Source organism: Pseudomonas frederiksbergensis, assembly GCF_001874645.1.
In the GTDB taxonomy this organism is placed as follows: Bacteria; Pseudomonadota; Gammaproteobacteria; order Pseudomonadales; family Pseudomonadaceae; genus Aquipseudomonas; species Aquipseudomonas frederiksbergensis_B.
This window is the reverse complement of sequence record NZ_CP017886.1, coordinates 1,912,852-1,970,522: the sequence shown is the minus strand read 5'-3', so window position 1 is coordinate 1,970,522 and position 57,671 is coordinate 1,912,852. Positions and strand designations below refer to the sequence as shown.

Genomic DNA, 57,671 nt, shown 5'->3' with positions numbered 1-57,671 from the left:
TCATGCTGTTGGGGCCGATGCCTACTCCGGCTATCGCCTATTTGACACGTACCTTCCATGCGGAAGCCGGGATTGTGATCAGTGCTTCGCACAATCCACATGACGATAACGGCATCAAGTTCTTCTCCGGTCAGGGCACGAAACTGCCGGACGATGTTGAGCTGATGATCGAAGAGTTGCTCGATATGCCGATGACAGTGGTTGAGTCGAGCAAGATCGGCAAGGTCTCGCGAATCAACGACGCCTCTGGTCGTTACATCGAGTTCTGCAAAAGCAGCGTGCCAACCGGTACCAATTTCGCCGGTCTGAAAATTGTGATCGACTGCGCACACGGTGCCACCTATAAGGTGGCTCCGAGTGTTTTCCGTGAGTTGGGCGCGCAGGTGACGGTGCTTTCTGCGCAGCCTGATGGCCTGAACATCAATCACAATTGCGGTTCGACCCATATGGGGCAATTGCAGGCAGCTGTAGTGGCTGAGCACGCCGACCTGGGGATTGCCTTCGATGGTGATGGTGATCGGGTGTTGATGGTTGATCACACCGGCGCGATCGTCGATGGCGACGAGTTGCTATTCATCATTGCGCGCGATCTGCATGAGTGTGCCAAGTTGCAGGGTGGTGTGGTTGGAACCTTGATGAGTAACCTGGGGTTGGAGTTGGCCCTGGCTGATCTGGGGATTCCTTTTGTGCGGGCCAACGTTGGTGATCGCTATGTGATCGCCGAGCTGCTTGAGCGTAAATGGCTGGTGGGCGGTGAAAACTCCGGCCACGTCGTGTGCTTCAGTCATACCACTACGGGTGATGCGATTATCGCTGCGTTGCAGGTGTTGATGTCGCTGAAGCGCCGTTGCGAAGGTCTCGCGCAATCGCGTCAGGCGCTACGCAAGTGCCCTCAGGTTTTGATCAATGTGCGTTTCGGTGGTGGTGCAAATCCGGTCGAGCATGCGGCGGTCAAAGAGGCCAGCGAGCGTGTCACCAAGGCTATGGCAGGGCGTGGTCGCGTGTTGTTGCGCAAGTCTGGCACAGAGCCGCTGGTGCGGGTCATGGTCGAAGGCGAGGACGAAACCCTGGTTCGTGGTTACGCCGAAGAGCTGGCAAAATTGGTTGGTGAAGTTTCTGCCTGATTTCGGCTTGCCAGTAATGATGTGGTTGGGTAACATCTGCGCCCACTTTGACCGACGAGGTACAGCATGCGTCGCCCTATGGTAGCTGGTAACTGGAAGATGCACGGTACCCGCGCCAGCGTCGCTGAGCTGATTAACGGCCTTCGTCATCTGGCCTTGCCGAGCGGTGTTGAAGTCGCGGTATTCCCGCCTTGCTTGTATATCAATCAAGTGATTGATGGCTTGGAAGGTAAGTCGATTTCGGTCGGCGCGCAGAACTCTGCGGTGGAGTCCGTGCAAGGTGCATTGACCGGTGAGATTGCACCGAGTCAGTTGGTGGATGCAGGTTGTTCCCTGGTGCTCGTTGGGCACTCCGAGCGTCGCCAGATCATGGGCGAGCGTGACGGGACGCTGATTCGCAAGTTTGCAGCGGCACAGGCATGTGGCTTGACTCCGGTGTTGTGCATAGGGGAGACCCTTGAGCAGCGTGAAGCCGGAAAAACTCTTGAGGTTGTCGGGCGTCAGCTGGGCAGCATCATCGAGGAGCTGGGTGTTGGTGCGTTTGCAAAAGCAGTAATCGCTTACGAGCCGGTCTGGGCCATTGGCACCGGGCTGACTGCTTCGCCGCAACAAGCGCAGGATGTGCATGCAGCCATTCGCGCGCAGTTGGCGGCAGAAAATTCTGAAGTCGCGCAAGGTGTGCGGCTTCTATACGGCGGCAGCGTGAAGGCGGCCAATGCGGTCGAACTGTTCGGCATGCCGGATATCGATGGGGGGCTCATTGGTGGAGCTTCCCTGAATGCAGATGAGTTCGGTGCGATTTGTCGCGCCGCGGGAAACTGAAAAAATGCTGGAAACAGTCGTAGTCGTTTTTCATCTGCTGGGCGCACTGGGCGTAGTTGCTCTCGTATTGCTGCAGCAGGGTAAAGGTGCGGATGCTGGCGCGTCTTTCGGAGCAGGTGCTTCAAATACTGTGTTCGGAAGCCAAGGTTCCTCTACCTTTCTTAGTAAGTTTACTGCTATACTTGCCGCAGGTTTCTTCATAACCAGCTTAGGGTTAGGTTACTTTGCTAAAGAGAAAGCTCATCAGCTGACTCAAGTAGGTTTACCAAACCCGGCGGTGTTGGAAGTTCCAAAGCAAAAACCGGCTTCTGATGATGTCCCGGTGCTTCAAGAGCAAAAGTCGGCAACCAATGCGACTGACGTACCTCCAGCTCAAGAGCAAAAGTAAGAAGGGTTTCAAACGTAGTATTGCCGAGGTGGTGGAATTGGTAGACACGCAACCTTGAGGTGGTTGTGCCCATAGGGTGTAGGGGTTCGAGTCCCCTTCTCGGTACCAATTATCAGGAGAGCCCGCTGTTGCGGGCTTTCTTGTAGGTGGAAGGTTACATTGACCCTGTTAGGGATCGGTCGTATACTTCCGCCCCAGCTTTGTCGCGGGGTGGAGCAGTCTGGTAGCTCGTCGGGCTCATAACCCGAAGGTCGTCGGTTCAAATCCGGCCCCCGCAACCAGTTTCAGGAGCCCCTTTTCAGGGGCTTTTTGTTAGCTGGACACTTTATAACGCCGCTGTTCAACGGCGTTTCAGGGATGGGCGTTTCGCCCATTTTTTTATTTTGCATAGCATGCATTTACATGCACGAGGGGGTTCAGGTGTCGAGCAAGCTAGAACAGTTGCAGGCCTTGTTGGCCCCGGTGGTCGTGGCCCTTGGCTATGAATGCTGGGGTATTGAGTTTTCGGCTCAAGGTCGCCACTCACTGTTGCGCGTTTATATCGATAAAGAAGGCGGCGTACTGGTGGACGATTGCGCCATCGTCAGTCGTCAGATCAGCGGTGTGCTGGATGTTGAAGATCCGATCTCCGTTGAATACACCCTTGAAGTTTCCTCGCCTGGCATGGAACGCCCACTGTTCACCATCGAACAGTTTGCAAAATTTGCCGGTGAACAAGTGAAGATCAAGCTGCGTTCGCCTTTTGAAGGCCGACGTAACTTTCAGGGCCTTCTGCGCGGTGTAGAAGAACAGGATGTCGTGGTGCAGGTTGAAGACCATGAGTTCCTGTTGCCGATCGATATGATCGACAAGGCCAACATTATTCCCAGTTTTGACTGAGACGCGGATCCCGCGGATCCAATGGCTTGCGAAAGGCGAGGCGTACGATGAGCAAAGAAGTACTGCTGGTTGTTGAGTCGGTATCCAATGAAAAGGGCGTACCGGCAAACGTAATTTTTGAAGCGCTGGAGCTGGCTCTGGCCACTGCTACCAAAAAGCGTTTTGAAGACGAAGTTGATCTGCGTGTGGAAATCAATCGCCACACCGGTGCTTATGAAACTTTCCGTCGCTGGACGGTAGTCGAAGAAGCAGACCTGGATGATCCGGCTGTTGAAACCTGGCCGAGCAAGGTTTCGGAAACGCATCCTGGCGCGAAGGTCGGTGATGTCGTTGAAGAAAAAATCGAGTCCATCGAGTTCGGCCGTATCGCTGCGCAGACTGCCAAGCAAGTTATCGTGCAGAAAGTCCGCGAAGCCGAGCGTGCTCAAGTCGTTGATGCCTACCGCGAGCGTCTGGGAGAAATTATCTCCGGCACCGTGAAGAAAGTAACCCGCGACAACGTGATTGTTGATCTGGGTAACAATGCTGAAGCGCTGCTGGCTCGTGAAGACATCATTTCTCGCGAAACTTTCCGGGTGGGTGTGCGCTTGCGTGCACTGCTCAAGGAAATCCGCACCGAGAACCGCGGCCCGCAGCTGATTCTGTCGCGTACTGCGCCGGAAATGCTGATCGAGTTGTTCCGCATCGAAGTGCCGGAAATCGCTGAAGGCCTGATCGAAGTAATGGCTGCGTCCCGTGACCCGGGCTCGCGCGCCAAGATCGCGGTCCGCTCCAAAGACAAACGCATCGACCCGCAAGGCGCTTGCATTGGTATGCGCGGTTCGCGCGTCCAGGCAGTGTCGGGCGAATTGGGCGGTGAGCGTGTGGATATCGTCCTGTGGGACGACAACCCGGCGCAGTTCGTGATCAACGCCATGTCCCCGGCTGAGGTTGCGGCAATTATCGTTGACGAAGATGCCCATGCAATGGACATCGCCGTTGGCGCAGACAATCTGGCTCAGGCCATCGGTCGTGGTGGTCAGAACGTGCGTCTGGCTAGCCAGTTGACTGGCTGGACCCTGAACGTGATGACCGAATCGGACATCCAGGCTAAGCAGCAAGCAGAAACCGGCGACATCCTGCGCAACTTCATCGACGAGCTGGAAGTCGACGAAGATCTGGCACAGGTGCTGGTTGATGAAGGCTTTACCAGCCTGGAAGAGATTGCCTACGTACCGTTGGAAGAAATGCTCAACATCGATGGCTTTGACGAAGACACCGTCAACGAGCTTCGCGCTCGGGCCAAGGATCGTTTGTTGACTAAAGCCATCGCTACTGAGGAAAAGCTGGCAGACGCCCATCCGGCCGAAGACCTGCTCTCGCTTGAGGGTATGGACAAGGATTTGGCGATGGAACTGGCGGTGCGCGGCGTAATTACCCGCGAAGACCTGGCCGAGCAGTCTATTGACGACCTGCTCGACATCGACGGCATTGACGATGATCGTGCCGGCAAGTTGATCATGGCCGCCCGAGCCCATTGGTTCGAGTAATAGGCGCGGCCTGAGGAGAGAAGTGCATGACGCAAGTCACGGTGAAACAACTGGCCGATGAGGTCAAAACACCGGTAGAGCGCCTGCTGCAGCAGATGCGTGAGGCAGGTCTGCCGCACACCGCCGCCGAGGAACATGTGACCGACAGTGAGAAGCAATCTTTGCTGACTCACTTGAAAAGCAGCCACAAGGCGAAAGTGGAAGAACCGCGCAAAATCACGTTGCAGCGTAAAACCACCAGCACCCTGCGTGTTGCTGGCAGCAAAAGCATCAGCGTTGAAGTGCGCAAGAAGAAAGTCTTCGTACAGCGCAGCCCGGAAGAAATCGAAGCCGAGCGCAAACGCGAACTGGAAGAACGTCGCGCAGTAGAAAATGCTGCACGTCAGAAGGCTGAAGAAGAAGCCAAGCGTCGCGCCGAAGAAGAAGCGCGTCGCCAGCCTGCTGCTAATGAAGCTGCTGCAGCACCTGCTGCAGTTGCCGAGCCAGTGCGTGAAGCACCGGTTGTAGCAGCTGCGCCAGCGGCTGACACTCGCAAGCGCGACGAACAGCGTCGTCCGGACAAACCACGTGCCGACGATAGCAGTCGTCGTGGCGCGGGTGATGGTGAGCGCAAAAACGCTCCACATCGCGCTTCGGTCAAAGAAAAAGCGCCTGCGCCACGCGTTGCTCCACGGACTACCGACGAAGAAAGCGATGGCTTCCGTCGTGGTGGTCGCGGCAAGGCCAAGCTGAAGAAACGCAACGCCCACGGATTCCAGAGCCCAACCGGCCCTGTCGTGCGCGAAGTGAAGATCGGCGAGACCATCACTGTTGGCGATCTCGCTCAGCAGATGTCGGTCAAGGCTGCTGAAATCATCAAGTTCATGTTCAAACTGGGTACTCCAGCGACCATCAACCAGGTACTTGATCAGGAAACTGCTCAACTGGTAGCTGAGGAGCTGGGCCACAAAGTGACCCTGGTCAGCGACACCGCCCTGGAAGATTCCCTGGCCGAGTCCCTGAAGTTTGAAGGTGAGGCTTTCTCCCGTGCGCCGGTCGTGACCGTAATGGGCCACGTTGACCACGGTAAGACCTCGCTGCTCGACTATATCCGTCGTGCCAAAGTAGCGGCTGGCGAAGCCGGCGGCATCACCCAGCACATCGGTGCGTACCACGTTGAAACCGAACGCGGCATGGTCACCTTCCTCGACACCCCAGGTCACGCAGCGTTTACCGCTATGCGTGCTCGTGGTGCCAAGGCGACCGACATCGTGATCCTGGTGGTTGCAGCGGACGACGGCGTCATGCCGCAAACCGTTGAAGCCGTACAGCACGCCAAGGCTGCTGGTGTTCCGCTGGTTGTTGCAGTGAACAAAATCGACAAGCCGGGCGCCGATCTTGATCGCATCCGTAGCGAACTGTCGGTTCACGGCGTGACCTCGGAAGAGTGGGGCGGCGACACTCCGTTTGTATCGGTTTCGGCTAAAGTCGGTACCGGTGTAGACGAGCTGCTCGAAGCTGTTCTGCTGCAAGCTGAAGTTCTCGAACTGAAAGCGACTCCTTCGGCTCCTGGTCGTGGTGTCGTGGTTGAATCGCGTCTCGACAAAGGTCGTGGCCCGGTTGCAACCGTTCTGGTTCAGGACGGTACCCTGCGCCAAGGCGACATGGTGCTGGTCGGTTCGAACTATGGCCGCGTTCGCGCCATGCTCGACGAGAACGGCAAGCCCATCAAGGAAGCCGGTCCTTCCATCCCTGTCGAGATTCTCGGCCTGGACGGTACCCCGGACGCTGGCGACGAGATGAGCGTGGTTGCCGACGAGAAGAAAGCCCGTGAAGTGGCTCTGTTCCGTCAAGGCAAGTTCCGTGAAGTCAAACTGGCTCGTGCTCACGCAGGCAAGCTGGAAAACATCTTCGAGAACATGGGCCAGGAAGAGAAGAAGACGCTTAACATCGTCCTCAAATCTGACGTCCGTGGTTCGTTGGAAGCGTTGAACGGCGCCTTGAACGGCCTGGGTAACGACGAAGTGCAGGTGCGTGTAGTCGGCGGCGGTGTCGGTGGTATCACCGAGAGCGATGCCAACCTGGCACTGGCCTCCAACGCTGTACTGTTCGGCTTCAACGTGCGTGCCGATGCGGGTGCTCGCAAGATCGTCGAGCAGGAAGGTCTGGATATGCGTTACTACAACGTGATCTACGACATCATCGAAGACGTCAAGAAAGCCCTGACCGGTATGCTTGGCAGCGACGTTCGGGAGAATATCCTGGGTATCGCTGAAGTCCGCGACGTGTTCCGTTCGCCGAAGTTTGGCGCGATCGCCGGTTGCATGGTTATCGAAGGTGTTGTGCACCGTAACCGTCCAATCCGTGTACTGCGTGAAGACATCGTTATCTTCGAAGGCGAGCTGGAGTCCCTGCGCCGCTTCAAGGATGACGCTTCCGAAGTACGTGCCGGCATGGAATGCGGTATCGGCGTGAAGAGCTACAACGACGTCAAAGTCGGTGACAAGATCGAAGTCTTCGAGAAGGTTCAGGTTGCTCGCAGCCTCTAACTCGCGCACTTCAAGAGCCGTGATGGGCAGCCGCATGCAAATGCACGGCGCATCACCCGGACTCTAAACGCAACGCCCGGTCTGGCTTCTGTCAGGCCGGGCGTTTGCCGCTTTCAGACCACACGGGTTTCACCGTGAGGCAGTAACAGGTAACAAGACATGGCAAAAGAATACAGCCGTACCCAACGTATCGGCGATCAGATGCAGCGTGAGCTGGCACAGCTGATCCGTCGTGAAGTCAAAGACCCGCGCGTCGGCCTGGTCACCATTACCGCTGTTGAAGTCAGTCGTGACGTCGGTCACGCCAAGATCTTCATCACGGTGATGGGGCAGGACAGCGCAGACGATATCGCTCAAAGCATCAAGGTGCTGAACTCGGCTGCCGGTTTCCTGCGCATGCAGTTGGCTCGCGAGATGAAGCTGCGCAGCGTTCCTCAGCTGCACTTCCACTACGACGAAAGCGTCGTGCGTGGTGCTCATCTGTCGGCATTGATCGAACGCGCCGTGGCTGAAGACAATCAGCACCCGGTTGCGGCAGAACCCGTAGACACCAAGGAGTAATCGGTGGCTCAGGTCAAACGTATCCGTCGTAACGTCAGCGGCATCATCCTGCTCGACAAGCCGCTGGGGTTCACCTCCAATGCGGCCTTGCAGAAGGTTCGCTGGCTGCTCAATGCCGAGAAGGCCGGGCACACCGGCAGCCTTGATCCGTTGGCCACCGGCGTGTTGCCGCTGTGCTTCGGTGAGGCGACCAAGTTCTCGCAATACCTGCTCGACTCCGACAAGGGTTATGAAACCCTGGCGCAATTGGGCAAGACCACCACCACGGCAGACGCTGAAGGTGAGGTTTTACGGGAGCGCCCGGTGACCGTTGGTCGCGCCGATATCGAAGCGGTTTTGCCGAATTTTCGGGGGCAAATCAGTCAGATACCGCCGATGTACTCAGCCCTCAAGCGTGACGGTCAGCCGTTGTACAAGCTGGCTCGTGCAGGTGAAGTGGTGGAGCGCGAACCGCGTTCTGTTACTATTGCGCGCTTGGAATTGCTGGCCTTTGAAGGTGATACTGCGCGCTTCGCCGTAGATTGCAGCAAAGGCACTTATATCCGCACTCTCGTGGAGGATATTGGTGAACAGCTCGGTTGTGGCGCTTACGTTGCGCAGCTGCGACGTACCCAGGCCGGTCCGTTCAGTCTGGCCCAGACGGTCACGCTGGAAGAGTTGGAAGCCGTACATGCTGAAGGCGGCAACGAAGCGGTAGATCGCTTCCTGATGCCATCGGACAGCGGCCTGCTGGATTGGCCACTGTTGCAGTTCTCGGAGCACAGCTCGTTCTACTGGCTTAACGGCCAGCCGGTACGCGCCCCGGATGCACCGAAGTTTGGCATGGTACGCGTACAGGATCACAATGGTCGCTTCATCGGTATCGGTGAAGTGAGCGAAGACGGGCGCATCGCGCCACGTCGGTTGATTCGGTCAGAATGACCGAAACCAGTCTGTGTAACAGCAGGCTGGCGAGGGTGGCTGTTAACAGGCACGGTCACTACTCATTTTTAGATACAGGGATTTGTCCCTGGCCTGTTGAAGCTGTTTCTTTGAAACAGTTTCCTGATAAAAGGATTGCCTCATGGCTCTCGACGTTCAAGAAAAAGCTCAAATCGTAGCTGACTACCAGCAAGCTGTTGGTGACACTGGTTCGCCAGAAGTGCAAGTTGCACTGCTGACCCACAACATCAACAAACTGCAAGGTCACTTCAAGGCCAACGGTAAAGATCACCACTCCCGTCGTGGTCTGATCCGCATGGTAAACCAGCGTCGTAAGCTGCTGGACTACCTGAAAGGCAAGGACGTGAGCCGTTACAGCGCTCTGATCGCTCGCCTGGGTCTGCGTCGCTAATAAGCGATTGCGCTAGAGGTTGGTTGTCTGTCGTACGTCAGTGGGTTTCCCGCTGGCGCATGGCAGGCTCCCAGCCTCAAGTTTTATCTGGATACACGTTTTACCCTGGACAGGCGTTGGGCCGATTCCCGACATTGCCCAAGAATTTCGCAAGAAAACCAGTTCCCCCAAGAGCCACAAAGAAGGTAGGACACCGTGAACCCGGTAATCAAAAAATTCCAGTTCGGTCAGTCGACCGTTACCCTCGAGACTGGCCGTATCGCCCGTCAGGCCTCCGGCGCAGTATTGGTCACCGTTGACGACGACGTCAGCGTATTGGTGACCGTAGTCGGTGCCAAGCAAGCCGATCCAGGCAAGGGCTTCTTCCCTCTGTCTGTTCACTACCAGGAAAAAACTTACGCTGCCGGTAAGATCCCTGGCGGTTTCTTCAAGCGCGAAGGCCGTCCTTCCGAGAAAGAAACACTGACTTCCCGACTGATCGACCGTCCGATCCGTCCGCTGTTCCCAGAAGGTTTCATGAACGAAGTGCAGGTTGTCTGCACCGTCGTTTCCACCAGCAAGAAGACCGATCCGGACATCGCTGCGATGATCGGTACCTCGGCTGCTCTGGCTATCTCCGGCATTCCTTTTGACGGTCCGATCGGCGCTGCCCGCGTTGCGTTCCACGAAAGCACCGGTTACCTGCTGAACCCGACTTACGAACAACTGAAAGCATCGAGCCTGGACATGGTCGTTGCCGGTACTTCGGAAGCGGTATTGATGGTTGAATCGGAAGCCAAAGAGCTGACCGAAGACCAGATGCTGGGCGCGGTACTGTTTGCTCACGACGAGTTCCAGGTCGTGATCAACGCCGTTAAAGAACTGGCTGCCGAAGCTGCCAAGCCAACCTGGACCTGGGCTCCACAGCCTGAAGCCACCGCACTGCTGGGCGCTATCCGTGCCGAGTTCGGCGAAGCGATCTCCCAGGCCTACACCATCACTATCAAGGCCGACCGTTACGCTCGCCTGGGCGAACTGAAAGACCAAGTGGTTGCCAAGCTGTCCGGTGAAGAAGGCCAGCCCTCTTCCAGCGAAGTCAAAGCAGCTTTCGGTGAAATCGAATACCGCACCGTTCGCGAAAACATCGTAAACGGCAAGCCACGTATCGACGGCCGTGACACCCGCACCGTACGTCCGCTGAACATCGAAGTCGGCGTTCTGCCGAAGACCCACGGTTCGGCACTGTTCACCCGAGGCGAAACCCAGGCTCTGGTAGTCGCGACACTGGGCACCGCCCGTGACGCACAACTGCTGGACACCCTGGAAGGCGAGAAAAAAGACCCGTTCATGCTGCACTACAACTTCCCTCCGTTCTCGGTGGGCGAGTGTGGTCGCATGGGTGGCGCTGGTCGTCGCGAAATCGGTCACGGCCGTCTGGCCCGTCGTTCGGTTCAGGCCATGCTGCCTGCTGCCGACGTGTTCCCGTACACCATCCGTGTGGTATCGGAAATCACCGAGTCCAACGGTTCCAGCTCCATGGCTTCGGTCTGCGGTGCTTCCCTGGCGCTGATGGACGCGGGTGTGCCGATGAAGGCACCGGTTGCCGGTATCGCCATGGGTCTGGTCAAGGAAGGCGAGAAGTTCGCCGTCCTGACCGACATCCTGGGTGACGAAGACCACTTGGGCGACATGGACTTCAAAGTAGCCGGTACCTCCAAAGGTGTTACCGCGCTGCAGATGGACATCAAGATCAAAGGCATCACCGAAGAAATCATGGAAATCGCTCTGGGCCAAGCCCTGGAAGCGCGCCTGAACATCCTCGGTCAGATGAACCAGATCATTGGCCAGTCGCGTACCGAACTGTCGGAAAACGCTCCGACCATGATCGCGATGAAAATCGACACCGACAAAATCCGTGATGTCATCGGTAAAGGCGGCGCGACCATTCGTGCGATCTGTGAAGAGACCAAGGCTTCGATCGACATCGAAGACGACGGCTCGATCAAGATCTTCGGCGAAACCAAGGAAGCTGCAGAAGCTGCGCGTCAGCGCGTTCTGGGTATCACCGCTGAAGCTGAAATCGGCAAGATCTACGTCGGTAAGGTTGAGCGCATCGTCGACTTCGGCGCATTCGTCAACATCCTGCCGGGCAAAGACGGTCTGGTTCACATCTCCATGCTGAGCGACGCTCGCGTTGAGAAAGTGACCGACATCCTGAAAGAAGGCCAGGAAGTGGAAGTGTTGGTACTGGACGTGGACAACCGCGGCCGTATCAAACTGTCCATCAAAGACGTAGCAGCGGCCAAGGCTTCGGGCGTTTAATTCGCCCTTCGTCTGACCGCTTCAACGTTGTAGAAATGCCCCGCAGTGAAAGCTGCGGGGCATTTTTTTGTCTGCGAAACAATGAGACGCTTCACGAAGTTGCCTGCCCCCAAAGTCAGTGCTAGGTTTAGCCTACCGCCCGTGTAGCTCAGTCGGTAGAGCAGCGCACTCGTAACGCGAAGGTCGCAGGTTCGATTCCTGTCTCGGGCACCAGGCACCACCTGTTTTCAGATGATCCCGAATGGTTCTGAAGGCCAGATAAACCAGATTGCATGCGGTTTTTCTGCGTCAGAGAGATCCTTGATGATCCAGATCCATCTTCCATTCCCAGATCAGAGAGAACGAAATGACCGTTAAAGAACTGACACAAGAAGCTCGACACGAAGAAGCTCTCAAGAAGTATTTGCTCGATTCGCCTCAGCTGGCCGAAGAAATCAAGGACCTGAGTGCTGACGATCAGAAAGATCAGATTCAGTGGGCGTTCGAGGACGAGGCAGAAGCGCAGGGCTTGCAGCCCTGGGAGCTGACGCTCAAGTACACCTCAACGCCGGAAGAATACGAAGCCACGCGCCTTGCGTTGCACAAGGAAGCAGCCGAAGTGCTGGGCGTCGAATGGGAAGAATACTGCGAGATGAACAATCTGGTGGTTTGAGAGCAACGCCAGCCTCATGAGGCTGGCGTTTCTTTTTGTCAGAGACTCAAGCGCATCGACAGGTCCACGGCCTTCACATCCTTGGTCATCGCGCCAATCGAGATGTAATCCACGCCCGTCTCGGCGATTGGCCGCAAGGTGCTTTCGTTAACGCCACCGCTGGCCTCGAGTTTCGCCTTGCCGGCATTCAGCCGTACGGCTTCGCGCATGTCGTCCAGGCTCAGTTCATCGAGCATGATGATGTCGGCGCCGGCCGCCAGAGCTTCCTTGAGCTCTTCCAGGCTCTCCACTTCAATCTCCACCGGTTTGCCCGGCGCGATCTTGTGCGCGGCGGCGATGGCTTGGGCGATACCACCGCAGGCAGCGATATGGTTTTCCTTGATCAGAAAGGCGTCGTACAGGCCGATACGGTGGTTGTGGCAGCTGCCGCAGGTCACCGCGTACTTTTGCGCCAATCGTAGTCCGGGCAGGGTTTTGCGGGTATCCAGCAATTTCACCTGAGTATCGGCAACGAAGTCGGCCAGGTACTGCGCGCGAGTGGCGACCCCGGAAAGCAGTTGCAGGAAGTTCAGCGCACTACGTTCGCCGGTCAGCAGCGAACGGGCCGGACCTTCGAGGTGAAACAGCACCTGATTGGGGCTCACGCGTTCACCGTCGCGCACTTGCCAGTGCACTGCAACGCGTGGGTCCAGTTGCCGAAATACGGCGTCGACCCAGGCGGTGCCGCTGATGACGGCCGCATCACGGGTAATGATGGTGGCTTTGGCCAGGCGTTCGGCCGGGATCAGTTGTGCGGTGATGTCGCCGCTGCCGATGTCTTCAAGCAACGCACGGCGCACGTTGGCTTCGATTTCGGCGGTCAAATCGGCGAGGCGTAGATTCGGCATAACGGGCTCCACAAACAAAGTGGTCCGATTATAGGGCCATGCCGCAAGCTAACCCAAGGCGCCCGCTACTTTCAGCGGGTTCTAAAACCTGTATTTGGTCGGCTCGCCAGCATTATTCCTCCTGCACGCGGGTCTTTGAGCGAGCGCTACTTCATGGGGCGATGCCGCTCGCCCGTCTGCCGATGATTCTGCTTCAGGTTTGCGGCAAGTGATCGCAACCTGGGGGATGATCACGGCATACTGGAGCCCGTCAGAGTCGTCATTGAAGGAGCCTGTATGCAGTTGGACCCCGCGAGCGGTTGGTTTGAAGGCGTGCGCCATTGCCCGTCACCCAACTTCAATGCGCGCCCCACGGGCGAAATCTCCTTGCTGGTGATCCACAACATCAGCCTGCCACCGGCGCAGTTCGCGACGGGCAAGGTGCAGGAATTTTTCAGAACCGTCTGGATGTCACCGAGCACCCCTACTTTGAAGGGATTGCCGACTTGCGCGTGTCTGCGCATTTTTTGATCGAGCGTGACGGCACGATCACGCAATTTGTTTCATGTCTTGAACGGGCGTGGCACGCAGGTGTTTCCTGGTTCAAGGGGCGCGAAGGATGTAACGATTTTTCCCTCGGCATCGAGCTTGAAGGCACCGATGATCTGCCGTTCACCGATGCTCAGTATCACGCGCTGATTGCTCTGACCCGCCAATTGCAGTCTACGTTTACAGCCATCACCCATTCACGTATCCAGGGGCATAGCGATATCGCACCTGGGCGCAAGACGGATCCGGGACCGGCGTTCGACTGGGCGCGCTATCGCGCCGCTCTGGAAAAAGGGGAAGCACAATGAGTTTTCTGGTGTTACTGCTGGCTGTCTGGATCGAGAAGTTCTCGGCCTTGCGCCATCAAGTTCAGCGCGACAGTGGATGGTTGCGAGAGCTGGCCAAACATGAGGCCAGCCCAAAGCTTGCGAATCGGCCTTGGCTGGTATTGGCAATGCTGGTGCTGTTCCCTGTGGCGCTGCTCGGTTTGTTGTTGCTGGTGCTAGAGCCGGTGGCCTATGGCTTGCTGGCCTTGCCGGTGCATTTGCTGGTGGTGATTTATTGCCTGGGCCGTGGTGATTTGCTCGGCGGTTTGGGGCCGTTTCGTGATGCCTGGCGCCGAGAGGACCTGCAAGCCGCGGCGCATGTCGCCGAACGTGATCTGGATATTTGCGCCGACAGCGGCGAGCAGTTGCTGCAGAGGGTTCAAGCCCATTTGCTGTGGCAGGCTTACCAGAGTTTTTTTGCGGTGATTTTCTGGTACTTCCTGCTCGGCCCGGTGGCGGCCCTGAGTTATCGCTTGCTGGCCCTGGCGGCCGAACACGGTAAGAACCCGGCAGTGGTCGAGCGCGCCGTACAGTTGCGACATGCCTTTGATTGGCTGCCGGTGCGCTTGTTGGCAGTGAGTTTTGCTCTGGTCGGTAACTTCGTCGCGGTCAGCCGGGTGATGCTCCATGAATTGTTGAACTGGAATATCAGCGCCGCGCAGCTGATCGAGAACGTCGGCGTGGTAGCGGGTGAGATTCCGGCGCCAGTGGCGGGGCCAGAAGGGGTTCACAGCCTGGATCAGATCTGGGAACTGCTGCTGCGAGCGGCGGTGGTCTGGTATGCAGGGTTTGCCGTTTGGACCGTGTTGCACTGATTTCTGCATAACGCCGAAAAGATCGTCCGAACGCGGCCCGAACCTGCGGCAGCTCCTACAGATTCACTCGATCCTTGTAGGAGCTGCCGCAGGCTGCGATCTTTTCGGCGTTAACCTTAAGTTACAAAATCTCCCTTCGATTTAGGCTATACAGAAGCAGCGCGCCATAGTGGCTATCTGCTGCATCTGCGTGCCTGCCCATAAAAACAAGAAATGAAAGGGGGACGTCTGTGAAGAGTTTGCTCTATCCCGCCGTTGCGCTGATGAATCGCTTGAGCTTCGGCATGAAGTTCAGCCTGATCAGCGTGCTGTTTTTATTTCCCATGCTGGTGACCAATTTCTATCTGGTTCGTGATTCGTATCGCGAGTTCCAGGGCACCCAGGTCGAATTGCAAAGCCTCGACCTGTTGGGCAGTGGGCTGACGCTGCGGCGGGATCTGGAGTCCCTGAATAACCTGGTGCAGATCAACACGACCCTCGGTCAGTCTGGCAAGGCAGGAGATACCGAGTCGAAAATCAGCGCCTTTGAGCAGAGCGTACTTGTACGCCTGCAAAGCCTGACCGCGATGGCCATCGATCCTGAGCAGGTCAGTGTTTTTGATAGCAAGCGCGATGAAATGATTGCGGCGTTCAAGGCTCAACAAGCGGAGACGTCTGTGCAAAGCAAAAGTGCACTGATCGGCAAGCTGCTTGGCAATGCGCAGATTTTCAGTCAGATCATCGCCAGCCAGGCCGGCCTGAGTCGTGACAACCAGAGTGACATGCGCCAATTGAGTGAGCTGATCACCAACGTTACCCCGCGTGTGACGCAAACCCTCGGCGAAGGCCGGGCGATGGGGGCGTACTCGCTGGGGCAGGGGTTTCTGAATTCCGCTTCCAGCACCCGGTTCGATGAACTGCTGGCGCAGATCGAGAAGCTTCAGGCCGAATATGCCTTGAAGTTGCAGGACGCACTGGCTACCGGCAAAGCTGCGCGTGAGGTGCTGGAGCCCTTGGCCAATGCCAGTAAAGCCACGCTCAAACAAGCCAGCGAGTTGTTTGAAGAGCAAGTGGTGATGGCCGATACCCTCGATAAACCTTGGCAGGGTTTTTACGAGCAGGTCACCGGGCTTATGGACAAGACCTATCAACTGAACGATGCGACGTTGAAGTTTCTCGGCGTTCAATTGCAGCAACGCCTGGAGCAGAACCGTACGCACATGGTGCTGCAAGCGGTGGCGCTGGCGGTGGTTTTTGTGCTGATTTTCTATCTCTACGGCGGTTTCTACGCCTCCACCCGCACCACCCTCAAGCGTCTGGGCGGGGTCATGGACAAAGTGGCGGCTGGTGACATGACCATCACGTTTACCGCCCACAGTCGTGATGAGTTGGGTGAGTTGGGCAATGTCTTCAACGGCACCGTGGCCAAGATCCATGAATTGATCGAGTTGGTCGGCAAAACCGTCAACGAGGTCGAGCGTCAGGCGAGTCAGGTGGAGACGGTCTCGGCCCAGAGCAATCAGGCGGTGGCCGGTCAGCGTAAGCAGATCGAGCAGGTCGCCACCGCAATGAACCAGATGTCGGCCACCGCTCAGGAAGTTGCGCGCAGTGCCGCGGCAGCCGTCAGCAGTGCCCACAGCGTCAACGACGAAACCATCAGCGGCCGCGGGCTGGTCGAGTCGCAACAAGGCAGCATTGCGCAACTGGCCAGCGAGATTGACTCATCAGTGCTGGTGATCAATCAACTGGCCAGCGACAGCCAGTCCATCAGTCGCGTGCTGGAAGTGATCAAGAGCATCGCCGAGCAGACCAACCTGTTGGCGCTCAACGCCGCCATTGAGGCCGCCCGTGCGGGTGAGCAGGGACGTGGCTTTGCGGTGGTGGCCGATGAGGTCCGCACCCTGGCCAAACGCACCCAGCAATCGACCGAAGAAATCGAGCAGATGATTGCCAAACTGCACGGTGGTGTTGGCGCCGCCGTGAAGGCCATGGGCGTCAGTCACCAGATGGCGAGCGGTACGGTCGGTCAGTCGGAAAAGGTCCAGCAAGCCCTGGAAAACATTCTGGGCGCGGTGGGCATGATCGTCGATCAGAACAAGCAAATTGCCGCGGCAGTCGAGCAGCAAACGGCGGTGGCCCACGATATCGACCAGAACATTGTCGAGATCAACCGGGCCGGCGAGCGCACCGCCGAAGGTGCGCACCAGACCGAACATGCCAGTCGTGCACTGTCGGCCCAAGTGGTGCAGTTGAAACACTTGATCAGCGCGTTCAGGGTTTGATTCTCGGTGGGCGGCTTACGGGCCGCCGCAAGCCGCCACCGACTGATTACCAGTTGAACAGTTCGCAGGCATTGGCGGTGCTGGCGGCGGCCAGTTGCTCGGGGCTGATGGCCATGATTTGCGCCAATGCTGTGCAAATTGCTGGCAGATGAGCAGGGCTGTTGCGTTGTCCGGGGTACATGGCGGGCGCCATGTCCGGTGAGTCGGTTTCCAGCACTACCGATTCCAGCGGCAAACCGGCGATCACTTTGTGCATGCGCAAGGCTTGCGGCCAGGTCGCCGCGCCACCCAATCCCAGTTTGAAACCGAGCTTGAGGTATTCACGAGCTTCTTCCTGGCTGCCGGCAAAGGCGTGGATGATTCCGGCGCGTTTGAGCCTGAAGCGTTTCAAGGTCGCAATCACCGCCGCGTGGCTACGCCGCACATGCAGCAGCGCGGGCAACTGGAAGTCTGCCGCCAGTTGCAGTTGTGCTTCGAACAACGCTTGCTGGCGTTCGCGGTCCAGATCCTCAAGAAAGTAATCCAGGCCAATTTCGCCCACTGCGCACAGCTGCCGATGGCCGGCCAGACGCGTCAACCAGTTCGCCAGCTCAGTCAGGTCAGCGGGACGATGCTCATCGAGGTAGGCTGGATGCAGGCCAAACGCGGCATGCAGGTCAGGATCGCTTTGCACCAGGTCCCACACCCGCTGCCAATTGCGCTGATATACCCCCAGCACCACCATCCGCTTCACACCCAAGGCGCGGCTTTGAGCCAGCAGCGCCTGACGGTCCTGGTCGAAATCCGGAAAGTCCAGATGGGTGTGGCTGTCGATCAGCTCCACGTTTCAGTCCTGGCGAATACGCTGCTTGAAGGTCCGCGCGATGGCTTGCACGCCGGGTTGGTATTGGGCTTCCTCAATCGCCGCGAGGGCCAGTTGCAGGACTTTTTCGGCGATCAGTTGATGCTGCTGGGCCATGGCATTGACGGGCAGCGGCAGGAAGTCCAGCAACTGCGTGTCGCCAAAAGTACCGAGGCGCAACGGGCGGGTTTTCAACGGGAAGTCATGCAAGGCATCGAACACGCCTTGAAGCAGCACGTAGGAAGTCGTCACCAATGCATCCGGCAAGTGGCCGAGGCGTTGCAGTAACTCTTCCATCAACTGCCGACCGCAGTCGCGGCTGAACGCCTCGCCCTGTTCGATCAGGATTTCTCCCTTGAAATCGACCAGAGCCTGCTTGAAGCCGGCGGCACGTTCCTGGCTGATGCTCAGTTCGGGCCGCGCACCGATCAGCGCAATCTGCTTGGGCTGCGGCTGCAACAGGCTGCGGGTGAGGTTCAGGCTGGCTTCGCGATCATCGCTGATCACCGAGCAGAAATGCTCAGGCTCCATGACTCGGTCAATGGCAATGATCGGCAAGCCCTTGGCTTGCAACTGGCGATAGCTGTCATCGCCGGCCGGCAGGCAGCTGGCGACGATCAACGCATCGCAGCGCCGTGCGCGAAACAGCTTGAGCAACTGACGCTCGCTGTCCGGTGCATCGTCGGAGCTGGCAATCAGCAACTGATAGCCACGCGCCCGGGCACCCTGTTCGAGGAGCTTGGCGATCCGCGCGTAACTGGGGTTTTCCAGGTCCGGCAGAATGAAGCCCAAGGTGCGGGTGTGCCGACTGCGCAACCCGGCCGCTTGAGGATTAGGCGTAAAGCCATGTTGCTCGACCACTGCGCGCACGCGCTCGACGGTGGCGTTGCTGATGCGTTGCTGTTCGGCCTTGCCATTGATGACATAGCTGGCGGTGGTGACAGACACACCGGCCAACTGGGCGATATCACTGAGTTTCAACCCGGGATTTCCTTGTTTTTTTGAGCTTGCCCCGACATTTTGGCCAATCCTACCCGATTACGGCAGGCGACCCCTGTCGCAACGCATCCGACACGTTGGACTTCAAGGTTGGGAGATTATCGAGTAACGTGCCAACTCATCTAGATTAAACGTTTCAGCAGGCGTATTTTCTTCGCTATTGGCCATTTTTGCCGGTTCTGCCGTGAAACCGACAAAGGATGCTCTGAAAAAGAGTGCTCTGAACAAAGCCTAAACTGATTCAATCAAAACAATACCTGGTGCGACCCCGCGCCAAAAAGGAGAACGCATGCTCGAGCTCACCATAGAGCAGATATCCATGGGCCAGTCGGCTGTGGATAAAGCCGCCGCATTGCACTTGCTGGCCGACGCGCTGGTCACCGATGGCCTGGTGGCCGAGGGTTACCTCAGCGGCTTGCAAGCGCGTGAAGACCAAGGTTCGACCTTTCTCGGTCAAGGTATTGCGATCCCCCACGGAACACCCGATACACGCGATCTGGTGCACACCACCGGCGTGCGTTTGCTGCAGTTCCCCGACGGTGTGGACTGGGGCGACGGCCACATTGTGTATCTGGCGATCGGTATCGCGGCCAAATCCGACGAGCATTTGCGCCTGCTGCAATTGCTGACCCGCGCTCTTGGCGAAACCGATCTGGGCCAGGCCTTGCGCCGCGCCAGTAGCAGCGAAGCCTTGTTGAAACTGCTGCAAGGTGCACCGCAAGAGTTGGCGCTGGATGCGCAAATGATCGGCTTGGGCGTCTCCGCCGACGATTTTGAAGAGCTGGTCTGGCGTGGCGCGCGGTTATTGCGTCAGGCCGACTGCGTGAGCAATGGCTTTTCTGCGGTATTGCAGCAGGTTGAAGCACTGCCGCTGGGCGATGGCCTGTGGTGGCTGCACAGCGAACAAACGGTCAAACGCCCGGGCCTGGCCTTCGTCACCCCGGACAAACCGATTCGTTACCTCGGCCAGCCACTGAGCGGGCTGTTCTGTCTGGCCAGCCTTGGCGAGGCGCATCAGGCCTTGCTCGAACGTCTTTGTGCCTTGCTGATTGAAGGCCGTGGTCACGAACTTGGTCGCGCCACCAGCCGCCGTGCGGTGCTGGAAGTGCTTGGCGGCGAATTGCCGGCTGATTGGCCGAGCGCGCGTATCGCCTTGGCCAACGCCCACGGTTTACACGCGCGGCCGGCGAAGATCCTTGCGCAATTGGCGAAAAGCTTTGAAGGCGAGATCCGCGTACGCATCGTCGACGGCCAGGACAGCGCGGTGTCGGTGAAGAGTTTGAGCAAATTGCTTAGCCTCGGAGCCCGTCGCGGCCAGGTGCTGGAGTTGATTGCCGAGCCGAGCATCGCCGCTGATGCGTTGCCGGCGCTGCTGGCGGCTATCGAAGAAGGCCTGGGCGAAGACATCGAACCGTTGCCGACGGCGAGTGCACAGAGCGAGGTCATCACCGAAATCACCACCGTTCTGGTCGCTCCAGCCTCGGGCAGTGTGATTCAGGCCATCGCTGCTGCGCCGGGGATTGCCATGGGGCCCGCGCATATTCAGGTGCTGCAAGCGATCGATTACCCCTTGCGTGGCGCGTCCACGGCGATCGAACGCGAGCGTCTGAAAACATCCCTGGCCGATGTCCGTCGCGACATTGAAGGGTTGATCCAGCGCAGCAAAGCCAAGGCCATTCGCGAGATTTTCATCACCCACCAGGAAATGCTCGACGACCCGGAACTGACCGACGAAGTCGACACTCGCCTCAAGCAGGGCGAGAGCGCTGAAGCGGCGTGGATGGCGGTGATCGACGCGGCAGCCAAGCAACAGGAATCCTTGCAGGACGCCTTGCTTGCCGAACGCGCAGCGGACTTGCGCGATATCGGTCGGCGGGTGCTGGCGCAACTGTGCGGTCTCGAAACCCCGAGCGAACCGGATCAACCGTACATTCTGGTGATGGATGAAGTGGGGCCTTCGGACGTGGCACGCCTTGATCCGACACGGGTGGCCGGCATCCTCACCGCACGCGGTGGCGCCACTGCCCACAGCGCGATTGTCGCCCGGGCCCTGGGTATTCCGGCGCTGGTCGGTGCTGGCGCGGCGGTGTTGCTGCTGACGCCGGGCACGCCATTGCTGCTCGATGGCCAGCGTGGTCGGCTGCATGTCGACGCCGATGCTGCGACGTTGCAACGTGCCGCCGAAGAGCGTGACAACCGCGAACAACGCCTGCAAGCGGCTGCGGCCCAGCGTCACCAACCGGCGCTGACCCTCGACGGCCATGCGGTCGAAGTGTTCGCCAACATTGGCGAAAGCGCAGGTGTGGTCAGCGCGGTGGAGCAGGGTGCTGAAGGTATTGGCCTGCTGCGCACCGAACTGATTTTCATGGCCCATCCGCAAGCGCCGGATGAAGCCACTCAAGAGACCGAATACCGTCGGGTACTCGATGGCCTGGCCGGGCGGCCGCTGGTGGTGCGGACCCTGGACGTTGGCGGTGACAAGCCGTTGCCGTATTGGCCGATTGCCAAGGAGGAAAACCCGTTCCTTGGCGTGCGTGGTATTCGCCTGACCTTGCAACGTCCGCAGATCATGGAAGCGCAGTTGCGTGCCTTGCTGCGCGCCGCCGATAACCGCCCGTTGCGGATCATGTTCCCGATGGTCGGCAGCGTTGATGAATGGCGTCAGGCGCGGGATATGACCGAGCGCCTGCGTCTGGAAATCCCGGTGGCTGACTTGCAATTGGGGATCATGATCGAAGTACCGTCGGCGGCTTTGCTGGCGCCGGTTCTGGCCAAGGAAGTCGACTTCTTCAGCGTCGGCACCAATGACCTGACCCAATACACCCTGGCCATCGACCGCGGTCACCCGACGTTGTCGGCCCAGGCTGATGGCTTGCACCCCGCGGTGTTGCAACTGATCGACATCACGGTGCGTGCGGCCCATGCTCATGGCAAATGGGTCGGCGTGTGTGGCGAGCTGGCGGCGGACCCGTTGGCGGTGCCGGTGCTGGTCGGTTTGGGTGTGGATGAGTTGAGCGTCTCGGCGCGCAGCATCGGCGAGGTCAAGGCTCGGGTTCGTGAGCTGAGTCTTGCGCAGGTTAAACATCTGGCCCAACAGGCACTGGCCGTGGGCAGCGCGAATGAAGTGCGCGCATTAGTGGAGGCTCTGTAATGGCCAAAATCCTAACCCTGACCCTCAATCCGGCGCTGGACCTCACCGTTCAGTTGCCGCGTCTGGAACCTGGTCAGGTCAATCGCAGCAACGCCATGCACACCCACGCCGCCGGCAAGGGCATCAACGTGGCACAGGTGCTTGCAGACCTCGGGCATCAGCTGACCGTCGGCGGCTTTCTCGGTGAGGACAATCTTCAGGCGTTTGAAACCCTGTTTGCCAAACGCGGTTTTGTCGACGCCTTCATCCGCGTTCCCGGCGAGACTCGCAGCAACATCAAACTGGCGGAAAGCGATGGGCGTATCACCGACCTCAACGGTCCTGGCCCGCTGGTCAGTGAAGCCGCTCAGCAGGCATTGCTCAATCGCCTCGACCACATCGCTCCAGGTCATGACGCGGTCGTCGTTGCTGGCAGCTTGCCCCAAGGCATCAGTCCTCAGTGGTTGCAGGCGTTGATTTTGCGTTTGAAACATCTTGGTTTGAAAGTCGCGCTCGATACCAGTGGCGAAGCCTTGCGCGCAGGTCTGGCGGCGGGCCCGTGGTTGATCAAGCCCAACACCGAAGAGCTGGCCGAGGTGCTGGGCTGCGAGGTGGTTTCGGTGACTGCCCAGGCCGAAGCGGCGAGCCGCTTGCACGTTCAAGGCATCGAACACGTGGTGATTTCCCACGGTGCCGACGGCGTGAATTGGTTCAGTGTCGGCTCGGCGATGCACGCTACGCCACCCAGGGTCAGCGTTGCCAGCACAGTGGGCGCAGGCGATTCGTTGCTGGCGGGCATGCTCCACGGTTTGCTCAGTGCCGACATGCCGGAACAGACCTTGCGCACCGCCACGGCGATTGCCGCCATGGCCGTCACCCAGATTGGTTTCGGTATCGGCGACACCGCGCTACTGGCGCGGCTCGAACAGGGTGTGCGCGTGCGCCCCCTGACAGAACAATAAGAGGGTTGGTCATGAAGTTAGCCATTGTTACTGCCTGCCCGAATGGCATGGTCACCAGTGTGCTGTGCGCGCGTTTGCTCGATGCGGCAGCGCAGCGTCAGGGCTGGATGACCTGCGTCGAAGTGCACGACGCCGCGCACCCGGAACGCCAGTTGTCCGCCGCGACACTCGATGATGCCGAGTGGGTGCTGTTGGTCAGCACCGGGACGGTAGAGATGTCGCGGTTTGTCGGCAAACGGGTGTTCCAGAGCACGCCTTCCCAGGCATTGCAGGATGTCGATGCAGTGCTGCGCCGTGGTGCTGAAGAAGCTCAACTCTACGTCGCGCCGCTGGTCGTTGCCGAGCCAGTTGCCGGCAGTAAAACCGCGCCGCGTCTGGTGGCGGTTACTGCGTGCCCAACCGGTGTGGCTCACACCTTTATGGCCGCCGAAGCCTTGCAGCAGGCGGCCAAGCGTCTGGGGTATGACCTGCAGGTGGAAACCCAGGGCTCGGTCGGCGCACGCAATCCATTGAGCGCACAAGCCATCGCGGATGCCGATGTGGTGCTGTTGGCGGCGGACATCGAAGTCGCCACCGAGCGTTTCGCTGGCAAGAAGATTTACCGCTGCGGCACTGGCATCGCCCTCAAGCAGGCCGAAGCCACGTTGAACAAAGCCCTGGCCGAAGGCACGCAAGAGACCGCCTCTACCGGCGTCAAAGGCCCGGTCAAGCAAGAGAACACCGGGGTCTACAAACACCTGCTGACGGGCGTCTCGTTCATGCTGCCGATGGTGGTGGCCGGGGGCTTGATGATTGCGCTGTCGTTTGTCTTCGGCATCACCGCGTTCAAGGAACCGGGAACACTGGCGGCGGCGCTGATGCAAATCGGTGGCGATACCGCGTTCAAGTTGATGGTGCCGCTGCTGGCGGGTTACATCGCCTACTCGATTGCTGACCGTCCGGGCCTGGCGCCGGGGATGATCGGCGGATTGTTGGCGAGTACCCTGGGCGCCGGTTTTATCGGCGGGATCATTGCCGGCTTCATCGCCGGTTACGCGGCACAGGCGATCAACCGTTATGCACGCCTGCCGCAAAGTCTGGAAGCGCTGAAACCGATTCTGATCATCCCGTTGCTGGCGAGCCTGTTCACCGGCCTGGTGATGATCTATGTGGTCGGTAAACCGGTCGCCGGGCTGCTTCAAGGCCTGACTCATTTCCTCGACAGCATGGGCACCACCAATGCGATTTTGCTGGGGGTATTGCTCGGCGGCATGATGTGCGTCGACCTCGGCGGCCCGATCAACAAAGCCGCTTATGCATTCTCGGTGGGGCTGTTGGCGTCGCAAAGTTATGCACCGATGGCCGCAACCATGGCCGCTGGCATGGTGCCACCGATTGGCCTGGGCATCGCCACATTCATCGCCCGTCGCAAGTTTGCCCAGACCGAGCGCGAAGCCGGTAAAGCCGCGTTGGTGCTGGGATTGTGCTTTATCTCCGAAGGCGCGATTCCGTTCGCCGCCAAAGACCCGTTGCGGGTGATTCCGGCGAGCATTGCCGGGGGCGCGTTGGCGGGTGCGCTGTCGATGTATTTCGGCTGCAAACTGATGGCGCCTCACGGTGGCTTGTTCGTGATGCTGATCCCGAACGCGATCAACCACGCGTTGCTGTACCTGCTGGCGATCGTTGCCGGGAGCCTGCTGACGGCGGTGGTTTACGCAGCGGTCAAGCGCCCGGAAACGGTGGAGTTGGCGCTAGAGCCAGCCGAGGCTTAACAGCAAAAGATCGCAGCCTGCGGCAGTTCCTACGAGGTGAACACAACTTGCCTTTGTAGGAGCTGCCGCAGGCTGCGATCTTTTGATCCAGATTTGAATACAGGTGAAAACGATCGCAGCTCCTACGCCATACACCAATCCCTAGGAAATGCCGGAGGTGGCGGGCTGTCAGTACACGTCGCGGCGATAGCGCCCTTGCTCGATCAATCGCTCAACCTCCTCAGCTCCGAGCACCTCGTTGAGCACCTGATCCACCCCTGACGCCATCCCTTTCAGGCTGCCGCAGATGTAGAGCGATGCGCCGTCTGCCAGCCATTTCTTCAGCTCGACAGCTCGTTGGCGCAGGCAATCCTGAACGTAGAACTTTTCGGCTTGATCCCTTGAAAACGCCAGATCCAGGCGCTCCAGATCTCCGGCGATCAACCATTCCACGAGTTCATCGCCGCAGAGGAAGTCATGCTCTCGATTGCGTTCACCGAACAGCAACCAGTTACGTGTCTGGCCATCGGCAATCCGTGCCTTGAGCAAACTACGCAGGCCTGCCAGACCTGTGCCGTTGCCCAGCAGAATCATCGGTACCGGTGTGGCCGGCAGATGGAAACCGCTGTTGCGCCGCACCCGCAGACGGATGGCGTCACCTGGTTGCGCGTATTCGGTCAGCCAGCCGGAGCCGACGCCCAGACGTCCATCCGCATGACATTCCTGACGCACCAGTAATTCGAGCACGCCGTCGGCGGCAATCGAGGCGATCGAGTATTCGCGCATGGCTAATGGCACCAGCGCGTCGACCAAAGCCTGAGCGTGCAAGCCGACCAGGTGCACACGATTCTCCGGCAACTGACGGCTGGCCAAGGCTTGCTCTAGGGTTTCTGACACGCCATCGAGTTGCACCCGCGTGTCATTCGCGATGCCCAGCCCATCAAGGAGTTGTTCAATCGCTCCCCGGCAGTTGCGCGGTAGCACTTCAACCAGGTCGCCGGCCAGCCAACTGCTGGTGTCGGGCGCTGTCAGGACCAGCAGGTAAACGTCGGAACCGCTGCTGTCAGGATTGAGCAGTTGGCGCTTGCTCAAGGTCCAGTTGTTGTAGCTCGGGGCTTTCCAGGTATCGACGGGTGGCTGCCCGGTCAGTTGACCGAGTTGCTGCTGCCAATGACGCAGGGCGTACGGGTCCCCGCAGTCGACTTCCACCGGGGCAAACAGCGTGGTGCCACCGTGTTCCGCCAGCCAGGTGTGCAAGCGTTTGGCAAAGCCGCAGAAGTGTTGATACTGCCGATCACCGAGGCCAAGCACTGCGTAGTTCAGGCTCGAAAGGCTCAGCGCTTGGCCCAGCACCTTGCGCTCGAAACCACGGGCGCTGTCCGGCGCTTCGCCGTCGCCAAAGGTACTGACCACGAACAGCGCATTGTTCGACTCATGCAGTTCCTGCTCGCTGACTGCCGCCAGCGGTTGAACCTTTACCGGCAACCCGGCGGCCTGCAATTGGCTGGCTGTCTGCCACGCCAACTGTTCGGCAAAACCGCTCTGGCTGGCGAAGCCGATCAGCCATGCCGGGGTATCGCTGGTGGTGTGCACCAGGTCTTTACGGGCGCTTTTGATCTGATGTTTCTTGCGCCGACGGTCCAGGTACAGCAACCAACCGGTGATGAAGAACAGCGGCATGGTCAGCGAGGCCAGTGTCAGCACAATTCGCCCGACGAGACCGAAGTAACTGCCGACGTGCAGCGCATAGAGGCTGGTCAACAGTTGCGCCTTGAAGCTCTTGTCGCCGTAGCGATCATGACGGCTGATAACACCGCTGGCCGGGTCGAGAGTGATCTGGTTCAGTGCCCGGTCATGGGGTGAGTTTTTCAACAGATAGAACACGGTCGCCGGTTGTCCGGCCACCGGAGGCATGCGCACGTTATAGGCGCTCAGGCCCGGCCCGGCGGCGCTGTAGATGCTGCTCCAGATGGCATTGTAATCGGCGGTCGGCGCGGGGCCGGCGGGTGGCGGTGCACCACGACCTTGCCTGATGCGCTCGTTTTGCGGCGCGTCGGACAGCAGTTTACTCAGGCCCTTGTTGTACCACTCATAGGACCAGGACAACCCGGTCAGTGCTGCCAATAGATAAACCAGCAAGCACCAGGTACCCGCGACCGAGTGCAAATCCCAGTTGAAGCTGCGACCTTTTTTCGCCCAGTCGAGGGTCAGCCAGACACGCCAGCTCGCCACCTGACGCGGCCAGCGCAGGTAGAGCCCGGACAGGCAGAAGAAAATCAGAATGAGTGTGCAGGCACCGGTAATTTGCCGGCCGGTGTCGCCCATCGCCAGAAAACGGTGCAACTGCAGCATCAGGCCAAAAAAGTCCTGGCCGACGGCATCGCCCATGTAGTCGCCGGTGTACGGATCGACGTAGCGCATCTGGCCACGACGCTCGCCCGGCGGCGGGGTGAAGAACACGCGCGCAGCAAAGCCGCTCTCGGTTTCGACCCAGAGCATCGCGACTTTCTTGCCTTCAGCGGCCTCGACCCTGGCCACCAGATCAGCTGGCGGCAATACGCCGGCCACCTGCTTCTCGACCTGCAGGACCTGTGGGTTCAGTGCCCGCAGGATTTCATCCTGAAACGACACCGCTGCCCCGGTAATGCCCATCAAGGCCAGCACCAGACCCGCGCTGATGCCGAAGAACCAATGCAGCTGGAACAGGGTTTTCTTCAACACGTCGACCGCCTTGTTCGTCTAAAACTGTTTGTTCAATAGAAAATCTTACGGCGCGCATTATGCCGTGAGTTGTCGAGAAACATTCCTTTTTACATACAAAAGCCCCGCTCATCGTGATGGGCGGGGCTTGGCAACTTCGTTCGTTATCAGAAGTGGAAGTTGGTGCTCAGCAATGCCGTACGGCCCGGCGCCTGATTGGCGAAGTGGGTCGCGAAGGCTTTGTCGTAGTAGGTCACGTCGGTCAGGTTCTGCAGGTTCAGTTGCAGGTCGACGTTTTTGGTCAACTTGTAGCTGGCCATCGCGTCGTAACGAACGTAGGAATTGACCATGGTGGTGTTGGCCACGCTGCCGAACACGTCATCGACGTAGAACGCACCGCCACCCAGGGTCAGCTTCGGCGTGACGTTGTAAGTCGACCACAGGCTGGCGCTGTTTTTCGGGGTGTTAGGCAATTGGTTGCCATCGGTGGCGCGGTTCAGCGGGCCGCCATCGACTTGCTCGCTGTCCATGTAGGCGTAGCCGGCGAAGACTTGCCATTGGTCGGTGATCTTGCCGCTGGCCGACAGTTCGATACCTTGAACGCGGGTTTTGCCGGCGTTTTCGTAGGAAGTGGTATCCACTTGAACGCGTGCATTCTCTTTCTCGGTACGGAACAGGGCAGCGGTCAACGACAGACGATCGTTGAGCAGGTCCCACTTGGTGCCGACTTCGTAGTTCTTGGTGGTTTCCGGCTCCATGTCGCTGCTCAGCAGGTTGCCGTTGCGATCCGTGGTCCCTGACAGCGGGTTGCCGTCCATGCCTTCGCCCAAGGTGTTACCCGGTGGTGTGGCGGAGGTCGCGTAAGAGGCGTAGATGCTGCCGTTTTCTGCCGGTTTGTAAACGAGGCCCAACTGACCGGTGACGAACTCGCTGGTGTCAGCGCCTTTGGCAGTGGTAGCACCTGCGGCAGTGAAGGTCTTGTATCGGGTGTCGAAGTGGTCGTAACGCAGGCCCATGTTCACCAACCACTGCGGTGACAGTTCCAGGGTGTCGAATACGTACAGGGCACGTGTATTGGCGGTGGTGTCAGTGCCAGCGTAGTTGCGCGAAATCGCGCCTTTCCACGGATCGTTCGGGTTCGGGTTGGCCAGCGAGGTGCAGTTGTAGCCGCTGGACGCGCCGATCATCGACGGCGTGCAGTTGCTGCTCGAGGTCGCTGGCGATCCCGGAGTGGTATCGGTGTTCACGTTGTACGAGGATTTTTCGCCTTCTTCACGGGTGAACTCGACACCGGTGGAGAAGCTGTTCTTGAAGCCGGCGATGTAGAAGTTGCCAAACAGATCGGTCTGGTTGGTGGTAGTCGCCACGTTGCTGACACGAGAGTTGGCACGACGCCAGACGCTGCCGTTGTTCACGTTACCCTTGCTGTCGTCCGGCTGGGTCAGGATGTAATCCTGCATGCTGGTGCCGTGGCGCAAGGTGTTCTTGATGGTCAGCGCGTCGGTCAGGTCGTGCTCGATGGCGAAGTTCGCCGTGTCAGTACGGGTCTTGCGGAAGTCGCGGTCGGTCAAGCCATAGAAGTTGCTGCTGTCGCCGCCAGCGTAAGGTTTGTCCGGGTTGCTCTTGGTGCGATCAGCGGTCTTGCCCGAAGCCGGTACGGTGTACGGAATACCCGAATCCGGCATGTCGTTGCTTTGCAGATGGTAGTAGTCGAGGTTGACGCGGGTGTCGGTGCCCAGGCCGAAGGCCAGCGACGGTGCGATACCCCAACGGTCGTAGTCGACTTTGTCGCGGCCGGCGACGTTGCTTTCGTGACTCAACAGGTTCAAGCGGCCAGCGGCGGTATCGCTGAACTGGTAGTTGCTGTCCAGGGTGTAGCGCTGGGTCTGGTCCGAGCCCCAGGTGAAGCCGCCATTGAACGCATCGCCCAGGTGCGCTTTTTTGCTCACCAGGTTGATGCTGCCGCCTGCTGCGCCACGACCGCCAATCGCGGAGTTCGGGCCTTTGCTGACTTCGATCGACTCAACGGCAAAGATTTCACGGCTCTGCGAGCCGGTGTCACGCACGCCGTCGAGGTAGGTGTCGCCCTGAGCGTCGAAACCACGGATGAACGGGCGGTCGCCCTGCGGGTTGCCACCTTCACCGGCACCGAAAGTGATGCCTGGAACGGTGCGCAGCGCATCCTGCATGTTGAGGGCGCCAGTGTCCTTGAGGACCTGTTGTGGAATCACGGTCACCGAACGCGGGGTATCAACCAGCGGCGCGGTGTACTTGGGTGAAGAGGCTTTTTCGACCTGGTAGGAGGTGGCGTCCTGGGCTTCACCGGTGACACTGGTGGCCTCCAGGGCAATCGCATTGCGCGGCGCTTTTTCGTCGGTCTTTTCTGCCGCGTAAGCCATGTGCGCTGCAGAGCTGGCAGTGATCGCCACGCCAATTGCAGAGGCGAGTAAACGCGGTGAGCTGACCGGTGATTGTGGTAGTTGGCGTGACATTGTGAATTCCCCTCCCCAGGGTTTTGAGGCCGCGGAATATAGTGTAAACAGGTATATGTCTCAATTGAGATATATTGCTATTTGCATTGAATTTACATTCTTTACAATTTTTTCTTACGGTTTTTACGGACTCATCCGTCAGAGCGATTTTACATAGCCAATAAGAATCAATACCATTGGCATCCCTTTGCCCTCAGGTATCGCTCCATGCTGCTGCATATTCCCGGCTTGTTCTCCCGCGAAGAGGTGCAGCGCATTCGCGAGGCTCTGGAACAGGCTGACTGGGCGGATGGCAAGATCACCGCAGGCTTTCAGTCGGCCAAGGCCAAGCACAACCTGCAACTGCCGGAGGGTCACCCGCTGGCCCAGGAAATCGGCGCAGCGCTGCTTGAACGGTTGTGGAAAAATCCGCGATTCATGTCGGCGGCGTTACCGCACAAAGTCTTCCCGCCGCTGCTCAACTGCTACACCGCCGGTGGCAGTTTCGATTTTCATATCGACAACGCTGTGCGTCAGCCCAAGGGCAGCATCGAGCGCGTGCGTACCGACCTGTCGTCCACGTTTTTCTTCAGCGACCCGGACGAGTACGACGGTGGCGAGCTGGAAATTCAGGACACCTTTGGTACTCAACGAGTGAAATTGCCGGCCGGTGACCTGGTGCTCTATCCGGGTACCAGTTTGCACAAAGTCAATGCGGTCACTCGCGGTACGCGGTATGCGTCGTTCTTCTGGACCCAAAGCCTGGTTCGCGAAGACAGCCAGCGCGCCTTGCTGTTCGAGATGGACGAGGCGATCCAGCAGTTGACCCAGGACATGCCGGATCACCCGTCGCTGATCCGCCTGACGGGCACCTATCACAACCTGCTGCGCCGCTGGGTCGAGGTTTAACCGTGAGCTATCGACTGCGCCGCGAGGAAGTCCTCGACGGTGATCAACTCAGCGCGATGCTCGCTGAAAGCCCGGCCCGCGCAGCTCAGGCGATCCTGATTGCCGCCAAGGCCGGGAACCTCGATGGCCAGGCCTTGCTCGGTCAGATCCTGCTTGAAGGGCAGGGCATCGCCAAGGATCAGGCCTTGGCCTTGCGTTGGTTCGGCATTGCCGCCAACGGTGGACATCTGATGGCGCGCAATATGCTCGGTCGTTGCAATGAACACGGCTGGGGCTGCGTGGCCAATGCCTCGACAGCGGCACGGCATTACCGTCAGGCCGCCGAAGCAGGGCTGGATTGGGGGTTGTACAACTACGCCAATTTGCTCGCGACCGGGCGCGGCGTGGTCGAGGACCAGATGCAGGCGTTGGCCTGTTATCGGCGTGCGGCTGAAATGGGCCACGCCAAGTCGATGAACCTGCTGGGGCGCTATCTGGAAGAGGGGCGGTTTTGCCCGGTGGACCCTCTCGCGGCCGTTGACTGGTATCGGCGTGCGGCAGAGGGCGGGGACTTTCGCGGGCAGTTCAGTTATGCCGCAGTGTTGGCCGACCAAGGGCAGATCGAGGCAGCGCTAAGCTGGCTGCGCCAGGCATTGGCGGGTGGGAATTTGAAGTTTTTGCGGGTGGCGAGTGAGTCGCTGTCGAACGCCGTGCATCCTGAAATTCGCGAGTTGGCCACGGATTACGCAACGCGTTTTGTCGAATTGGACATCGAGCCAAACCATTTGTAGCGCCCTACATCGCCCACTGTAGGAGCAGCCTTCGGCAGGGGTATGTAGTTCGGGAGGATTAATTTCAGATACAAAAAAGCCCATGACTCGTCATGGGCTTTTTGATTTCAGCGATCTGCGCTTAAACGTAGAACGACTTCAGTGGCGGGAAGCCATTGAACTCAACGGCGCTGTAGCTGGTGGTGTACGCGCCGGTGGACAGCCAGTACAGGCGGTCACCGATGGCCAGGTTCAGTGGCAGGCCGTACTTGTAGTTCTCGTACATGATGTCGGCGCTGTCGCAGGTTGGGCCGGCGATGACCACTTCTTCCATCTCGCCTTTCTTCTCGGTCCAGATCGGGAACTTGATGGCTTCGTCCATGGTTTCGATCAGGCCGGAGAACTTGCCCACATCCGTGTACACCCAACGCTCGACGGCGGTGCGGGATTTACGCGCGACCAACACCACTTCGCTGACCAGGATGCCGGCGTTGGCGATCAGCGAACGGCCTGGCTCAAGGATGATTTCCGGCAGGTCGTCACCGAAATCTTCCTTGAGGAAACGGATGATTTCTTGGGCGTAGGTTTCCAGGCTATTGGTGCGGGTGATGTAGTTGGCCGGGAAGCCGCCGCCCATGTTGATCAGCTTGAGGTGGATGCCGTCTTCTTCTTTCAGGCGCTCGAAGATCACTTTGACCTTGGCGATTGCCGCGTCCCAGACGCTGATGTCGCGCTGCTGCGAGCCGACGTGGAACGACACGCCGTATGGCACCAGGCCCAAGTCGCGAGCGAGGATCAGCAGGTCCATGGCCATGTCGGTCTGGCAGCCGAACTTGCGCGACAAAGGCCAGTCAGCGGTGGTCGAACCTTCGGTGAGGATGCGCACATAGACTTTCGAGCCCGGTGCGGCCTTGGCGATGTTGCGCAGGTCGGCTTCGGAGTCGGTGGAGTACAGACGCACGCCCTTCTCGTAGAAGTAGCGAATGTCCTTGGATTTCTTGATGGTGTTGCCGTAGCTGATGCGATCCGGGCTGACGCCCTGATTCAGGACTTTATCGAGCTCGTAGATCGAGGCGATGTCGAAGCTCGAGCCTTTCTCTTTCAGCAGGTCGATGATCTCGACGGCCGGGTTGGCCTTGACCGCGTAGTAAACCTTGGCAAATTCGAAACCGGCACGCAGATCGTCATAGGCCTGGGCAATCATCGCAGTATCAATGACCACGAACGGGGTTTCTTGCGTGTCGGCGAAGGCCTTCATTTTCTGAAAGGTTTCGCGCGCGAAATAGTCTTCGACGTTGATCGACATACCTGGGAGCTCCTAATGGCAAACGGGTAAAAACAATGGGTGCAAATGAACGTCCTCCGTATCCCCACTTTGGTTCGCCTACTTCCCAAGGCATGTCGCCGAAAGCAAAAAGGCCATGGGAAATGCAGATTCCCTTGGCCTTGCTGTCTCGTCGTCAGTACTTGAGCCGGATGGATCGTTTCCAGCATGGACGTTCGGCGCGAACTTTAGGACTTGAGCGGCTTGAGATCAACAAAAAATGTCGCGTTTTTGCACGCATCCGTCGTGCGGTCCCGGTCAGTCCCCTATGTAACCTATCTGGATGACAGGTTGATGTTCCCTCAAATGATCGCTCCCACGCGCAGCAAAGGAATACATCAAGAGACGCTCCGCGTCTCAAAGGGCGGACGCAGAGCGACCTGGGAGGCTTTCCCACGCAGAGCATGGGAACGATCGCTAACCGAGATCAGGCGAGCGCAGTCTCGGCAGGCGAAACGATACGGGTCTTGCCGCCACGCGAGCGCCCGGAACTCAAATACTCGGCAATTGATTCCTGGGTCACTTCCCCGAGGAACACCCGATCGGCGTCCATCACCGGCAGCCATGAGCGGTTGAACTCGTACATGCGCGACAACAGGATCCGCAAGTGCTCGTCATAGGCTGCCGTGGCATTGAACTCGCGCAGGTATTGCACGCAGGTGCCGGTCTGACGGTGTAAATCGCGGCGGCGCACGTAGCCCAGGGCCTTGTTGTCGGCGCAGGTGACCACCACGTAGCGGCGGTCGAGTTCGTCCATCAGTTCCAGCGCTTCGGCCACCGGTGTTTCCGGGCTGACCGAAGGCGCGTTGTCCGCCGCGTCTTCGGCCTTGACCAGCAACAAGCGCTTGAGCGTGCTGTCCTGGCCGACGAAGTTGCTGACAAAGTCATCCGCCGGATGCGCGAGCAGGGTGTCGGGGTGGTCGACCTGGATCAGCTTGCCGCCACGGAAGATCGCGATCTTGTCGCCGAGCTTGATCGCTTCGTCGATGTCGTGGCTGACCATGATCACGGTCTTGCCCAAGGCACGCTGCATCTCGAAGAACTCGTTCTGGATCATTTCTCGGTTGATCGGATCGACCGCGCCGAACGGTTCATCCATCAACAGCAGCGGGGCGTCAGCGGCGAGGGCGCGGATCACGCCGATCCGTTGTTGCTGACCACCGGACAACTCACGCGGGTAGCGACTGAGATATTGCTTGGGTTCCAGCTTGATCATGCTCATCAACTCGCGGGCACGATCGTGGCATTTCTGTTTGTCCCAGCCAAGCAGGCGGGGAACGATGGTGATGTTTTCCTCGATGGTCATGTTCGGGAACAGGCCAATCTGCTGGATCACATAACCGATGTTGCGGCGCAGCGTCACGGCGTCGAGGTCGGTGGTGTCTTCGCCGTTGATCAGGATCTTGCCCGAGGTCGGCTTGATCAACCGATTGATCATTTTCAGCGTGGTGCTCTTACCGCAACCCGACGGCCCGAGAAACACGCAAATCTCGCCTTCATTGACGGTCAGGTTCACCGAATCCACGGCGTTGATGTTTTTGCCGTTGCTGTGAAAGGTTTTGCTGAGGTTTTGAAGTTCGATCATTTGAGTAATCCTTTTGGAGTCAGCGAGCGTTGCAGCCATTGCAGAAGCAGGTCGGCGAAGATCGCCAGAAGACTGACCAGCACCGCGCCGACGATCAGCATCGACATGTCGCTGCGGCTGATGGACGCGAGGATAAGTACGCCCAGACCACCGGCGCCGATGGTTGCAGCGATGGTCATCACACCAATGTTCATCACTACGGCAGTGCGTACGCCGGCGAGGATCACTGGCACCGCAATCGGTAACTCGACCATCCGCAGACGCTGGCCGAAAGTCATGCCGATGCCGCGTGCGGCTTCGCGAATTCCGGGTTCGACGCCGGTCAGCGCCAGGTAGGTGTTACGCATGATCGGCAGCAGGGAGTACAGAAACACCGCGGTGATGGCCGGCATCGGTCCCAGGCCCTGGCCGAACTTGGAGTAGAACGGCAGCAGCAAACCGAACAGCGCGATCGACGGAATGGTCAGCAGCACCGTGGCGCTGGCTTGCAGCGGGCCTGCCAGCGTCGGGAAGCGCGTCATCAGGATACCCAGCGGCACGCCGACCACAATCGCCAGGGTGACGGCGATGCCGACCAGGGTGATGTGTTGCCAGGTCAGGTGCAGGACGAGTGGCCAGTCCAAGTGGGAAAAGGCGTTGAGAAATTCCATGGCTTTTCCTCAGTTGATAGGGTGCTGGCGCAAGAAGTCTGCGGCCACGGCGGAAGGGCTTTCATGGTCGACGTCGACCCGAGCGTTGAGCTGGCGCATGATTTGGTCGTCGAACAGTTGGGCCAACGGTTTGAGTTGTTCGGCCAGTTGTGGGTGGGCGTCGAGGTAGGGTTGACGCACAACCGGCGCGGCGGTGTAGTCGGGGAAGTAATGCTTGTCGTCTTCCAGCAGTTTCAGCTTGAAGGCGTTCAAACGCCCGTCGGTGGTGTAGACCAGCCCGGCAAATACCTGGCCATTACGCAGCGCGGTGTAGACCAGCCCGGCGTCCATCTGGCGGATGTTGTGGCGGGTCAGGTTCATGCCGTAGAGCTTGACCATGCCTGCAAGGCCGTCGGAACGGTTGGCGAACTCGGTGTCCAGGGCCACCAGGTGGTTGCTCTTCGCCTCGGCCGTCAGCACGGAGTCCAGCTCGCTGATGCTATTGATCTGCGGGTACTCATCGGCAACGTTCTTCGGCAGCGCGAGGGCGTAGGTGTTGCTGAATTTCGACGGGGTGAGCCAGACCAACCCCTTTTTCGCGTCGAGTTCTTTAACTCGGGCGTAGGACTGTTCGCTGTCGAGTTTCTCCGTGACATGGTTGTAAGCCACGAGCGACACGCCGGTGTATTCCCACATCAAATCGAGTTGGCCGTTTTCATGGGCGCTGCGGGCCAGACTACTGCCCAGACCGCCGGTCACCTGGACGTCGTAACCCTGGGTCCGCAGGTATTGGGCGGTGATTTCCGCGAGCAGGGTTTGTTCGGTGAACACCCGGGCGCCGATGCGGATCAGCGGTTTGTCGGCGGCGTGGGAAAATCCTGCGCACAGCAGGACGCAGCCTAGTAACAAGCTTAATGTTTTCATGATTATTCCTTCGCTCAGCCTGATTTAAGACTGGGGTAAACCGCGTTCCAGCCAGAGGCGGCTGGCCAGTGTCACCAGACCATCGAGCAGTAAGGCCAGCAGGGCGGTGCAGGCCGCGCCGAGGATCAGTTGCGGCTGATTGTTCAAGGCAATGCCAGGGAAAATCAGGCTGCCCAGACTGTTGGCGCCGATCAGGAACGCCAGCGGTGCGGTGCCGACGTTGATCGCCAATGCGACGCGCACGCCGCCGATGATGATCGGCACGGCGTTCGGCAATTCGACCTGCCAGAGCACCTGACTCGGGGTCATGCCGATGCCGACGGCGGCTTCCTTGAGTGAGCCCTGAACGTTTTTCAGGCCTTCGTAAGTGTTGCGCACGATGGGCAACAGGGACGCGAGGAACAACGCGAAGATCGCAGGGCCGCTGCCGATCCCGAGAATCCCCAGGGCGATGGCCAGTACGGCGAGAGGCGGGACAGTGTTGCCGATGTTGAAGAGCTGCATGAAGCGTTCGGCGCTTTCGACCATGGTCGGGCGGCTGAGGAAGATACCGGCGGGGATGCCCACAACGAGGGCGGCCAGCATGGAAACGAGGACGAGAATCAGATGAGCTTGCAGGTAAAACAACAAATCGTCGCGGTACAGGTCGATCGTGTTGATGCCGATCCAGTGGATCAGCAGGGCCAGAAGGGCGACGACAACCGCTCCTCCTGTAAGCCCTTTGCCATAGCGAATAGCCACAGGCGGACTCCTTTATTTCAGTCGGCGAACAGAGCTTCGTGTGGCAACGCCATACTTGGCTGCCGAAGAACTGTTCGCGAAAAGCAGCTCGTCAATGCCTGCAAAGCGGCATGAGATCGAGCCATAAGCGCAGCCTCGTCAGGCTGACTTGCTGATATTTCAGCCCCTGACGACAGGTCGTAACAGGGGAGTGGACGCCTCCACGGTTTAAAAGGTTCCCACGTCAGGCAACATTTGGCCACCGTAGGAGCTGCCGAAGGCTGCGATCTTTTGATCTTCGGCATAGCTGAACACGCTAAAAGATCGCAGCCTTCGGCAGCTCCTACGGTGGATCGCCGCTTTCGGCTGCTCCTACATGCGGTGGTCCGTAGACCACGTTTTGAGCTATACTCGCCGCCCTTTTTTGAATCACCTGCCAGGCGATTTCCCATGACCAAACAGGCCGCCGAAGTCGCGAAACGCCGCACTTTCGCCATTATTTCCCACCCCGATGCGGGTAAGACCACCATCACCGAGAAACTCTTGCTGATGGGCAAGGCGATTGCAGTTGCCGGCACGGTGAAATCTCGCAAGTCCGACCGCCATGCCACCTCCGACTGGATGGAAATGGAAAAACAGCGGGGTATTTCCATTACCACGTCGGTCATGCAGTTCCCGTATCGCGATCACATGATCAACCTGCTCGACACCCCGGGCCACGAAGACTTCTCCGAAGACACCTACCGCACCCTGACGGCGGTCGACTCGGCATTGATGGTCCTCGACGGCGGTAAGGGTGTAGAGCCACGGACCATCGCCCTGATGGACGTTTGCCGTCTGCGTGACACGCCGATCGTCAGCTTCATCAACAAACTCGACCGTGACATTCGCGACCCGATCGAACTGCTCGACGAAATCGAAGCCGTCCTGAAGATCAAGGCTGCGCCAATCACCTGGCCGATTGGTTGCTACCGCGATTTCAAAGGCGTCTATCACCTTGCCGACGACTACATCATCGTCTACACCGCGGGCCACGGCCACGAGCGGACCGAGGTGAAAATCATCGAGAAGCTCGACTCCGATGAAGCCCGCGAGCATTTGGGTGACGAGTACGACCGCTTCATCGAACAGCTGGAACTGGTACAAGGCGCCTGCCACGAATTCAATCAGCAGGAATTCATGGACGGCCAACTGACCCCAGTGTTCTTCGGTACTGCATTGGGCAACTTCGGTGTCGATCACGTGCTCGACGCTGTGGTCAACTGGGCGCCGAAACCGCTGGCCCGTGTCGCCAACGAGCGCACCGTGGAGCCGGTGGAAGAGAAATTCGCCGGCTTCGTGTTCAAGATCCAGGCGAACATGGACCCGAAACACCGCGACCGCATCGCCTTCATGCGCATTTGCTCCGGCAAGTACGAAAAAGGCATGAAAATGCGCCACGTGCGCACCGGCAAGGACGTTCGGATCGGCGATGCGCTGACCTTCTTCTCCTCCGAGCGTGAGCAACTGGAAGAAGCGTTTGCCGGTGACATCATCGGTCTGCACAACCACGGCACCATCCAGATCGGCGACACCTTCACCGAAGGCGAAACCCTGGGCTTCACCGGTATCCCGCATTTCGCCCCGGAACTGTTCCGTCGCGTGCGCCTGCGCGATCCGCTGAAATCCAAGCAACTGCGCCAAGGCTTGCAGCAATTGGCGGAAGAGGGCGCGACCCAGGTGTTCTTCCCCGAGCGCAGCAACGACATCATCCTCGGCGCCGTCGGTGTGCTGCAGTTCGATGTGGTCGCCAGCCGCTTGAAAGAGGAATACAAGGTCGAGTGCTCTTACGAGCCGATCACCGTGTATTCCGCGCGCTGGATCGATTGCAGCGATAAGAAGAAGCTCGAGGAATTCCGGGTCAAGGCCGTGGAAAACCTTGCGGTCGACGGCGGTGGTCACCTGACCTACCTCGCCCCGACCCGGGTCAACCTGGCGCTGATGGAAGAGCGCTGGCCGGACGTGAAATTCCGTGCGACGCGTGAGCATCATTAAGCACTGAACTGCTACGCCCAAAGCCCCGACGCGAAAGCCTCGGGGCTTTTTATTGAAGAAAAGATCGCAGCCCACGGCAGCGCCTACAAAACGCGCGCACATCCGTAGGAGCTGCCGCAGGCTGCGATCCTTTGATTTTCAATCCGGCCGAAATAGCTTTTTAGCCTAACCATTATTCCAAACCTGTCTTTTGGCAAAAGGCAATTGGCGACCATCGTTAGTGTCCTATCTGGTGAAACCCGTCTATCCAGACTAGATTTCAGACAGTGCTACGGTCGTTGGGTAATCGATCCGCAGCTACCCGAGATTCACCTACGAAAGGATGGAATCAGCTATGAGCATTTTTCAACGCATGGTTTTACTGATCAAAGTGCTGGTGTTGCTGTCGGTGGGCACTTCGGCAGCGTGGGCGAGCAACGGCGCGGTGCAGGATCAGGGTTTCTGGGCAGCAAAAAGTGCGCAGGGCAGTGGTTTGATGGTCGCCACTGATGATCAGGGTAAGGGTGACAGTAAAGGCGATGAGGACCCGTCCTCCGACGATTCCGAAGACGATACCCAGGGTTAAGGATTCTTAAGGATTCAGACAAAAGAAAACCCCTCCTGCCTGACTGATGCGCAGTCCTGAAGGAGGGGATTGGTCAGCGCATTTCAAAAAGCGCCCCGAGAGGGCGCTTTTTCATGCCCGGCTTATACGACGAATTGCTCGGCGTAATGGCAGGCCACTTGGCGGGTGTCGAGTAGGCGCAGGGCCGGCTCTTCTGTGCTGCACCGTTCAGTGGCGTACGGGCAGCGCTTGTGGAAAGCGCAGCCGGACGGCGGGTTCAGCGGGTTCGGCAGTTCGCCGACGATCTTGATTTTCGGCTTGGTCGGATCCGGGTGGATCGTCGGTGTGGCCGACAGCAGGGCCTGGGTGTACGGGTGCAGAGGACGGGTGTAGATGTCTTCTTTCGGGCCCATTTCCACCGGACGGCCGAGGTACATCACCAACACCTGATCGGCGACGTGACGCACGACTGCCAGGTTGTGGGAGATGAACACGTAGGCGGTGTTGAACTCTTGCTGCAGGTCCATGAACAGGTTCAGCACCTGGGCCTGAATCGACACGTCCAACGCCGAGGTCGGTTCGTCCGCGACCAGCACTTTGGGTTGCAGCATCATGGCGCGCGCGAGGGCGATCCGCTGGCGCTGGCCGCCCGAGAACATGTGCGGATAACGCTGGTAGTGCTCAGGACGCAAGCCGACCTGCTTCATCATCGCCTGGACTTTTTCACGGCGTTCGGCCGCGGAAAGCGTGGTGTTGATCAGTAAGGGCTCTGCAAGCTGATCGCCGATTTTCTGCCGTGGGTTGAGCGAAGCGTAAGGGCTCTGGAATACCATCTGCACGTCTTTGCGCAGTTGTTTGCGTTCGGCCTTGTTGGCGCCGGTGACTTCTTGGCCGGCGATTTTCAACGAGCCCGAAGACGGTTCTTCGATCAACGTCAGGGCGCGGGCCAGGGTCGACTTGCCGCAGCCGGATTCGCCTACGACAGCGAGGGTCTTGCCGGCTTCGAGTTCGAACGACACGCCATTGAGTGCGCGTACCAGCGCGGTGCCTTTGAACAGGCCGCGGGAGACTTCGTAGTGACGGGTCAGGTCACGGGCGGTGAGAACGACGGCCATTACGCCACCTCCTGATTCAAAGGATAGAAGCAGCGGGCGAGGCTGTTGCTTTTCGGGTCCAGGCCTGGACGTTGTTGACGGCAGCTGTCCTGCACGTACGGGCAGCGCGGCGACAGCAGGCAGCCTTGCGGACGGTCATAACGGCCGGGAACGATGCCCGGCAGGGTGGCCAGACGCGAGGAACCCAGGCTGTGCTCGGGAATGGCCTTGAGCAGCGCTTCGCTGTACGGGTGCGCCGGGATGTCGAACAACTGCGGCACCTGACCGACTTCTACCGCTTGGCCGGCATACATTACACACACGCGCTGAGCGGTTTCGGCCACCACCGCCAGGTCGTGAGTGATCAGTACCAAACCCATGTTCTGCTCTTTTTGCAGCGCCAGCAGCAGGTCCATGATCTGCGCCTGAATCGTTACGTCCAACGCGGTGGTCGGTTCGTCGGCAATCAGCAGTTTTGGCTCGCCGGCAATCGCCATGGCAATCGCCACACGTTGGCTCATGCCGCCGGACAGTTGGTGCGGGTAGGCATCCATACGGCTCGCGGCGCCCGGGATTTCAACTTTTTCCAGCAGTTCGATGGCGCGCTTGCGGGCGGCCTTGCTGGACATTTTCAGGTGCAGGCGCAGCACTTCTTCGATCTGGAAACCGACGGTGTAACTCGGGTTCAGTGCGGTCATCGGGTCCTGAAAGACCATGGCCAGGTCTTTGCCGACGATTTGCCGACGCTGACGATTGCTGAGCTTGAGCATGTTCTTGCCGTCGAAATTCAGGGCGTCAGCGGTGACGATCCCCGGATGTTCGATCAGGCCCATCAGCGCCATCATGGTCACGGATTTGCCGGACCCCGACTCGCCAACGATGGCCAGGACTTCGCCCTTGTCCACGGAAATGTCGAGACCGTCGACCACCGGAACGGCATTTTTGTCGCCAAAGCGAACGTTGAGATTCTTGATTTCTAACAGTGACATTTGAATCTCCTCAGGCGGCGTTCTTGAGTTTCGGGTCCAGCGCATCGCGCAGGCCGTCGCCCATCAGGTTGATTGCCAGCACGCTGAGCAAAATGGTCAAGCCAGGCAGGCTGACGACCCACCAGGCACGTTCGATGTAGTCGCGAGCCGAAGCCAGCATGGTGCCCCACTCCGGGGTTGGCGGTTGTACGCCAAGGCCGAGAAAGCCCAGTGCTGCGGCATCGAGAATCGCCGAGGAGAAGCTCAGGGTTGCCTGAACGATCAGCGGCGCCATGCAGTTGGGCAGCACGGTGATGAACATCAGACGTGGCAGACCGGCACCGGCCAGACGTGCAGCGGTCACGTAGTCGCGGTTCAGTTCGCCCATCACCGCAGCGCGGGTCAGACGAACGTAAGCCGGCAGGGACACCACGGCGATGGCGATCACGGTGTTGATCAGGCCAGGGCCGAGGATGGCGACGATCGCCACAGCCAGCAGCAAGGACGGCAGGGCCAGCATGATGTCCATCAGACGCATGATGGTTGGGCCAAGCAAGCGCGGAAAGAACCCGGCGAACAGACCCAGCAGGATGCCTGGAATCAGCGACATGACCACCGACGACAGGCCGATCATCAAGGACAGGCGCGAACCATGGATCAGACGCGACAGCAGGTCACGACCCAACTCATCGGTACCGAGCAGGAATTGCATCTGCCCGTTTGCCAGCCAGGCGGGCGGGGTCAGCAGGAAGTCGCGAAATTGCTCGCTCGGGTTATGCGGAGCAACCCACGGGGCGAAAATCGCACAAAAAATCACCAGCAGCATGAACAACAGGCCGGCGACGGCGCCCTTGTTCTTGGAGAAGGCTTGCCAGAACTCTTTGTACGGAGACGGATACAGCAGGCTTTGGTCGACTGCTACGGTGGTAGTTGGAGTACTCATGCGTAGGGTCTCAGCGCTGGTGACGGATGCGTGGGTTTGCGAAGCCATAAAGAATATCCACTACAAAGTTGACCAGAATCACCAGGCAGGCGATTAACAGAATTCCGTTTTGCACCACTGGGTAGTCCCGGGCGCCAATGGCTTCGATCAGCCATTTGCCGATACCGGGCCAGGAGAAGATGGTTTCGGTCAGGACTGCACCGGCCAGCAATGTGCCGACTTGCAGGCCGACCACGGTCAGTACCGGAATCAAGGCGTTGCGCAGGCCGTGAACGAACACCACGCGCGACGGCGACAGGCCTTTGGCCCGTGCGGTGCGGATGTAGTCTTCACGCAGGACCTCGAGCATCGAGGAACGGGTCATCCGGGCGATCACCGCCAAAGGGATGGTACCGAGCACGATGGCCGGAAGAATCAGGTGGTGCAGGGCGTCGAAGAACGCGCCAGTGTCATTGGCCAGCAGGGTGTCGATGAGCATGAAGCCGGTTCTTGGCTCGATGTCGTACAGCAGGTCTATTCGCCCGGACACCGGGGTCAGGCCCAGGGAAACCGAGAAGAACATGATCAGGATCAGGCCCCACCAGAAGATCGGCATCGAATACCCGGCAAGGGAGATGCCCATTACCCCATGGTCGAATAGGGACCCTCGCTTCAGCGCCGCGATCACCCCGGCCAATAGACCGAAAACGCCAGCGAACAGCAGGGCCGCCGAGGACAGTTCCAGGGTCGCCGGGAACAGCGAGGTGAACTCGGTCCATACGCTTTCACGGGTCCGCAGGGATTCACCCAGGTCGCCGTGGGCCAGTTTGCCGATGTAGTCCAGATATTGGGCATACAGCGGTTTGTTCAGACCAAGGCGTTCCATTGCCTGAGCATGCATTTCGGGATCGACCCGACGTTCGCCCATCATGACTTCCACGGGGTCGCCGGGAATCATGCGAATCAACGCGAATGTCAGCAAGGTGATGCCGAAGAACGTGGGGATCAATAATCCCAATCGGCGGGCAATAAAACTAAACATCTTCTGGTGTACCTCATCAGCCGGTTAGGCGTTCCCGGCAGCGTTGGGGTCAACGTTGCCGGGCGTTTTCTTATCTACTTCACTTGGGTGGTAGCGAAGTTGTTAGTGGTCAGGGGGCTAATGTGATAACCCTCGACGTTCTTGCGCATGGCAGTAAACATTCTAGTGTGCGCCATGCTGATCCATGGTTGGTCCTGGTGAAATATCTCCTGGGCCTGTTCGTAGAGCGCCGAACGTTCGGCCGGATCGGTCTTCTCACGGGCCTGGTCGATCAACGCCTGAAACTTCGCGTTGCACCAGCGGGCGTAGTTTTCGCCGTTTTTCGCCGCCTCACAACTGAGCATAGGCGTCAGGAAATTATCCGGATCGCCGTTATCGCCCGCCCATCCGGCAGACACCATATCGTGTTCACCGTTTTTTGCGCGCTTGAGCATTTCGCCCCATTCCATGACGCGAATATCGACCTTGATCCCGACCTTGGCCAGGTCCGCTTGCATCATTTGTGCGCCGAGCATCGGATTCGGGTTGGTCGGGCCGCCGCCGTTACGGGTGAACAGGGTGAACACGGTGCCTTCCGGTACGCCAGCTTCCTTGAGCAGGGCGCGAGCCTTGTCCAGGTCATGCGGCGGATTCTGCAGTTTATGGTTGAAGCCCAGCAGGGTCTGCGGGTACGGGTTGACGCCCACGCTGGCGTTACCCGGGCCGAACAGTGCGTTGACGTAAGCCTGCTTGTCGAAGGCGATTTCGATTGCCTGGCGCACGCGCACGTCGCTCATGTATTTACGAGTGGTGTTCAGTGCGGTGTACGAGGTGGTCATTGCATCCATTTCAGCGACATGCAGGTTCGCGTCAGCCTTGATGCTCGGGATGTCATCCGGCTTAGGGTACAGCGCGACCTGGCACTCGTTGGCCTTGAGCTTTTGCAGGCGTACGTTGTTGTCAGTGGCAATGGCCAGGATCAGCGCTTCGCTAGGCGGGGTGCCGCGGAAGTACTCGGTGTTGGCCTTGAAGCGCACCTGGGCGTCCTTGGCGTAACGCTGGAACACGAATGGCCCGGTGCCGATTGGCTTGTTGTTCAGGTCGGCGGTCTTGTTGGCCTTGAGCAACTGGTCGGCATATTCGGCCGGGTAGATCGAGGCGAACGCCATGGCCATGTCAGGCAGGAACGGTGCCTCGGGACGGGTCAGGGTGAACCGGACGGTGTGCTCGTCGACTTTTTCGACGCTTTTGAGCAGTTCCTTGAAACCCATGCTTTCGAAGTACGGGAAACCCACGCTGGACTTGTCATGCCACGGGTGTTTCGGGTCCAGCTGACGCTGGAAACTCCAGACCACATCGTCGGCATTCATGTCGCGGGTCGGCTTGAAATAGTCGGTGGTGTGGAACTTCACACCTTTGCGCAGGTGGAAGGTGTACGTCAGGGCGTCCGGGCTGATGTCCCAGCTTTCGGCCAGTGCAGGTTGAATTTCGGTGGTGCCGGGTTTGAAGTCCACCAAGCGGTTGAAGATGGTTTCGGCCACCGCATCGGCTGTGACTGCAGTCGTGTACTGGACCATATCGAAGCCTTCCGGGCTGGCTTCGGTACAGACCACCAAGGGTTTGGCCGAGGCGCCAATAGCGACACTCAGCAGCGCGGCGGCGATGGCCGCACGTAGGGGAAGCATTTTCATCAAGAGCCCTCTGCAATCGGTTGAACAGGAAAAAGCCAGACGGCCGACTCGTCGTGAGTCAGCCGTTTGGCAGCGTGTTTACAGAATTTTGAACGGGATGGTGGTGACCAGACGGAACTCGTTGATGCTGCCGTCAGCCTGGTTTTCGCTGGCGCGGTGCGCGGTGTAGGTCGCACGAATCGTGGTGGCCTTGAGCGGGCCGCTCTGCACGGCGTACGTACCACCAATGCCGTATTCGTAGTGGTGTTCGCCGTCCATCTTCAGCACGCTGTTGTAGGCGCCGCCTTGGTAGTGAGTACCGTCGATACCCCAGCCGCGAGCCTGGTAGATGTTGAACTTCAGGCCAGGCACGCCGTATTCAGCCATGTTCAGACCATAGGCGACCTGGAAGGACTTCTCGTTCGGACCGTTGAAGTCCGACAGCAGGGAGTTGGCCAGGTAGATGCCGTTGGTTTCGTGCAGGTAGTCGAAGTACTCGTCACCGACAATTTGCTGCCAGGAGAACGTCAGGCTATGAGCCTGGTGGGTCAGGCCGAACGACAGGGAGTAGGCATCGTTGTCGATCTTGCCGAGTTTGCTTTTGCCCGTGTCCTTGGTTTTGTAGTAGTTCAGGTCGCTGGTCAGGCTCAGCACCGAGCTGTCGCCCAATACGTGGTTGGCGCCGAAGTAGTACTGGTTCCACATGTCCTCGGCCTGGGTGGCCCACAGGCTGGTTTTCACGCTGGTGAACGGCTGGTAAGTGATACCCGCGGTGTTCACGTGATCGACTTCAATGATAGTGTCGGAGTATTCGGAGCGGAATTTACGCTCGCTCTCTTCGGTACGCGGAGAGTTGCGATCGAACGTGGCCAGGTCGAAGGCCAGGTTGTTCAGCTCTTCGCTGTGGATCGCCACACCTTCGAAGCTTGAAGGCAGGGCACGGTTACCGATCACATCGACCATCGGGCTGCTGAAGTTCTGGCGACCGGCGGTCAGGGTTGTGTTGGAGACGCGAGCCTTGACGTTGGCCAGGCCCAGTTTGCTCCACTGGTCTTGTGCATCGCCGCCTTCTTTGGTCAGAGTACGGTTGCCGCCCGCCTTTGGACGATCACCCGGTGCGCCACCGTTACCGGCGGCCAAGTCCTTGCGGTCACGATCCAGAGCAATGGCGTTGTAAGCCGCGACTTCGGTGCTGATACCAACAGTGCCTTCGGTGAACCCCGAGTTGTACTTGACGATGGTGCCCTGCACCCAGTTGATACGGCGATCGGTGTCGAGCAACTGGCCGTCTTTCTTGTATTTGAACTTGCCACCACGCTGCAGTTGTTCGTTGGCGTACCAGTTACGGGTACTGCCGTCGATCTTCTGACCCTCGACGAAGCCGGTGGCTTCAGACTGGGCGCTGGTGGTTTTGACCGTAACCGGGTTGAAATCCTGGCTCTGGGTTTCTGCGTAAGCCGTGGCGGTGACGCTGCTGATGGCCAAGGCCAATAACGCGGTGCTGCTCAGTTTCATGGGTGAAGCTCCTTTCTTTCTTTTTTAATGCCGGTCTTTTTTTGGTGATCCGGCTATTTGGTTAAGAACTCATTCAGGCATCGCAAACGTTTGCATGAGGCTTATTCGCCGAATTAAGGCAACACCTTTGCGCGAGGGCGAAAATCGCCCTCAGGGTTCTGGTTAATCAGTTATTGGTCGATGCTGACACCCGAGAAGACGTTACGGCCGAAGGGGCTGACCTTGAATCCTTCGACTTTGGCGCTCAACGGCTGGTTGACCGTCGAGTGGGCGACAGGGGTGATCGGCACTTGCTGTTTGAGCAACTGCTGAGCCTGTTTGTAGAGCACCGTGCGTTGCTCACGGTCAGTGACAATCTTGGCTTGCTTGATCAGCTTGTCGTATTGCGGGTCACACCACATGGAGTAGTTGTTGCCGCCGATCGCGTCGCAGCTGTACAGGGTGCCCAGCCAGTTGTCCGGGTCCCCGTTGTCGCCGGTCCAGCCGATCAGGCTGATGTCGTGCTCGCCATTCTTGGTGCGCTTGATGTACTCGCCCCATTCGTAGCTGACGATCTTCACTTTCAGGCCGATTTTCGCCCAGTCGGACTGCAGCATTTCAGCCATCAGCTTGGCGTTCGGGTTGTATGGACGCTGTACCGGCATGGCCCAGAGAGTGATCTCGGTGCCTTCCTTGACCCCGGCTGCCTTGAGCAATTCCCTGGCTTTTTCCGGGTTATAAGGTGCGTCCGAGAGTGTTTCGTCGTAGGACCACTGGGTCGGTGGCATGGCGTTGACCGCCAGTTGGCCGGCGCCCTGATACACGGCCTTGAGGATTCCTTGCTTGTTTACCGCCATGTCCAGTGCCTGGCGCACTTCGAGTTGGTCGAAGGGCTTATGCTGCACGTTGTAGGCGATGTAGCCAAGGTTGAAACCGGGTTTCTCGATCAGTTGCAGCTTGGGGTCGTTTTTCAGCGCTTCGACGTCGGCCGGGCGCGGGTGCAGGGTGATCTGGCATTCGTTTTTCTTGAGCTTCTGCACGCGCACCGACGCATCGGTGTTGATGGCGAAAATCAGTTGGTCGAGCTTGACCCTGCTTGGGTCCCAGTAGTGTTTGTTGCCGGTGTAACGGATGTTGGAATCTTTCTGATAGCTCTTGAACACGAACGGCCCGGTGCCGATCGGCTTCTGGTTGATGTCGCTCGGCTTGCCGGACGCGAGCAATTGGTCGGCGTACTCGGCGGAGAGAATCGAGGCGAAGCTCATGGCGATGTTTTGAATGAACGCGGCGTCTACCGAATTCAGGGTCATGACCACGGTCAACGGCCCGGTCTTCTCGACCTTGGCGATGTTCTTGTTCAGGCTCATCCCGTTGAAGTACGGAAACTCGGTCGGGTAAGCCTTACGGAATGGATGCTCGGCATCGAGCATGCGATTGAAGGTAAACAGCACGTCGTCGGCGTTGAAGTCGCGGCTCGGCGTGAAGTACTGGGTGGTGTGAAATTTCACCCCTTCGCGCAGGTGGAACGTGTACTTGAGACCATCCTCGGAAATATCCCAACGGGTGGCCAGGCCCGGTACGACACTGGTGGCGCCTTTTTCGAACTCGGCCAGCCGGTTGTACAGCGGTTCGGCAGCATCGTTGTCGGTCGCAGTGGTGTACTGCGCAGTGTCGAAGCCCGCCGGGCTGCCTTCGGAGCAAAACACCAGGCTGTTATTGGCGGCCTGGCTGATTGACGTGGCGGCCAACAGGCCAGTGCCCAGCAATGCGGATAAAACCAAGGTATGGCGCATGACGCTCCCTCTCTTTTTAGGTGTTAAACAATGAGTCGTCGTCCCGTCCTGGGACGTGCAGACATCACTGATCCAAAGCCATGGGTTCAGCAGTTGCCAGCCGCAGCGATAGCACGACCGGACCTCGACGGTAGGGGTCGAAGGTCAGGCGGTAAATGCGTAGGGCCTGAAAAACAGGTAGGAAAAGGCGACACGTCCTAAACCCGCTGCAGTAGTCCGCAGTGGTTTGGGAAGTAGGCGAGTTCCAGCTGTCTTGGCAGATAAGGCAATGGCGACGTCAGGGACGTCGCCGTTGCAAAACCTTACTTGCTGACGCTGACGCCGTAGAAGGAGTTCAAGCCAAACGGGCTGATCTTGAAGTCCTGCACGGTGTTGCGCATGGGTTGATACACCGTCGAGTGCGCGATAGGTGTCATCGGGACTGCATCTTTGAGGAGGTGTTGCGCCTGCTTGTACAGCTCGGTGCGTTTAGCCACGTCCGGGGTGGATTTGGCTTGTTTGATCAGTGCGTCGTAAGGCTTGTCGCACCATTTCGAGAAGTTGTTACCGTTCATGGCATCGCAGCCGAACAGGGTGCCGAGCCAGTTGTCCGGGTCACCATTGTCGCCGCTCCAGCCAATGATCATTGCCTGGTTCTCGCCGCCTTTGGAACGCTTGATGTACTCGCCCCACTCGTAGCTGACGATGTTCACTTTCAGACCGATCTTGGCCCAGTCGGACTGCAGCATTTCAGCCATCAGCTTGGCGTTCGGGTTGTACGGACGCTGAACCGGCATGGCCCACAGGGTGATCTCGGTGCCGGGCTTGATGCCGGCTTCCTTGAGCAGTTCCTTGGCTTTCTCAGGATCGTACTTGGCATCCTTGATGGTGGTGTCGTAGGACCACTGGGTCGGCGGCATGGCGTTGACGGCCAGTTGACCGGCGCCCTGGTAAACCGAGTCGATGATCTGCGGCTTGTTCACCGCCATGTCCAGCGCTTCACGCACGCGCAGGTCGGCCAGTGGGTTCGCGTCAGTACGGCCTTTGAGCACCGGCATCACGTTGTAGGCGACGTAGCCCAGGTTGAAACCGGCCTGGTGTGGCAGCTTCAGGTCCTTGTCTTCACCCAGGGCCTTGAGGTCGGCCGGACGCGGGAAGAGCGTGACCTGGCATTCGTTTTTCTTGAGCTTCTGGATACGCACCGACGGGTCGGTGGTGATGGCGAAGATCAGGTTGTCGATCTTGACGTCTTCCGGCTTCCAGTAGGCCTTGTTACCCGTGTAACGGATGTTGGAGTCTTTCTGGTAGCTCTTGAACACGAACGGGCCAGTGCCGATCGGCTTCTGGTTGATGTCACCCGGTTTGCCTTCCTTGAGCAGCTTGTCGGCGTACTCGGCGGACTGGATGGACGCGAAGCTCATGGCCATGTTCTGGATGAACGCGGCATCAACTTCTTTGAGGGTGAACTTGACGGTGTGATCGTCGACTTTATCGATCTTGGTGATGTTGGTGTCCATCCCCATGTCGGTGAAGTACGGGAATTCGGTTGGATACGCCTTACGGAACGGCATGTCCTTGTCGATCATGCGGTTGAAGGTGAACAGCACGTCGTCGGCGTTGAAGTTACGGGTCGGCGTGAAATACGGCGTGGTGTGGAATTTCACCCCATCGCGCAGATGGAAGGTGTAAGTCAGGCCATCCGGGGAAATGTCCCAGCTGGTGGCCAGGCCAGGAACCACGGCGGTGCCGCCACGTTCGAACTGGCTCAAACGGTTGAACATGGTTTCTGCTGAGGCGTCGAAGTCGGTTCCGGTGGTGTACTGACCAGGATCAAAACCGGCCGGGCTCCCTTCGGAGCAAAACACCAGGTTAGTCGCAGCGACGGCGAAAGGTGCGCTAGCTAACAAGCTTGCGCCGACTAAAAACGGAATGACCGCGTGTTTAAGCATGGTGGCCTCATGATTTGTTGTCATTTTTGGAATTAGAGGACGACCTCGTGAGTCGACCTGCGGATACTTATGCAGGGCCCATACCCAATGCAAGATGCCGAGTGGCTACAAGCCTTAAACAGTGGCACGAACGTACCTTAATGTCGCATATGTATAAATGTTGACGCATTTGACCGTTTGCGGTCGCTTTTTTCAGTGCAAACGACGCACCATAGCGGTGCGGTCGGGGCGCCTGGCGCACCCGGCCGGAGCGCGGTGTTACTTATTTATACCTACGCCATAAAAGGGTGTGAGGCCGAACGGGCTGATCTTGAAGTCCACGACTTCCTTGCGCAGTGGCTGGAACACCGTCGAATTTGCAATCGGGGTGATGGGCACCTGCTGTTTAAGGATCTGTTGTGCCTGTTGGTACAGTTTGACCCGCTGCTGTTTGTCAGTGGACACCTTGGCTTGCTGGATCAATGTGTCGTAAGCCGGGTCGCACCACTTGGCGTAGTTGCTACCTTTCACTGCGGCGCAGCTGTAGAGCACGCCGAGCCAGTTATCCGGGTCACCGTTGTCGCCGGTCCAGCCGTAGATCATCGCGTCGTGCTCGCCGTTCTTGGCGCGCTTGATGTACTCGCCCCATTCATAGCTGACGATGTTGGCCGTGATGCCGACCTTGGCCCAATCCTGCTGGATCATCTGCGCCGACATGCGCGCGTTCGGGTTTGACGCACGCTGCACGGTCATTGCCCATAAATTGATGGTGGTACCGGGGGCAACTCCTGCTTCTTTTAGTAGCGCCTTTGCCTTGGTCGGGTCGTAGGGCGCGTCCTTGATGTTCGGGTCATACGACCATTGCGCCGGCGGCAGGGCGTTCTGCGCCAGCTGCCCGGCGCTTTGATAGACGGCCTTGATGATCGCGGGCTTGTCGATCGCCATGTCCAGCGCCTGGCGGACCTTGAGTTGATTCAGCGGCGGGTGGGTCACGTTGTAGGCCAGGAAGCCGAGGTTGAAACCGGCTTGCTTGAGCACCCGCAAATTTGGATCCTGCTCCATCACTTCGATGTCGGCGGGGCGCGGGTAACCGCTGACCTGGCACTCGCCGGTCTTGAGTTTTTGCAGGCGCACGGCGGCGTCCGGGGTGATCGAGAAAATCAGATTGTCGAGTTTCACGTCCTCGGGTTTCCAGTAGGCGCGGTTGGCGCTGTAGCGGATCTGCGAGTCCTTCTGATAACGCTTGAACACAAAGGGCCCGGTGCCGACCGGTTTCTGGTTGAGGTCAGAGGCTTTGCCCTCCTTGAGCAATTGCGCGGTGTACTCGGCAGACTGGATCGACGCGAAGCTCATCGCCAGGTTCTGCACAAACGCGGCGTCAATGTTGTTCAGGCTGAAGCGCACCGTGTGCTCGTCGAGCTTGTCGACACTTTTGATCGTGGTGTTCAGGCCCATGTCGGTGAAGTACGGCGACTCGGCGGGGTAGGCCTTGCGAAACACGTTCTTGGGGTCGAGCAAGCGCAGGAAGGTGAACAACACATCGTCGGCGTTGAAATCGCGGCTCGGGGTGAAGTAGTCGGTGGTGTGAAACTTCACCCCGTCGCGCAGGTGGAAAATGTAGGTCAGGCCGTCGCTGGAGACCTCCCAACTCGTCGCCAGCCCCGGCTCGACTTCGGTGCCACCGCGTTTGAACTGGGTCAGACGGTTGAACACCGTTTCGGCCGACGCATCGAAATCCGTGCCGCTGGTGTACTGGCTGGGATCGAAGCCGGCAGGACTGGCTTCGGAACAGTAGACCAGGGTGGTTGCGGCTTGGGCGAACGGGGCGATGGTGGCAAGGGTGAGGGCAAGCAGAAGCGGTTTGACGGTGGTTCTATCCATGGAGTCCCCGAAGATTTGGCAGCAACTTTTCCCGAGAGTAGCGTTGTTGATGGGGCGCGCGGAAATATCCGTTTGTTAGGGGGACCCCTCTGTTATGGCATACACGGCGGGTTGTTGGCCTTGTAGCCGGTCAGGCATCTTCCATATGAACGTCGTTCAACCAGGGAGCTTGCTTGCCAGCGATGGCCATCGGTATCGACACATCTCTGATGACCGCCAAGTCTCTCGTAGGAGCTGCCGCAGGCTGCGATCTTTTGGTGTCTGCAAGGACGCTGAAAATCAAAGGATCGCAGCCTGCGGCAGCTCCTACATGCGATCTGACCGGAACCTGGAGATGTGTAGATATCTATGCAACGATCTCTTTCGACGTTACGGCATCAACACTTCAATCGAGCCATCGGCGGTCATGCTGACCTGGCTGGTGCCGGCTTCGACATCCGGGGTCACCGGTGCCGAGTCCATGCTCGCGGCTTTCATCATCATTGGCGCGCGCAGGTAAGGCTGTGGATAACCGTTGCTGTTGAGGTTCAGGTTGACGATTTTGTAACCTTTGCCGCCCAGTGCGTCGGTGGCCAGTTGGGCGCGGGCCTTGAACGCGTTGACGGCTTCTTTGAGCAGCGCATCTTCGCTGGCCTTGCGGGTCGGGGTGGCGATGGCGAAGTCCATGCCGCCCATTTTCAGGTCGGTCAGCAGTTCGCCGGTGAGCTTGGACAGCGCAGCGAAGTTCGGGCTTTCCAGGCGCAATTCGGCGCGTTCACGCCAGCCGGTGATTTTCTGGCCCTTGGTGTCGTAGATCGGGTAGCTGTGGCGGCTGCCCTGACGCAGGGTAATGTCTTTGACCTGTTTGGCCTGGCCCAGCGCTTTGTTCAGGGTGGTGCTGACGTCGGCGGCGAGTTTGGCCGGGTCGGCGTTTTGTTCTTCGGTGTAGAGGGTCACGATCATCAGGTCGCGGGCCACTTCCTGGCTGACTTCGGCGCGCAGGGAAATCTGGTTGTAGTGAAGTTCGTCCGCGGCCAGTGTCGGCAGGCTGGCGAGGGTGCCGGCACTGAGGGCGAGAAGGGCGGCGCTGCTGCGCAATGTGTTCATGAAAGCTCCTTGGGCGGTGCGCAGGGGTAAGGGTCCAAGCCTGCGTGAAACCATCAGACTCTAGCTTTTATTGTCGGGTTCACCCGGTTACAACTTCTATACAGATCGAGGGAGCGCCAGCTGCTACGGGGATTGCGGTGCTACGTGTACTGTCTTTTCCATGTGGCGCTTTGCCGCACTTTTGCCTGTCGGGGGCCTCGCTTGGTTATACTCGACGCGATCCGCCTGGAGCGCTCATCAGGAGAGCTCATGCTCGCCCCCGTACAACTGCTTTCCGCGACTCGCCAGAACCTGTGGCGACTGACGTTCATCCGCACCCTGGTGCTGGCCGCCCAAGCCGGTTCGGTGGGGCTCGCCTACTGGTTCAACCTGCTGCCGCTGCCGTGGTTTCAACTGGCGGCGACCCTCGGTTGCTCGATGCTGCTGTGTGCCTTTACCGCGATCCGCTTGCGCACTTCATGGCCGGTGACCGAGCTCGAATACGCCGTGCAACTGGCCTGCGACCTGTTTATCCACAGTGCACTGCTGTATTTCTCCGGTGGTTCGACCAACCCGTTCGTTTCCTATTACCTGGTGCCGCTGACCATCGCTGCGGTCACGCTGCCGTGGCGCTTTTCGGTGATCCTCTCCGGCATCGCGCTGGCGATGTACACCTTGTTGCTGGCGCAGTTCTACCCGCTGGAAACGTTCCCGATGTACCGGGAAAAGATGCAGATCTACGGCATGTGGCTGAGTTTTGCCCTGGCCGCTGCGGTCATCACTTTCTTCGCCGCGCGGATGGCCGAAGAGCTGCGCCGTCAGGAAGAACTGCGGGCGATTCGCCGTGAAGAAGGCCTGCGCGACCAGCAACTGCTGGCCGTTGCGACCCAGGCTGCGGGTGCTGCCCACGAATTGGGCACGCCGCTGGCGACCATGAGCGTGCTGCTCAAGGAAATGCAGCAAGACCATCACGACCCGCTGCTGCAAGATGACTTGAGGGTGCTGCAGGATCAGGTGAAGCTGTGCAAAGAGTCCTTGCAGCAGTTGGTTCGCGCCGCCGAAGCCAATCGCCGGCTCGCGGTGGAAATGCAGGATGTCAGCGCCTGGCTCAACGAAGCGCTTAACCGCTGGCACCTGATGCGTCCCGAAGCAACTTATCGCTTGCAGCGCCTGGGGCTTGGCGAAGAACCGCGTCTGGCGCCACCGCCGGACCTGACCCAGGCCTTGCTGAATTTACTGAACAACGCCGCCGATGCCTGTCCCGAAGGGCTGGAAGTGACGCTGAACTGGGATGCCTTCGAGCTGACCATCAGTATTCGCGACCACGGCGCCGGTGTGCCGCTGGCGATTGCCGAACAGATCGGCAAACCGTTTTTTACCACCAAGGGCAAAGGTTTCGGCCTGGGCCTGTTTTTGAGCAAGGCCAGCGTGACACGCGCTGGCGGCTCAGTGAAACTCTACAGTCATGAGGAAGGCGGTACGCTCACCGAGCTGCGCCTGCCCCGTGTCGCCCGAGGAGACGAACATGAGTGACGATATCCAAGTCGAAGGCGAAGACCTGCCGCATTTGTTGCTGGTAGACGACGACGCAACGTTCACCCGCGTCATGGCCCGCGCCATGAGCCGCCGCGGTTTTCGCGTCAGCACCGCAGGTTCCGCCGAAGAGGGCCTGATCATCGCCCAACAGGATCTGCCGGACTATGCCGCGCTGGACCTGAAAATGGACGGCGATTCGGGGTTGGTGCTGCTGCCAAAACTGCTTGAACTCGACCCGGAAATGCGCGTGTTGATCCTCACCGGTTACTCGAGCATCGCGACCGCCGTCGAGGCGATCAAGCGCGGCGCCTGCAACTACCTGTGCAAACCGGCCGACGCCGATGACGTGCTGGCTGCCTTGCTTTCAGAGCACGCCGACCTCGACACCCTGGTGCCGGAAAACCCGATGTCAGTGGACCGCCTGCAATGGGAACACATCCAGCGCGTGCTGACCGAGCACGAAGGCAACATCTCCGCCACTGCCCGCGCCCTGGGCATGCACCGGCGCACGCTACAGCGCAAACTGCAGAAACGTCCCGTTCGCCGCTGAACCGGCGCTGAACGAATATCGCCAGACCTCGCGACAACCCGGGCCGATCATCTATGATCGGTTCGTGCCTGTTCTTTTCTTTATCGAGTCTGAAGCATGAATCAGAACGCTGAATATTCCGCGGTCAACGACACTGTGCGCGGGCAGTTTTTTCGCCGTGTCTGGCAGATGGTCACGCCGTACTGGCGCAGTGAGGAGAAGGGCAAGGCCTGGACGCTGCTGATCGCGGTGATCGCGCTATCGCTGATCAGCGTGGGGATCTCGGTGTGGTTCAACACCTGGTACAAAGACTTCTACAACGCCTTGCAACAGAAGGATGAAGCGTCGTTCTGGCGGCTGATCCTGTATTTCTGCGCAATTGCCGCGGTGGCGATTATCGGTGCGGTGTACCGGCTCTACCTGACCCAGATGTTGACCATCCGCTGGCGGGCCTGGCTCACCGAGAAGCACTTTGCCCGCTGGCTCGGCGACAAGAACTACTACCAGCTGGAGCAGGGCGGTTACACCGATAACCCGGACCAGCGGATTTCCGAAGACCTCAACAACTTCACTTCCAATACCCTGGGGCTGGGACTGGGGCTGATCCGCAATGTCGTCAGCCTGGTGTCGTTCTCGATCATCCTGTGGGGCGTGTCGGGCAGCATTGAAGTGCTTGGCTTTACCATTCCCGGCTACATGTTCTGGTGCGTGGTGGTCTATGCGGCGGTTGGTAGCTGGCTGACGCATTTGATCGGTCGCCGCTTGATCGGTCTGAACAACCAGCAACAACGCTTCGAAGCCGACCTGCGTTTTTCCATGGTTCGGGTTCGTGAAAACGCCGAGAGTATCGCCCTGTACAACGGCGAGCCGAACGAACAGCAGCGTTTGAGCACACGGTTCGGCAAGGTCTGGCACAACTTCTGGGACATCATGAAAGTGTCCAAGCGCCTGACCTTCTTCACTTCCGGTTACAGCCAGATCGCGATCATCTTCCCGTTCATGGTTGCCGCACCGCGCTACTTCGCCGGCAAGATCGAACTCGGTGAACTGATGCAGATCAGCTCGGCTTTCGGCAACGTCCAGGAGAGCTTCAGCTGGTTCATCAGCGCGTACTCGGAACTCGCCTCATGGCGTGCTACCTGCGACCGTTTGCTGAGTTTCCATCAGGCCATGAGTGAAAACGAAGAGCGTCAGCCGGCCATTGATGTGCAGCATCAGGGCGATGAGTTGAAGGTGCAGCATGTGGGCCTCGACCTCGCTGACGGTCGTCATTTGCTGACCAATGCCGACATGACCGTGGAGCAAGGTGACCGACTGATGCTCAGTGGCCGTTCCGGCAGTGGTAAAAGTACCTTGCTACGGGCGATGGGTGGGCTCTGGCCGGCGGGGCACGGCAGTATTCGCTTGCCAGCTGCACGCTACCTGTTCCTGCCGCAAAAGCCGTACCTGCCGATTGGCAGCCTGCGTGAAGCCCTGAGTTATCCACAGTCCGGCGACACCTATCCGCATGAGCGCTATGTGCAGGTGCTGGAGGCGTGCCGATTGCCGCATCTGGTACCGCGTCTCGACGAAGCCAATCACTGGCAACGCCTGTTGTCGCCGGGCGAGCAGCAACGTCTGGCCTTTGCCCGTGCGTTGCTCTACGCCCCGCAGTGGCTGTATATGGACGAAGCGACCTCGGCGATGGACGAAGAAGATGAGGCGTCGCTGTATCAGGCACTGATCGATCACTTGCCAGGCCTGAGCATCGTCAGCGTCGGCCATCGCAGCAGCCTGAAACGTTTCCATCCACGGCATGTACGCATCGACAGTGGCCATCTGCTGGAGCAGACGGTCACCGCGTAGGCGCTTCCCCTGTCGTAGGAGCTGCCGCAGGCTGCGATCTTTTGATCTGATTTTTTAAAGGCAAAAGATCGCAGGCTACGCCAGCTCCTACGTCGGATGTGTTGTCGCTCGACAGTGATCGTACAACCGCGCTGCGCTATGATGCGTGCTCAACCGCTTGTCTGAGACTGATGTTCACCATGGAAAACCCGATCGACGCCCCTCGTCTTCCCCGCAAGCGCCGCAGCCTCGCGCAGGAACTGGTCACGGTGCTGTCCGAGCAGATTCGCGATGGCATGCTCAAGCGGGGCGACAAGTTGCCCACCGAGTCGGCGATCATGGAAGCCCATGGCGTCAGCCGCACCGTCGTGCGTGAAGCGATATCGCGTTTGCAGGCGGCGGGGCAGGTTGAGACCCGTCATGGCATCGGCACGTTTGTACTCGACACCCCGAGCCCAAGCGGCTTTCGCATCGATCCGGCCACCGTGGTGACCTTGCGTGATGTGCTGGCGATTCTGGAGTTGCGCATCAGTCTGGAAGTGGAGTCCGCTGGCTTGGCCGCGCAACGCCGCAGCCCCGAGCAGTTGGCCTTGATGCGTGCCGCGCTGGATGCCTTGAACGAAAGCGCAGCCCACGCAGGCGATGCGGTGGTATCGGACTTCCAGTTCCATTTGCAGATTGCGCTGGCCACCGGCAACCGCTATTTCACCGATATCATGACCCACCTGGGCACGAGCATTATTCCGCGTACCCGGCTCAATTCTGCGCGGCTGGCCCACGAT

At 58.9% G+C, this 57,671-nt stretch carries 44 protein-coding genes, 3 tRNA genes and 1 pseudogene (2 of these 48 only partly in view); 28 read left to right on the top strand and 20 right to left on the bottom strand.

Going from position 1 to position 57,671, the window contains the following annotated elements; translation table 11 throughout:
* The 14 genes from glmM to BLL42_RS09685 all read left to right on the top strand — a co-directional run.
* Window positions 1-1,124 carry the 3' portion of a phosphoglucosamine mutase gene (glmM, locus tag BLL42_RS09750; RefSeq protein WP_071551869.1) on the top strand. The gene continues 214 nt to the left of window position 1, outside the view, so 1,124 of the gene's 1,338 nt are visible here — the last part of the coding sequence; its start codon lies beyond the left edge, outside the window; the stop codon is at window positions 1,122-1,124.
* A gap of 66 nt (window positions 1,125-1,190) precedes the next feature.
* Window positions 1,191-1,946: a triose-phosphate isomerase gene (gene tpiA / locus BLL42_RS09745; protein ID WP_071551868.1), complete on the top strand. Its 756-nt coding sequence runs from the start codon at window positions 1,191-1,193 to the stop codon at window positions 1,944-1,946.
* Between the two features lie 4 nt (window positions 1,947-1,950).
* Entirely contained in the window at window positions 1,951-2,334 is a 384-nt protein-coding gene (secG, locus tag BLL42_RS09740) for a preprotein translocase subunit SecG (protein ID WP_054594060.1), read from the top strand.
* Window positions 2,335-2,356: 22 nt separating this feature from the next.
* A tRNA-Leu gene (locus BLL42_RS09735) sits at window positions 2,357-2,442 on the top strand.
* 96 nt (window positions 2,443-2,538) lie between these two features.
* A tRNA-Met gene (locus BLL42_RS09730) sits at window positions 2,539-2,615 on the top strand.
* A 139-nt stretch (window positions 2,616-2,754) separates the two neighbouring features.
* Complete coding sequence (gene rimP, locus BLL42_RS09725; protein WP_047539309.1) at window positions 2,755-3,213, top strand: ribosome maturation factor RimP; 459 nt, start codon at window positions 2,755-2,757, stop codon at window positions 3,211-3,213.
* A 47-nt stretch (window positions 3,214-3,260) separates the two neighbouring features.
* Window positions 3,261-4,742, top strand: coding sequence for a transcription termination factor NusA (gene nusA, locus BLL42_RS09720; RefSeq protein WP_071551867.1), 1,482 nt, complete (start codon window positions 3,261-3,263; stop codon window positions 4,740-4,742).
* 26 nt (window positions 4,743-4,768) lie between these two features.
* Entirely contained in the window at window positions 4,769-7,270 is a 2,502-nt protein-coding gene (infB, locus tag BLL42_RS09715) for a translation initiation factor IF-2 (protein ID WP_071551866.1), read from the top strand.
* A gap of 159 nt (window positions 7,271-7,429) precedes the next feature.
* Window positions 7,430-7,831, top strand: a complete 402-nt coding sequence (rbfA, locus tag BLL42_RS09710; protein WP_019691795.1) for a 30S ribosome-binding factor RbfA — start codon at window positions 7,430-7,432, stop codon at window positions 7,829-7,831.
* A gap of 3 nt (window positions 7,832-7,834) precedes the next feature.
* Window positions 7,835-8,752 (top strand): tRNA pseudouridine(55) synthase TruB, encoded by a 918-nt coding sequence (gene truB, locus BLL42_RS09705; protein WP_071551865.1) that lies wholly within the window; start codon window positions 7,835-7,837, stop codon window positions 8,750-8,752.
* 142 nt (window positions 8,753-8,894) lie between these two features.
* Window positions 8,895-9,164 carry a 30S ribosomal protein S15 gene (gene rpsO, locus BLL42_RS09700; RefSeq protein ID WP_003197723.1) on the top strand — a complete coding sequence of 90 codons (270 nt, stop codon included), beginning with the start codon at window positions 8,895-8,897 and terminating at the stop codon, window positions 9,162-9,164.
* A 195-nt stretch (window positions 9,165-9,359) separates the two neighbouring features.
* Window positions 9,360-11,465 carry a polyribonucleotide nucleotidyltransferase gene (gene pnp / locus BLL42_RS09695; protein WP_071551864.1) on the top strand — a complete coding sequence of 702 codons (2,106 nt, stop codon included), beginning with the start codon at window positions 9,360-9,362 and terminating at the stop codon, window positions 11,463-11,465.
* A gap of 137 nt (window positions 11,466-11,602) precedes the next feature.
* Window positions 11,603-11,678 (top strand) — tRNA-Thr (locus tag BLL42_RS09690).
* Window positions 11,679-11,811: 133 nt separating this feature from the next.
* On the top strand, window positions 11,812-12,117 hold the full coding sequence (locus BLL42_RS09685) for a DUF6388 family protein (protein ID WP_071551863.1): 306 nt from the start codon (window positions 11,812-11,814) through the stop codon (window positions 12,115-12,117).
* Window positions 12,118-12,155: 38 nt separating this feature from the next.
* Here the strand turns inward: BLL42_RS09685 and nadC are convergent, their stop codons facing one another.
* On the bottom strand, window positions 12,156-13,004 hold the full coding sequence (nadC, locus tag BLL42_RS09680) for a carboxylating nicotinate-nucleotide diphosphorylase (protein WP_071551862.1): 849 nt from the start codon (window positions 13,002-13,004) through the stop codon (window positions 12,156-12,158).
* Between the two features lie 276 nt (window positions 13,005-13,280).
* Between nadC and ampD the strand changes: the two are divergent.
* The 3 genes and pseudogenes from ampD (at window position 13,281) to BLL42_RS09665 (ending at window position 16,934) form a co-directional block, all read left to right on the top strand.
* Window positions 13,281-13,840: pseudogene (ampD, locus tag BLL42_RS09675) on the top strand (1,6-anhydro-N-acetylmuramyl-L-alanine amidase AmpD).
* The gene (gene ampE / locus BLL42_RS09670; protein ID WP_071551861.1) at window positions 13,837-14,673 is read left to right on the top strand and encodes a regulatory signaling modulator protein AmpE; all 837 of its coding nucleotides are present in this window, start codon (window positions 13,837-13,839) and stop codon (window positions 14,671-14,673) included. The pseudogene ampD and the gene ampE overlap by 4 nt, the downstream one beginning before the upstream one ends.
* 230 nt (window positions 14,674-14,903) lie before the next feature.
* Window positions 14,904-16,934 (top strand): methyl-accepting chemotaxis protein, encoded by a 2,031-nt coding sequence (locus BLL42_RS09665; RefSeq protein ID WP_071551860.1) that lies wholly within the window; start codon window positions 14,904-14,906, stop codon window positions 16,932-16,934.
* Between the two features lie 46 nt (window positions 16,935-16,980).
* Here the strand turns inward: BLL42_RS09665 and BLL42_RS09660 are convergent, their stop codons facing one another.
* A complete protein-coding gene (locus tag BLL42_RS09660; RefSeq protein WP_071551859.1) occupies window positions 16,981-17,757 on the bottom strand; it encodes a TatD family hydrolase in 777 nt (258 codons plus the stop codon).
* A 3-nt stretch (window positions 17,758-17,760) separates the two neighbouring features.
* On the bottom strand, window positions 17,761-18,756 hold the full coding sequence (gene cra, locus BLL42_RS09655; RefSeq protein ID WP_071551858.1) for a catabolite repressor/activator: 996 nt from the start codon (window positions 18,754-18,756) through the stop codon (window positions 17,761-17,763).
* A gap of 307 nt (window positions 18,757-19,063) precedes the next feature.
* Between cra and ptsP the strand changes: the two genes are divergently transcribed.
* From ptsP to BLL42_RS09640, 3 genes are read left to right on the top strand one after another with little or no spacing between them, the layout of a single operon-like run.
* Window positions 19,064-21,925, top strand: a complete 2,862-nt coding sequence (gene ptsP, locus BLL42_RS09650; protein ID WP_071551857.1) for a phosphoenolpyruvate--protein phosphotransferase — start codon at window positions 19,064-19,066, stop codon at window positions 21,923-21,925.
* Complete coding sequence (pfkB, locus tag BLL42_RS09645) at window positions 21,925-22,866, top strand: 1-phosphofructokinase (RefSeq protein WP_071551856.1); 942 nt, start codon at window positions 21,925-21,927, stop codon at window positions 22,864-22,866. Before ptsP ends, pfkB begins: the two co-directional genes overlap by 1 nt.
* A gap of 11 nt (window positions 22,867-22,877) precedes the next feature.
* Window positions 22,878-24,617: a PTS fructose-like transporter subunit IIB gene (locus tag BLL42_RS09640; RefSeq protein WP_071551855.1), complete on the top strand. Its 1,740-nt coding sequence runs from the start codon at window positions 22,878-22,880 to the stop codon at window positions 24,615-24,617.
* Window positions 24,618-24,785: 168 nt separating this feature from the next.
* Here the strand turns inward: BLL42_RS09640 and BLL42_RS09635 are convergent, their stop codons facing one another.
* Entirely contained in the window at window positions 24,786-27,317 is a 2,532-nt protein-coding gene (locus BLL42_RS09635) for a sulfite reductase flavoprotein subunit alpha (RefSeq protein ID WP_071551854.1), read from the bottom strand.
* Window positions 27,318-27,463: 146 nt separating this feature from the next.
* Window positions 27,464-29,788: a TonB-dependent receptor gene (locus BLL42_RS09630; protein WP_071551853.1), complete on the bottom strand. Its 2,325-nt coding sequence runs from the start codon at window positions 29,786-29,788 to the stop codon at window positions 27,464-27,466.
* Window positions 29,789-29,995: 207 nt separating this feature from the next.
* Here BLL42_RS09630 and BLL42_RS09625 point away from each other — a divergent pair, with 207 nt between their 5' ends.
* Window positions 29,996-30,676: a Fe2+-dependent dioxygenase gene (locus tag BLL42_RS09625; RefSeq protein WP_071551852.1), complete on the top strand. Its 681-nt coding sequence runs from the start codon at window positions 29,996-29,998 to the stop codon at window positions 30,674-30,676.
* Window positions 30,677-30,678: 2 nt separating this feature from the next.
* Window positions 30,679-31,446: a tetratricopeptide repeat protein gene (locus BLL42_RS09620; protein ID WP_071551851.1), complete on the top strand. Its 768-nt coding sequence runs from the start codon at window positions 30,679-30,681 to the stop codon at window positions 31,444-31,446.
* 121 nt (window positions 31,447-31,567) lie between these two features.
* Here the strand turns inward: BLL42_RS09620 and BLL42_RS09615 are convergent, their stop codons facing one another.
* The 5 genes from BLL42_RS09615 to BLL42_RS09595 form a co-directional block, all read right to left on the bottom strand.
* A complete protein-coding gene (locus BLL42_RS09615) occupies window positions 31,568-32,731 on the bottom strand; it encodes a type III PLP-dependent enzyme (protein ID WP_071551850.1) in 1,164 nt (387 codons plus the stop codon).
* A 445-nt stretch (window positions 32,732-33,176) separates the two neighbouring features.
* On the bottom strand, window positions 33,177-34,334 hold the full coding sequence (locus tag BLL42_RS09610; protein WP_071551849.1) for an osmoprotectant ABC transporter ATP-binding protein OsmV: 1,158 nt from the start codon (window positions 34,332-34,334) through the stop codon (window positions 33,177-33,179).
* Window positions 34,331-34,984 carry an ABC transporter permease gene (locus tag BLL42_RS09605; protein WP_071551848.1) on the bottom strand — a complete coding sequence of 218 codons (654 nt, stop codon included), beginning with the start codon at window positions 34,982-34,984 and terminating at the stop codon, window positions 34,331-34,333. Before BLL42_RS09605 ends, BLL42_RS09610 begins: the two co-directional genes overlap by 4 nt.
* 9 nt (window positions 34,985-34,993) lie before the next feature.
* Complete coding sequence (locus tag BLL42_RS09600; RefSeq protein WP_071551847.1) at window positions 34,994-35,887, bottom strand: glycine betaine ABC transporter substrate-binding protein; 894 nt, start codon at window positions 35,885-35,887, stop codon at window positions 34,994-34,996.
* 24 nt (window positions 35,888-35,911) lie between these two features.
* Window positions 35,912-36,628: an ABC transporter permease gene (locus BLL42_RS09595; RefSeq protein WP_071551846.1), complete on the bottom strand. Its 717-nt coding sequence runs from the start codon at window positions 36,626-36,628 to the stop codon at window positions 35,912-35,914.
* A 429-nt stretch (window positions 36,629-37,057) separates the two neighbouring features.
* Between BLL42_RS09595 and BLL42_RS09590 the strand changes: the two genes are divergently transcribed.
* Complete coding sequence (locus tag BLL42_RS09590) at window positions 37,058-38,641, top strand: peptide chain release factor 3 (RefSeq protein WP_071551845.1); 1,584 nt, start codon at window positions 37,058-37,060, stop codon at window positions 38,639-38,641.
* Between the two features lie 334 nt (window positions 38,642-38,975).
* Complete coding sequence (locus BLL42_RS09585) at window positions 38,976-39,206, top strand: hypothetical protein (RefSeq protein WP_071551844.1); 231 nt, start codon at window positions 38,976-38,978, stop codon at window positions 39,204-39,206.
* A 122-nt stretch (window positions 39,207-39,328) separates the two neighbouring features.
* Here the strand turns inward: BLL42_RS09585 and BLL42_RS09580 are convergent, their stop codons facing one another.
* The 10 genes from BLL42_RS09580 to BLL42_RS09535 form a co-directional block, all read right to left on the bottom strand.
* Window positions 39,329-40,300: a peptide ABC transporter ATP-binding protein gene (locus BLL42_RS09580; RefSeq protein WP_071551843.1), complete on the bottom strand. Its 972-nt coding sequence runs from the start codon at window positions 40,298-40,300 to the stop codon at window positions 39,329-39,331.
* Entirely contained in the window at window positions 40,300-41,268 is a 969-nt protein-coding gene (locus BLL42_RS09575; protein ID WP_071551842.1) for an ABC transporter ATP-binding protein, read from the bottom strand. The genes BLL42_RS09580 and BLL42_RS09575 overlap by 1 nt, the downstream gene beginning before the upstream one ends.
* A 10-nt stretch (window positions 41,269-41,278) precedes the next feature.
* Window positions 41,279-42,190 carry an ABC transporter permease subunit gene (locus BLL42_RS09570; RefSeq protein ID WP_071555726.1) on the bottom strand — a complete coding sequence of 304 codons (912 nt, stop codon included), beginning with the start codon at window positions 42,188-42,190 and terminating at the stop codon, window positions 41,279-41,281.
* Window positions 42,191-42,200: 10 nt separating this feature from the next.
* Window positions 42,201-43,211 carry an ABC transporter permease subunit gene (locus BLL42_RS09565; protein ID WP_019691856.1) on the bottom strand — a complete coding sequence of 337 codons (1,011 nt, stop codon included), beginning with the start codon at window positions 43,209-43,211 and terminating at the stop codon, window positions 42,201-42,203.
* Between the two features lie 74 nt (window positions 43,212-43,285).
* On the bottom strand, window positions 43,286-44,881 hold the full coding sequence (locus BLL42_RS09560; RefSeq protein WP_071551841.1) for an ABC transporter substrate-binding protein: 1,596 nt from the start codon (window positions 44,879-44,881) through the stop codon (window positions 43,286-43,288).
* A 78-nt stretch (window positions 44,882-44,959) separates the two neighbouring features.
* Complete coding sequence (locus BLL42_RS09555) at window positions 44,960-46,375, bottom strand: OprD family porin (protein ID WP_071551840.1); 1,416 nt, start codon at window positions 46,373-46,375, stop codon at window positions 44,960-44,962.
* 170 nt (window positions 46,376-46,545) lie between these two features.
* Window positions 46,546-48,147, bottom strand: a complete 1,602-nt coding sequence (locus BLL42_RS09550; RefSeq protein ID WP_071551839.1) for an ABC transporter substrate-binding protein — start codon at window positions 48,145-48,147, stop codon at window positions 46,546-46,548.
* 302 nt (window positions 48,148-48,449) lie between these two features.
* Window positions 48,450-50,075 carry an ABC transporter substrate-binding protein gene (locus BLL42_RS09545; RefSeq protein WP_071551838.1) on the bottom strand — a complete coding sequence of 542 codons (1,626 nt, stop codon included), beginning with the start codon at window positions 50,073-50,075 and terminating at the stop codon, window positions 48,450-48,452.
* A gap of 258 nt (window positions 50,076-50,333) precedes the next feature.
* Complete coding sequence (locus BLL42_RS09540; RefSeq protein ID WP_071551837.1) at window positions 50,334-51,935, bottom strand: ABC transporter substrate-binding protein; 1,602 nt, start codon at window positions 51,933-51,935, stop codon at window positions 50,334-50,336.
* 369 nt (window positions 51,936-52,304) lie between these two features.
* On the bottom strand, window positions 52,305-53,021 hold the full coding sequence (locus BLL42_RS09535; protein ID WP_071551836.1) for an SIMPL domain-containing protein: 717 nt from the start codon (window positions 53,019-53,021) through the stop codon (window positions 52,305-52,307).
* A gap of 249 nt (window positions 53,022-53,270) precedes the next feature.
* Here BLL42_RS09535 and BLL42_RS09530 point away from each other — a divergent pair, with 249 nt between their 5' ends.
* The 4 genes from BLL42_RS09530 to BLL42_RS09515 all read left to right on the top strand — a co-directional run.
* The gene (locus tag BLL42_RS09530) at window positions 53,271-54,533 is read left to right on the top strand and encodes an ATP-binding protein (RefSeq protein WP_071551835.1); all 1,263 of its coding nucleotides are present in this window, start codon (window positions 53,271-53,273) and stop codon (window positions 54,531-54,533) included.
* Entirely contained in the window at window positions 54,526-55,086 is a 561-nt protein-coding gene (locus tag BLL42_RS09525; protein WP_071551834.1) for a response regulator transcription factor, read from the top strand. Before BLL42_RS09530 ends, BLL42_RS09525 begins: the two co-directional genes overlap by 8 nt.
* A gap of 96 nt (window positions 55,087-55,182) precedes the next feature.
* A complete protein-coding gene (locus tag BLL42_RS09520; protein WP_071551833.1) occupies window positions 55,183-56,910 on the top strand; it encodes an ABC transporter ATP-binding protein/permease in 1,728 nt (575 codons plus the stop codon).
* Between the two features lie 179 nt (window positions 56,911-57,089).
* On the top strand, window positions 57,090-57,671 hold the 5' portion of the coding sequence (locus BLL42_RS09515; RefSeq protein WP_174553329.1) for a FadR/GntR family transcriptional regulator. Its footprint extends 165 nt past the window's final position; only the first 582 of its 747 coding nucleotides appear in the window; it begins with the start codon at window positions 57,090-57,092; the stop codon falls past the right edge of the window.

Excerpts from the sequence above, each read along its gene's own strand:
- tpiA (WP_071551868.1), top strand. The coding sequence starts at position 1,191 with ATGCGTCGCCCTATGGTAGCTGGTAACTGGAAGATGCACGGTACCCGC.
- secG (WP_054594060.1), top strand. The coding sequence starts at position 1,951 with ATGCTGGAAACAGTCGTAGTCGTTTTTCATCTGCTGGGCGCACTGGGC.
- nusA (WP_071551867.1), top strand. The coding sequence starts at position 3,261 with ATGAGCAAAGAAGTACTGCTGGTTGTTGAGTCGGTATCCAATGAAAAG.
- infB (WP_071551866.1), top strand. The coding sequence starts at position 4,769 with ATGACGCAAGTCACGGTGAAACAACTGGCCGATGAGGTCAAAACACCG.
- rbfA (WP_019691795.1), top strand. The coding sequence starts at position 7,430 with ATGGCAAAAGAATACAGCCGTACCCAACGTATCGGCGATCAGATGCAG.
- rpsO (WP_003197723.1), top strand. The coding sequence starts at position 8,895 with ATGGCTCTCGACGTTCAAGAAAAAGCTCAAATCGTAGCTGACTACCAG.
- BLL42_RS09685 (WP_071551863.1), top strand. The coding sequence starts at position 11,812 with ATGACCGTTAAAGAACTGACACAAGAAGCTCGACACGAAGAAGCTCTC.
- nadC (WP_071551862.1), bottom strand. The coding sequence starts at position 13,004 with ATGCCGAATCTACGCCTCGCCGATTTGACCGCCGAAATCGAAGCCAAC.
- ampE (WP_071551861.1), top strand. The coding sequence starts at position 13,837 with ATGAGTTTTCTGGTGTTACTGCTGGCTGTCTGGATCGAGAAGTTCTCG.
- ptsP (WP_071551857.1), top strand. The coding sequence starts at position 19,064 with ATGCTCGAGCTCACCATAGAGCAGATATCCATGGGCCAGTCGGCTGTG.
- pfkB (WP_071551856.1), top strand. The coding sequence starts at position 21,925 with ATGGCCAAAATCCTAACCCTGACCCTCAATCCGGCGCTGGACCTCACC.
- BLL42_RS09640 (WP_071551855.1), top strand. The coding sequence starts at position 22,878 with ATGAAGTTAGCCATTGTTACTGCCTGCCCGAATGGCATGGTCACCAGT.
- BLL42_RS09630 (WP_071551853.1), bottom strand. The coding sequence starts at position 29,788 with ATGTCACGCCAACTACCACAATCACCGGTCAGCTCACCGCGTTTACTC.
- BLL42_RS09625 (WP_071551852.1), top strand. The coding sequence starts at position 29,996 with ATGCTGCTGCATATTCCCGGCTTGTTCTCCCGCGAAGAGGTGCAGCGC.
- BLL42_RS09615 (WP_071551850.1), bottom strand. The coding sequence starts at position 32,731 with ATGTCGATCAACGTCGAAGACTATTTCGCGCGCGAAACCTTTCAGAAA.
- BLL42_RS09610 (WP_071551849.1), bottom strand. The coding sequence starts at position 34,334 with ATGATCGAACTTCAAAACCTCAGCAAAACCTTTCACAGCAACGGCAAA.
- BLL42_RS09605 (WP_071551848.1), bottom strand. The coding sequence starts at position 34,984 with ATGGAATTTCTCAACGCCTTTTCCCACTTGGACTGGCCACTCGTCCTG.
- BLL42_RS09600 (WP_071551847.1), bottom strand. The coding sequence starts at position 35,887 with ATGAAAACATTAAGCTTGTTACTAGGCTGCGTCCTGCTGTGCGCAGGA.
- BLL42_RS09590 (WP_071551845.1), top strand. The coding sequence starts at position 37,058 with ATGACCAAACAGGCCGCCGAAGTCGCGAAACGCCGCACTTTCGCCATT.
- BLL42_RS09585 (WP_071551844.1), top strand. The coding sequence starts at position 38,976 with ATGAGCATTTTTCAACGCATGGTTTTACTGATCAAAGTGCTGGTGTTG.
- BLL42_RS09580 (WP_071551843.1), bottom strand. The coding sequence starts at position 40,300 with ATGGCCGTCGTTCTCACCGCCCGTGACCTGACCCGTCACTACGAAGTC.
- BLL42_RS09575 (WP_071551842.1), bottom strand. The coding sequence starts at position 41,268 with ATGTCACTGTTAGAAATCAAGAATCTCAACGTTCGCTTTGGCGACAAA.
- BLL42_RS09570 (WP_071555726.1), bottom strand. The coding sequence starts at position 42,190 with ATGAGTACTCCAACTACCACCGTAGCAGTCGACCAAAGCCTGCTGTAT.
- BLL42_RS09565 (WP_019691856.1), bottom strand. The coding sequence starts at position 43,211 with ATGTTTAGTTTTATTGCCCGCCGATTGGGATTATTGATCCCCACGTTC.
- BLL42_RS09560 (WP_071551841.1), bottom strand. The coding sequence starts at position 44,881 with ATGAAAATGCTTCCCCTACGTGCGGCCATCGCCGCCGCGCTGCTGAGT.
- BLL42_RS09555 (WP_071551840.1), bottom strand. The coding sequence starts at position 46,375 with ATGAAACTGAGCAGCACCGCGTTATTGGCCTTGGCCATCAGCAGCGTC.
- BLL42_RS09550 (WP_071551839.1), bottom strand. The coding sequence starts at position 48,147 with ATGCGCCATACCTTGGTTTTATCCGCATTGCTGGGCACTGGCCTGTTG.
- BLL42_RS09545 (WP_071551838.1), bottom strand. The coding sequence starts at position 50,075 with ATGCTTAAACACGCGGTCATTCCGTTTTTAGTCGGCGCAAGCTTGTTA.
- BLL42_RS09540 (WP_071551837.1), bottom strand. The coding sequence starts at position 51,935 with ATGGATAGAACCACCGTCAAACCGCTTCTGCTTGCCCTCACCCTTGCC.
- BLL42_RS09535 (WP_071551836.1), bottom strand. The coding sequence starts at position 53,021 with ATGAACACATTGCGCAGCAGCGCCGCCCTTCTCGCCCTCAGTGCCGGC.
- BLL42_RS09530 (WP_071551835.1), top strand. The coding sequence starts at position 53,271 with ATGCTCGCCCCCGTACAACTGCTTTCCGCGACTCGCCAGAACCTGTGG.
- BLL42_RS09525 (WP_071551834.1), top strand. The coding sequence starts at position 54,526 with ATGAGTGACGATATCCAAGTCGAAGGCGAAGACCTGCCGCATTTGTTG.
- BLL42_RS09520 (WP_071551833.1), top strand. The coding sequence starts at position 55,183 with ATGAATCAGAACGCTGAATATTCCGCGGTCAACGACACTGTGCGCGGG.